This window comes from Streptomyces sp. NPDC006552, from assembly GCF_040611655.1.
Classification (GTDB): domain Bacteria; phylum Actinomycetota; class Actinomycetes; order Streptomycetales; family Streptomycetaceae; genus Streptomyces.
Genome location: NZ_JBEXOS010000071.1, coordinates 1 through 42,202 on the forward strand (window position 1 = coordinate 1; position 42,202 = coordinate 42,202).

The following is a 42,202-nucleotide window of genomic DNA, read 5'->3' on the forward strand; positions in this document are numbered from 1 at the left end:
TTCCCCGCCCCCCTGAGATGCGCACTACGTGCGCCATCTCATCGGCGCCCCTGGGCCAGCGGCGAAGCCGCAAGCCCCTCAGGGGCGCGGGGAACTGCGCGAGAAGCCCCACCGGCCCGCAGCCGAACAACAAGCCTGAAGGGGCGCGGGGAACTGCGCGACCAGCCCCCACCCGCCCGCAGATAGACAACCACCTTTAAGGGGCGCGGGGAACTGCGCAACCGGCTCAATCGGCCCGCAGGCAGACAACCGCGTCCGCGATTCAGTTCAGCGCCCACCCACAGGACCCGGCCGGATCGTCCAGCCACGCCCACCCCCGCCCCGCCACAACCGTCACCCCGAACCGCTCCCGCCCCGGCCTCCCCTCCCGCTCCCAGAGCGCGAACGCCTCCCGCGCGTCCATCACCCCACCCGTGAGCCCGAGCAGAAACCGGAACAGCTCATCCCGCAACGCCCACCCCGGCACCCCCTCCACCCCGGGCTCACCCCCACCCCCACCCCCGCCCCGCAGCGCGACAAAGTACGCCGGGGTCCGCAGAAACCGCCCCTCGGCGTACGCCGCATCCCGCACGCGCAGCGCCAGCAGCCCCGTGGAGAGCGGCGCGACGATCCGCGCCCCGGGCCGGCACTGCTCCAGCCACGCCCCGGGCACGGACCGCAGCGCGCACGTGGCGATGATCCGGTCGTAGGGCCCCCGCTCGGCACACCCCCGCGCGCCGTCCCCGGTGACGACGGCGGGCCGGTACCCGGCGGCGGCCAGGTGGGCCCGCGCGGATTCGGTGATCTCCGGGTCGAGGTCCACGGTGGTGACGCGCGCGTCGCCGAGCCGGTGCGCGAGCAGCGCCGCGTTGTAGCCGGTGCCCGCGCCGATCTCCAGGACCCGGTCCCCGTCGCGTACGTCCAGGTCGGCCAGCATCCGGGCCATCAGCGAGGGCTGGCTGCTGGAGGAGACCAGCTCTCCGTCGCGCAGCCGGGTCGCCAGCGGCCGGTCCGCGTAGACGCCGCGCAGCCAGCGCCGGCGCCGCTCGGGGTCGGGGTGCTCGCACCACAGCCGTTCGTAGCCGCCGGGCCCGCCGAGGAAGTAGTAGGGCACGAAGAGATGGCGCGGGACCCGCTCGAACGCCTCCCGCCACCGCGCGTCCGCGTCCCACACCCCGCTCTCCGCGATCTCCCGGACCAGCTCCGCCCGCGCCCGCTCCGCGAGCGGCCCGGTGTCGTCATCCGGTTCTGCCCCGCGCTCCGCGCCCATCTCCCCACTGTCCTGCGCCGGCGCCGCGACGGCGAGTCCCGCGACCCGTCCGGGGGCGGGTGGCGGAGGGTCCTGAGCCCCGCGTCCTAGGACCGCCCGTCTGAGAGCATGGGGAGGTGACTGAGATCCCGCGCGACACGCTTCAGGAGCAGACGTTCTACGAGCAGGTGGGCGGCGAGGAGACCTTCCGCCGCCTCGTACACCGCTTCTACGTGGGCGTCGCCCAGGACCCGCTGCTGCGCCCCATGTACCCGGAGGAGGACCTGGGCCCGGCCGAGGAGCGGCTCGCCCTGTTCCTCATGCAGTACTGGGGCGGCCCGCGCACCTACAGCGACAACCGCGGCCACCCGCGGCTGCGGATGCGGCACGCCCCGTTCCAGGTGGACCGGGCGGCGCACGACGCGTGGCTGAAGCACATGCGGGACGCGGTGGACGAGCTGGGCCTCTCCGAGGAGCACGAGCGGACCTTGTGGAACTACCTGACGTACGCGGCGGCGTCGATGGTCAACACCGCCGGCTGACCCCGGCCGCCCCGCGGGACAGCACCGCTCACCGGGCACCGCCCCTCGGTATCCGGTCCAGACCTCTTCCCCGGACCCCGTCGGCAATGACAATATCCGGACAGACTTTCGGGGGCGTACGGCTGGGCGTACGGCGTGGGACGGGGATGCGAGGCGGCACGGCGTGTGGGGTTTTGTCCTGCTACGAGTACGGGCGCACCGGCTGCTGTCGGCCGCTGCCCTGCTCGCGGTGCTGCTGACGACCTCGGTGCTCGCCATGCTCAGCGCGTTCTCCGCCGCGATCGGTGACGCCTCGCTGCGGTACTCGCTGCGCACCCGGGACGCGGCGACGACCGCGCTCGTGGTCCGGGCCGACGTCCCCGCCGAGGGGCGGGCCGCGGCCGTCGCCGCGCTCGACAAGGGCGCCCGGCGCACCTTCGACGGGCTGCCCGTCCACCGTGCGTCGCTGATCACGTCCGGCCCGTACGGGCTGCCGCACACCCCGCGCGGCGAGCAGCCCGACCTGACCCGCTTCGCGGCGGTCGAGCCCGCGCAGGTGAAGATCACCGCGGGCCGGCCGCCCCGGGCGCCGCGCGGCTCCGTGGTCGAGGCGGCGCTCCCGGCCGTCGCCGCGCGGCAGTTGCACCTCGCGCCGGGCGACCGGCTCACCCTCGCCGACCGGCTCGGCGGCCCGCAGGTCACCGTCGAACTGACCGGCCTCTACCGCCCGGCCCGTCCGCAGTCCCCGTACTGGACGCTCGACGAACTCGGCGGGCGCGGCGTGCGCAAGCAGAACTTCACGACGTACGGGCCGCTGCTCGCCGATCCCTCGGTCCTGGCGGGCGGCCGGGTCAGCGACGGGACGTCGGCGTGGCTGGCGTCCGCGGACTTCCGCACGGTCACCACCGGCCGGATCGACGCGCTGCGGGACGCGGCCCGGGCCGGCACCCGCGAGCTGCTGGGCAGCAAGGCGCTGGCGGGCACCACGGCGGTCGCCACCTCGCTGCCCGACGTGCTCGACCGGACGGAGCGGGCGCTGCTCGTGGCCCGTTCGACGCTGCTGATCGTGGCGCTGCAACTGGTGCTGCTCGCCGGGTACGCGCTGCTGCTCGTGGCGCGGCTGCTGAGCGCGGAGCGGGCCGGGGAGACCTGGACGCTGCGGGCCCGGGGCGGTTCGCGCGCCCGGATCGCCGCGCTCGCGGCGGCCGAGGCGCTGCTCCTCGCGCTGCCCGCCGCGCTCCTGGCACCGCTGCTCGCCGGTCCGCTGACCCGGCTGGTCGCCTCCCAGGGCGCCCTGTCGCGGATCGGGCTGCGGCTCTCCGGCGACACGGCGGGCGCGAGCGGAGCGGTGTGGCTGGTGGGCGCGGCCGTCGCGGTGGGCTGCGCCCTCGCCGTGACGGTGCCCGCGCTGACCGCGCGGGACCCCGGACAGGGCCGGGCCCGGTCGCTGCCCGCGCCGCTGCGGGCCGGCGCGGATGTGGGGCTGCTGATCGTCGCGGGCGTCGCGTACTGGCAGCTGGACCGGCAGACGGGCGGCGCGGGCGCGATCAGCGCCGGCCGCGGCGGGGGCTTCGGCATCGACCCGCTCCTGGTCGTCGCCCCGGCGCTGGCCCTGCTGGCGGGGACCGTGCTGACGCTGCGGCTGCTGCCGCCGGTGGCGCGGCTCGCGGAGCGGCGGGCGGCGAGCGGGCGCGGGCTGACCGCGGCGCTCGCGGGCTGGCAGTTCAGCCGCCGCCCGATGCGCGGCGCCGGCCCCGTGCTGCTGCTCGTCCTGGCCGTGGCCATGGGCATGCTGGCGATCGGGCAGGGCGCGTCCTGGGACCGTTCGCAGGAGGACCAGGCGGACTTCCGCGCCGGGGCGCCGGTGCGGGTCCTGGCCACCGAGCCCGGCATGGACCAGGTCGCGCGGTACGCACAGGCCCCCGGCGTGCGCGACGCCGCCCCGGGCTACCGCACCCCGGTCCCCCTCAGCGGCGGCCGGACGGCCACCGTCCTCGCGCTCGACACGGCGCGCCTCGACGACGATCTGCTGCTCCGCGCCGACCTCACCGACTCCTCGCCGCGGCGGACCGTCGCGGCCGTCACACCGAAGACGCGGCCGGCACCCGGCCTCCGGCTGCCCGGGGCGGCGACCCGCGTCCGCTTCGCCCTGCGCGCCACGAACCTCGACGGCGCGGGCACGGCGGGCCCCGGCGAGCTGACCACGGCCTCCGTGACGCTCCAGGACCGGTACGGGCTCACCTACCGGTTCCAGCTCGGCGCCCTCCCCCTGGACGGCCGCCGCCACCTCCTCGGCCTGGACCTCGGCCCCGCGGCGGGCCCGCTCTCGGTGAGCGGCCTCGACTTCGACACGGACGAACGCGCCGGGCGGGGCGCGCGCCACCGCATCGCCCTGGAGAGCGTCAACACCACTGCTCCGGGTGACCGCGCCCGGGACGTGGCTCTCGCCGGCACGCACTGGGAGACGTCGATGGTGGGGCGCGGCACCGCGGCGCCGCACACCGAGGGCGCCCCGACCGCCCCGGAGCTCGCCCCCGGCCGGCCCTCCCTGACCTACGGCACCGGTTTCGTGACCGCCCTGGAGGCCAACGTCCCGCCCAGCGTCGACGTCCGCCTCGACCTGGCGCGTCCCGCGGCCGGCGAGGTCACCGCGGTGGCCACCGACCGCTATCTCGCCTCCTCGGGCACCCGCACCGGCCGGCGCGTCGACGTGGACCTCGGCGGCCGGACCGTACGCGTACGGATCGTGGGCCGGGTCCGGGCGCTGCCGACGACCGGCCCCGAAGCCGGTGCGGCCACCGCGGATCCGGGCGGCGGGACCGGGGCCGCCCGGGCGAAGGACGGCGGCGCGCTCCTGCTCGACCTGCACGCCCTCAACCGGGCCCTGGTCGCCGCCGGCGCCGACCCGGCCACCCCGAACGAGTGGTGGCTGTCCACCGCCCCCGGCGACGACGCGAAGGCGGCGGCCGCGCTGCGGGCCCGCCCCGACACCGACCCCGCGCAGGTGGTGGTGCGCGCGGAGACCGCCGACCGGCTGCGCGACGATCCGCTCGGCGCGGGCCCGCAGTCGGCACTCGCCGCGGCGGCCCTCGCGGCGGCCCTGCTGGCGGCGGTCGGCTTCGCGGTGAACACGGCGGGATCGCTGCGCGAGCGCGGCACCGAGTTCGCCGTCCTCGGCGCGCTCGGCGCCTCGCGCCGCCGGCTGGCCCGCCTGGTCGCCGCCGAGCAGGGCGTCCTCGTGGGGCTCGCGCTCCTCGTGGGGCTCGGGCTCGGCGCGTTCCTCACCCGGGCGGTGGTGCCGCTGACCGTGCTGACCGGCGAGGCGACCCGCCCCGTACCCGACGTCCTCGTCCGGCTGCCCCTGCACCAGGTGGCGCTGCTCCTTGCGGGGGTGGCCGTCACGCCCGTACTGATCACCGCGGGGCTCGCCCTGCGCCGGCCGCCGCGCGCCGCGACCGCGCTGCGCGCCCAGGGAGGCGAGTGAGATGTCCGCCGCGACGAAGGCCGTGGCGCCCTGGACCCGGACACGGCTGCGGACGGCTCCCTGGCCGGCGCTCGCGCTGTTCCTGCTCGTCCTGCTCACGTCGGGCCTGGCCGCCGCGTTCCCGCGGGCCGTGGACCGCTCCGAGGACCGCGGGCTGCGCCGGGCCGTCGCGGACGAGGGCCCGAGCCGGATGATCCTGGACGTCACCGCGGACGACCCCGGCCTCGACCTCGCCCCGGACGAACGGGCCGCGACGCTCACCGGCGCCGCCACCCGGGCCGCGTACCGGAAGGTCGCCGCGGCCGTGCCGAAGCCGTTCGTCGCGGACCCGCGCGAGTCGTCGTACGGCCTGCGCACCCCGCAGGAAGGGCTGCCCGCCCCCGAGGCGCCCCGGCCGGAGGGGCTGGAGTCGCGGTTCACGCTGTACGCGCAGAACGGGCTCGCCGACCACGCGACGGTGACGGCCGGCCGGCTGCCCGGCGCCGAGCACACCGCCACGCGCCTCGAGGCCGCCGTGACCCGGGAGACCGCGCGGCACCTGCGGCTGGCACCCGGTGCGGTGCTGCACCTGCCGGTGGCCGCCGGCGGGACGGTCGCCGTCCACCTCACGGGGATCGTCACCCCGAAGAACCCGTCCGGCGCGTACTGGTCGGCCTCGTCCCTCCTCGGCACGCCCCAGTGGCGCGGCACGAAGGACATGCCGCCGACGCACTTCTGGGGCGCCGCGCTGCTGCTCCACCCGGACGCCGCGCCCGCGCTCACCGCCCTCGCCCCCGTCGAGCAGTACTGGCAGCTCTCCCCGGACACCTCCGGCCTCACCGCCCGCCGGCTGCCCGCGCTGAAAGCCGGTCTGGCGTCCACGACGGACGGTGCCGGACTGCTCGACGTGCGCCGGGCCACGGGCAGCGCGACCGCCGACGTCAGCAGCGGCCTCGACGACGTCATCGCCCGCTTCGAGTCCCTGCGCTCGGGCATCACGCCGGTGGTGGCGGTCGCCGCGTACGGCACGGGCACGGTCGCCTGCATCGTGCTGCTCCTGGCGGGCGGGCTCGCCGCGGACCGGCGCCGCACCGAACTGGCGCTGCTGCGCTCGCGCGGCGCCTCCCTGCCCGGCCTCGGGGTCCGGCTGCTCGCCGAGACGGCGGTGCCGGCGGTCCCGGCCGGTCTGCTCGGCTGCCTGCTCGCGCTCGCGGCCGTCCCCGGCGACCGCTGGTACCCCTCCGCGCTCGCCGCGGCCGCCGTGACCGCGGTGGCCTGCGCCGCGCTGCCGGTCCGCGCGCTGGCCGCGCACCGCAGGGCGCGGCTGCACAGCTCCCGCGACGACGTGGCCACGACCCGCCCGTCGGCCCGGCGCACGGTCGCCGAACTGACCGTCCTCGTCCTGGCCGTCGGCGCCGTCGTGGCCCTGCGCCGCCGCGGCGCCACCGGCGGCGGCGACGGCCTCGTCGCGCTCGCGCCCGTCCTGGTCGCCGTGGTGGCCGCCGCCGTCCTCGTGCGGATCTCTCCGCTGCCGCTGCGCCGCCTGGTCGGCCCCACCGGCCGCCTGCGGGGCGCCGTCGGCCATCTGTCGCTGGCCCGCGCGGCCCGCGCCGGCGCGGGCACCGCCGTCCTGCCGCTGCTCGCACTGCTCACCGCGCTGACGACGGCGGCGTTCGGCGGCAGCGTCCTCGCCGGTATCGACAGCACCCGGGACCGCGCGGCGCTCCTGGTGACCGGCGCGGACGCCCGCGTCGACGGGGGCGGCCCGCTCTCCGCCGCGCGCGTCGCCCGGATCCGCGCCACGCCCGGCGCGGACGCCGTCACGCCGGTCACGGTCCACTACGACGCCGAGGTCCGCGAGGGCACCCGGCGGCTGCCGCTCGCCGCGGTCGACCCCGCCGGGTACGCCCGCCTGGCCCGCCACACCGGTCTCGGGGCGTTCCCCGCCTCCGCGTTGCGGCCGGCGGGCGGCGGCACGGTCCCGGCCCTGGTCTCGCCGTCCATGGCGGAGCTGTTCGCGGGCGGCCGCCTCGACCTGTGGATGAACGGCGAGACCGTGACCCTGCGCGCGGCCGCCGTCCGCACCACGACACCGGCCCTCTCCGACGACTTCCTGATCGTCGACGCCACGGCGCTGGCCCGCGCGACGAAGGCCGCGAGCCGCCCCACGACGCTGCTGCTGACCGGCGCCCATCTCGACGCGGGCGCCCTGCGCGCCGCGGCGGGCCCGGGCGCGGCCGTCCGGCTGCGCGCCGTCGAACGGGCCCGGTTCGTCGACTCCCCGCTCCAGACCGGCGCCACCGGCATCTACGTGGCGGCGGTCGGCGCGGGCGCGGGCCTCGCCGTCCTGGCACTCCTGCTCTCCCTGGGCCGGGCCACCCCGGAACGCCTCGCGCTCCTGGCCCGGCTGCGCACCATGGGCCTCACCCGGGCCCAGAGCCGCCGGCTGCTGATCCTGGAGTCGCTGCCGCAGGCCGTGCTCGCCGCGGCGGGCGGCACCCTCACCGGCTGGGCCGCGATCCGCCTCCTCTCCCCCGGCCTCGACCTGACCGGCCTCGCCCTGGCGGACGCGGCGGGCGGCACCACGAACCACCTGAGCACCGACCCGCTGTCCCTGGTACTGCCCGCGCTCTGCGTGGTCGTCCTGGCGGTCGGCGTGGCGTCGCTCCAGGCGTGGTGGGCGGGGCGACGGGGCTCCGTACGGGAGTTGCGGGCGGGGGAGGCGGCGTGAGGCACGTACGGGACACGAGACAGGCGGAGCGGTACGCGGTGTCGCACACCAAGCACTCGGGGCCGTACGCGGCGCTGCGCACCAGGGGCGCGGGCGCCTGGCACCGGCGTCCGGCCCACGACGAATCCACCACGCAAGAGGCGGCCACCTCATGACCAGCGACCACCCCGGTACCCCGACCCTCACGGAACTGGAGGCGCGGGCCTCCGCCCACCGGCACCGCCCCGCCTACGGCCACGACGCGCTGATCAGCTGCGACCGCCTGGTCCGCGTCTTCACCACGGACGGCGTCGAGGTCCAGGCTCTCCAGGGCCTTGATCTCCTGGTCCGCGAGGGCGAGTTGATGGCGCTGGTGGGGGCGTCGGGCAGCGGCAAGTCGACGCTGATGAACATCCTGGCGGGCCTGGACGAACCGACCGCGGGCGCGGCCAAGGTCGCCGGCCACGACCTGCTCACGATGGGCGCCAGGGAACGGCTGCGCTACCGCCGCGAGGCCGTCGCGTTCGTCTGGCAGCAGACGGCCCGCAACCTCCTCCCCTACCTGACGGCCGCTCAGAACGTGGCGCTGCCCATGCAGTTGCGCGGCCGGACCCGGCGCGCGAAGAAGACGGAGCGCGCCACGGAACTCCTTGACCTCCTCGGCGTGGCCGACTGCCGCGACCGCCGCCCGCAGCAGCTGTCCGGCGGCCAGCAGCAGCGTGTCGCCATCGCGGTGGCGCTGGCCAACGAGCCGAAGGTGCTGCTCGCCGACGAGCCGACCGGCGAACTCGACTCGCACACCGGCGAGCAGATCTTCGCCGCGTTCCGCACGGCCAACGAGGAACTGGGCACGACCGTCGTCATCGTCACGCACGACCAGACGGTCGCCTCCGAGGTGCGCCGCACGGTCGCCATCCGCGACGGCCGCACGTCGACGGAGGTGCTCCGCCGCACCCAGGTCGACGCGGCGACCGGCCAGGAGTCCCTGGTCTCACGCGAGTACGCGATGCTGGACCGCGCGGGCCGACTCCAGCTCCCCGTGGAGTACACGCACTCCCTGGGCATGCGGGACCGGGTCATGCTGGAACTGGAACCGGACCACATCCAGATCTGGCCGGACGACGAAGAACGCTGAGCGCATCTCGGGGGCGCGGGGAACGGCGCGAGAACCCCCACCGGAGGCGCGCCCGCAAACGACACGACACGACACGCCACGCCCAGGGAACCGCTCAGGCGGGCCCGACCGAAAGCCCGCCAAGACCGCCGGCCGCACCACGCCGCACCACCACAGCCCCGTACGGCGTACGCAACCGCACCCACGCCCCGGCCACCAGCAGATCGACCCGCTCACCCCGGAGGAACCCGAGCGAGGCCGCCGCGTGAGCGACCCGCACCGGCACCCCGCTGCCGCCGATCTCCCGGGACCAGATCTCCCGGCCCAGCGCGTCGAGCCCGGCCCGCGTCCGCGCCTGCGGCGCCAACTCATCGACCCGAGCCCGGAATTCACCGACGGCGGCCTGCACGAGGCCGCGCAGCGCCTCGGCCCCGGGGAATCCCAGGACCCGCTCCCAGCCACCGCGCGGCGGCAGCACCCCGGCCCACGGCGGACCCGTGACGGCCCCGGGGACGGTGGCGGTCGAGCCGCCCGCGTCGATGGAGTCGAGCAGCTGCCCCGCGGAGACGGTCACGTCGAGGACGTCGTCGATCCCGTTCTCGTAGGGCTTGAGCAGCCGCGCCGTACGGACCGCCAGCACCTCGAACGACGGCGGCCGCCCGAAGACGGCGAGCGCCTGCCCACCGGCCTGGGCCTGGAGCCGGACGGCGGCCGCCTTGTCGTAGTGGAGCAGCCGGCCCAGGAAGGCGGCGACGTCCGCCGCCTCCCCGGCATCGGCGAAGGACAGCACGGACACGGGCGCGCTCATGCGGCGAGCGCCTCCACGCCGTCGTCGAGGTACTCCCGCAGGAAGGACTTCTCGTCGTCGGTGATCCGCCGCGGCCGCTGCGCCTCGAAGTCGAACGGCACGATGACCGTCGACGCCCGGACGTAGACCTCGTCCGCGTCCTTGACCTCGTAGGCGAGCGTGAACGAGGCGGCCCGTATGTCGGTCACCCACATCTCGATGTCCACCGGCGCGTGCCGGTGGACCAACTGCCGCTTGTAGTCGATCTCATGGCGCGCCACGACGGACCCCTGCTGGAAATCCTTGTCCGGCCGGAACAGGAAGTCGATGCGTGCTTCTTCGAGGTACCGAAGAAAGACCACGTTGTTGATGTGGCCGTACGCGTCCATGTCCGCCCAGCGCAGGGGGCAGGCGTATACGTGGCGGGCCATCAGCCGCGGGTCAGCTTCTTGTACGTGGCGCGGTGCGGGCGGGCCGCGTCGGCGCCGAGCCGCTCGACCTTGTTCTTCTCGTAGGAGTCGAAGTTGCCCTCGAACCAGAACCACTTGGAGTCACCCTCGTAGGCGAGGATGTGCGTCGCCACGCGGTCCAGGAACCACCGGTCGTGGGAGACGACGACGGCGCAGCCGGGGAACTCCAGCAGCGCGTTCTCCAGGCTGCTGAGGGTCTCGACGTCGAGGTCGTTGGTCGGTTCGTCGAGGAGCAGGAGGTTGCCGCCCTGCTTGAGGGTGAGCGCGAGGTTGAGGCGGTTGCGCTCACCGCCCGAGAGGACGCCCGCGGGCTTCTGCTGGTCCGGGCCCTTGAAGCCGAAGGCGGAGACGTAGGCGCGCGACGGCATCTCGACCTGGCCGACGTTGATGTAGTCCAGCTCGTCGCTGACGACGGCCCAGAGGGTCTTCTTCGGGTCGATGTTGGAGCGGTTCTGGTCGACGTAGGAGATCTTGACGGTCTCGCCGACCTTGATCTGACCGGAGTCCGGCGTCTCCAGGCCCTGGATCATCTTGAACAGGGTGGTCTTGCCGGCGCCGTTCGGGCCGATGACACCGACGATGCCGTTGCGCGGCAGCGTGAAGCTCAGGTCGTCGATGAGCACCTTCTCGCCGAAGGCCTTGCTGAGGTTGCTGACCTCGACGACGATGCTGCCCAGGCGCGGGCCCGGCGGAATCTGGATCTCCTCGAAGTCCAGCTTCCGCATCTTCTCGGCCTCGGCCGCCATCTCCTCGTAGCGCGCGAGACGCGACTTGGACTTGGTCTGGCGGCCCTTGGCGTTGGACCGCACCCACTCCAGCTCTTCCTTGAGCCGCTTCTGGCGCTTCTCGTCCTTCTTGCCCTCGACCTTGAGGCGCTCGGACTTCTTCTCCAGGTACGTGGAGTAGTTGCCCTCGTAGGGGATGGCGCGGCCGCGGTCGAGCTCGAGGATCCACTGGGCGACGTTGTCGAGGAAGTACCGGTCGTGGGTGATGGCCACGACGGTGCCCTTGTACTGGGCCAGGTGCTGCTCCAGCCAGTTCACGGACTCGGCGTCGAGGTGGTTGGTGGGCTCGTCGAGGAGGAGCAGGTCGGGCGCCTCGATCAGGAGCTTGCACAGGGCGACGCGGCGCTTCTCACCACCGGAGAGGTTGGTGACGGGCCAGTCGCCGGGCGGGCAGCCCAGGGCGTCCATGGCCTGCTCCAGCTGACCGTCGAGGTCCCACGCGTCGGCGTGGTCGAGGTCTTCCTGGAGCTTGCCCATCTCCTCCATCAGCGCGTCGCTGTAGTCGGTGGCCATGAGCTCGGCGACCTCGTTGAAGCGCTGGAGCTTGCCCATGATCTCGGCGGCGCCGTCCTGCACGTTCTCCAGGACGGTCTTCGACTCGTCGAGCACCGGCTCCTGCATGAGGATGCCGACGCTGTAGCCGGGCGAGATGAAGGCGTCACCGTTCGACGGCTGCTCGATCCCCGCCATGATCTTCAGCACGGTCGACTTACCGGCACCGTTCGGACCGACGACGCCGATCTTCGCCCCGGGGTACATGCTCAGGGTGACGTCGTCGAGGATCACCTTGTCGCCGTGCGCCTTGCGCGCCTTGCGCATGGTGTAGATGAACTCAGCCAAGAGAAACCGTCCGGCAGTCGAAGTGTGGCAGCGCGGGGCCCGCAATTGCGGCTCCGCCGCGTGAGGGCAGATACACCCCATCTTGCCGTACGGCCACCCTTGGGCGGAAACCCGTATCGGTGGGTGGGCTTGAGCTGGGAGTTCGGGGGCGGGCGCGGCGCCGCGGGCTTACGGCGCGTACACCAGGAGCGCCGCCGTCGGCAGGAGCGTGCCCGTTGCGCTGAGCAGCCAGTAGTGGCGGGTGGTGAGAGGCGTGCGGCGGGCGAGGGCTCGGTTGGGGAACCACCAGAGCAGGGCGTAGAAGGCGAGGACCGGGGCGATGATCACCAGCCAGAGCGCCATGCCGTCGTTCTCGGTGGGGGCGGGATCGATCCAGTTCGACACCAGGTACCAGAGCAGCCAGATCGGTACCACGCCCGGGACGCCGAGGAGCAGGTTGAGCGCCAGCGGGGCGACAGGCGTCAAGAGGGTCGGGAGTCTCCGCCACCGTCCGGTCATGTCTTGCCGCTCCCCCGTGTCCGGCCCTGCCCGAAGGGCCGCCCGTGCCGGGTGGCGGCGGGGCAGCCCCTACTGACGTGCGGGTGGGTCTCAGTCCGTGCCGAATTCCATGGCCGCGCGGTCCAGCAGCTCCGCGTCGTCGGAGGTATCGCCGCGGGACGCGATCGCCTCCGCGCCGCCCTCGGGCATGGCGCCGATCAGGCCGGTCGCGGCGGCCTGGGCGGCACCGATCGCCGGGTTCGCGGTGCCGATGAGGCCGAGGCCCGCGTACTGCTCCAGCTTGGCGCGGGAGTCGGCGATGTCGAGGTTGCGCATGGTGAGCTGGCCGATCCGGTCCACCGGGCCGAACGCCGAGTCCTCGGTGCGCTCCATGGACAGCTTGTCCGGGTGGTAGCTGAACGCCGGGCCGGTCGTGTCGAGGATCGAGTAGTCCTCGCCGCGCCGCAGCCGCAGGGTGACCTCGCCGGTGACGGCGGCGCCGACCCAGCGCTGGAGCGACTCGCGGACCATCAGGGCCTGCGGGTCCAGCCAGCGGCCCTCGTACATGAGGCGGCCCAGGCGCCGGCCCTCGTTGTGGTACTGGGCGAGCGTGTCCTCGTTGTGGATCGCGTTCACCAGGCGCTCGTACGCGGCGTGCAGGAGGGCCATGCCGGGCGCCTCGTAGATGCCGCGGCTCTTGGCCTCGATGATCCGGTTCTCGATCTGGTCGGACATGCCCAGGCCGTGGCGGCCGCCGATCGCGTTGGCCTCCATCACCAGGTCGACCGAGGAGGCGAACTCCTTGCCGTTGATCGTCACCGGGCGGCCCTGGTCGAAGCCGATCGTGACGTCCTCGGTGGGGATCTCCACCGACGGGTCCCAGAAGCGGACGCCCATGATGGGCTCGACCGTCTCCACGCCCGTGTCGAGGTGCTCCAGGGTCTTGGCCTCGTGCGTGGCCCCCCAGATGTTGGCGTCGGTGGAGTACGCCTTCTCCGTGCTGTCGCGGTAGGGCAGCTCGTGGGCGAGCAGCCACTCCGACATCTCCTTGCGGCCGCCGAGCTCGGTCACGAAGTCCGCGTCCAGCCAGGGCTTGTAGATCCGCAGGTTCGGGTTGGCGAGCAGGCCGTAGCGGTAGAACCGCTCGATGTCGTTGCCCTTGAACGTCGAGCCGTCGCCCCAGATCTGGACGTCGTCCTCGAGCATCGCGCGGACCAGCAGCGTGCCGGTGACGGCGCGGCCGAGCGGCGTGGTGTTGAAGTAGGCGCGACCGCCCGAGCGGATGTGGAACGCCCCGCAGGTGAGCGCCGCGAGACCTTCCTCGACGAGGGCCTCACGGCAGTCGACGAGCCGGGCGACCTCGGCACCGTAGGCCTGGGCGCGGCCCGGGACCGAGTCGATGTCGGGCTCGTCGTACTGGCCGATGTTCGCCGTGTAGGTGCAGGGGACGGCGCCCTTGTCACGCATCCACGCGACCGCGACGGAGGTGTCGAGGCCGCCCGAGAAGGCGATGCCGACGCGCTCGCCGACGGGAAGAGAGGTGAGGACCTTGGACATAGGAAGAGTATGCATCATCGCGCATGGTCATGCAAAGGGGAGGTGCGTACCCCATCCGAGCGCATATGGGTCCCGCCCCGCCCGGCCGCGATGACGAACCGCCCCCGCGGGACGGCAGGACGGCTGGACGGTGGAGCGGCGGAACGGAGAGAGGGAGAGACGGCCGGGACGGAGGGCCCACCCCCGCCCCTCCGTCCCGGTAGCGCGCGCTACTCGCCCTCGCTCGGCGGCGTCTTCCTCTTCCGCACCAGGACGAGGGCGGCTCCGCCGACGACCACGAGCGCGATGGCGAGGCCCGCGATCACCGGTGTCGCGTTCGAGCTGCCCGTCGCGGCGAGGTCCGTGGCGGCGCCGGAGCCGCCCACGGAGGCCGGGCTCGGCTGGATCGTCGCCTGCGTGGTGAGCCCGCTGTCCGCGGAACCGGCCGCGGCGGCCACCGTCCGGCAGTCGAGCACCCCGCGCAGCCGCTTCTCGAAACCGTGCGGGCCCTTGATGGTGAAGTCGTACGCCTGGTCCTCCTGGAGCGGGATCGTCACCGTCCGCGAGGCCCCGGCCGGGGTCGTGTACGCGGCGCCCATCAGCGTGAAGGTGAACGGCTTGTCGCCCTTGTTCACCGCCGTGATGTCGACCCCGCCCTTCGCGCAGTTCTTCCGCGCGGAGAGCGCCGGCACCGGGCCTCGGTCCGCCCAGTTCACCGTCGCGCTCGCCGCGACCGTGGACTCGCTGGAGCCCGCGAGGATCTGCGTCTGGCTGCGGGTCTCGGAGGTGAAGGCGCGGCCGACGGGCACGGTCGTGGACGCCTGCACGGTCAGCGCGGCGGAGTCCGCCGCGGCGTCCTCGGGCACGTCGAAGTAGAGCCGGCTGCCGTCGGCGGCGGTGGTGACCGGCTTGCCGGCCTTGTCGACGACCCTCACCCCGTCCGCCGCCGCCCCGGCGGGCGGCGCCACCGAGACCGCGTCCGCGTTCGTGTGCACGGTGACCGGGCCGAGCCGCTCACCCGGGCGCCCGGCTACGGCCCCCGGCGTCAGGGTCAGCGAGGCACCGGGCTCGGTCAGCGCGCCGGCGCTCTTCTGCAGGTAGTCCGCCAGCTTCTCGGCGGCCGGGCTCACCGCCTCGACGGCGGCCTTGTCCGAGTACCGCCAGATGGCGACCTGGGTGCCGGCCGCGGCGTCCTGCTCGGTGAGCCTCCCCGCGCCCGCCTTGCGGGCGAGCGCGGCGAGGTCGTTCACCTGGGGGTAGGAGTTCTGCAGGATCCAGCGGATGCGGCCCGCGTCCGCGTTCCCGCTCAGGGACGTGCCGCTCCAGGGCGTCTCCTGGTACCGGGCGTCCGTCTGGGTCGGGTTGTGGATGTCGATGCAGTACGTCTGCAGCGTCCCGCCGCCGTCGACGGTCATCCGGAACAGGCCCGCGGAGACCTGCTCGTCGCGCTCGCCGTCGTGGATCACGGCGGCCCCGTACGTCTCCAGGCCGCCTATCGTGGCGCTCGCGCCGCCCGGCTCTCCGGCGCCGTCGTCCGCGGCGGCCGCCGTGGCCCCGGATATCGTCCCGGCCACCGCGAGACCCGACACCAGGGCCGCGGCGGCGAGGCGGGCACCGCCGCGCCCTCGGCGCCCGGCCCGTGAGAACACAGAAAACACGTAATTCCCTTCAGGCAGGACGTGGTGACACATGGGGGGTGGTGTCCCGCCGGTGAAATCGCTGAGTCCGTCGAAGCCCCTGGGACCGGTCCCAGAAGCCGCGCCCCTGGACCGGGCCTCGCGGGGCCCGGCCTCCTGAGGCTCTTCGAGCGTCTCAGCCCCCTGAAGCCCATCGAGCCACGCCCGGCATCCTAGGGAAACGGCTCCTCACGATCCCCAGAGCCGAGTCCCGGCAACCGATCCGAATCGCAATCGTTATCGCCAACACCGGTTCCAGCCTTGCCTTATCGATAAATCTCCGGAACGCAGGCGTCGATAAGCCACACTTCGGTCACCGGGCCGCTCGCCCGCCACGCCCCGGAGCCGCCCGCCCTCTCCGCACACCGGCACACCGTCTCCTGGCGCCGCCGTCTCACCCCACGGGCTGCCTCTCGGGCTCAGGCTCGGGCGCCGGCCGGGACGCCGGCACGGGTGCGGGTACGGGCACGGGGTCGATCTCGAACGACACGTCGTCCGGCGGCTGTTGGACCCCGCGCCCCTCCCCGTCGACCGCCCGGACCGGGTCTGCGGACCCCCTGCGCTGGGCCCGGCGGAACGCCGCCGTACCGCGCGACAGATCGTGACCCACCGCCGTCGCCGCGATGTCCGCCGACGTCCAGTGCTGCCCGCCCCTCTCCTCGTCCCGGACCTTCAACCTGCCCTGCACGATCACCGGTTCACCGATGGACACCGACCCCTGCACGTTGGAGCCGAGCGCCCCCTTGGCCCACACCGTGAAGAAGTTCGTGTGGCCGTCCACCCATGCGTTCTGCACCGCGTCGAAGCGCCGTGGCGTCACCGCGAGCCGGAACCGGGCCACCGGCCCCGTCGGCAGCTCCCGGTACACCGGCGTCGTCGCGACGTTCCCCACCACGGTCAGCAGAGTCTCGTTCATGTCGTCCGTCCCTCCCCGTCAGCCTCGCGGCCCGAGCCGTCCCGGACCACGTCGAACCCAGCGCGGCCCGGCCCGTCCCGGCACCGCCCCGTCGGCGGCCCGGACCGAACCCCGGCCACATCACACCCAGCGCGGCCGAACCAGCCCCGGCCACGTAGAACACGGCGCGGCCCGGGCCAACCCCCGGCCGCACCCGCCCTCCGCTCAACTCCGCGTCCCGAGCTGCCCCGAGCCGCGAGGCCCAGACTGCCCGGGCGCCGCGCAACGTGCCGATGCCTGTGTCCTACCGGCCGGTTGTGGAAATCCCGGCCACCCGTACGTACTGCTCCCGCACCTCCCGGTACCGCAGCAGCTCCGCCGCGACGGGGTCCAGGACCCGGGCCCGGCCGCATGCCGCTGCCGCGTCCCGCAGGCGCCGTTCCGCCTCCTGCCCGTACCGCCGCGCGGGCCCCCGCGCCGCCAACCGGCAGGCCCACTCGACGCACGGGCCGCCGACGATGCCGGCCAGCATCATCAGCACCGGCACGCTCAGCTCCGGCGGCACGACGCCGGCGATCTGCCCCACCAGCCACAGGCCGCCCAGCACTTGCAGCACCGTCATCGACGCCTGGGCGAGGACGGCGACCGGCCACCACCCGGGCCGCGGCGGCCGGCCCCCGCCCGGGTACGCCGCCCCGCAGCCCCGGGCGCCGTCCTCGTCGGGCAGCCCGGTGTCCGCCGCGAGCTCGTCCAGCGCCTCCGGCAGCCCCTCGGCGCCGCGCGTGGCGGCCTCCCGTACGGCCTGCCCCCAGGCGGCGGGCAGCCCGCTCGCGGCCGCGTCGCCGACCGCCCGGACCGCGTGCTCGACCCGCTGGCGCGCCGTGGCCCCCTCGTCGGCCGGGGTCCCGGGGGCGTCGACGGGCGCGGTGGGGGTGCGCTGGGCCTCGTACCACCGCCAGAGCCGGAGCCACGGGGTCCCGCAGGCCTTGTTGGCGCCGCGGGACCAGGCGCGTTCGGCGGCCTGTCCGGCGGCCGCGGCGCCCACCGCGTCGGCGAGCCGGCCGGCGAACTCCTCGCGGGCCGCCTCGCTGAGCCCGGTCTGCCGGCCGGCCCCGTACACCGGTCGCAGCCGGTCGGCGGCGGCGTCGACGTCGGCGGAGATCCGGCGGGCGGCGGCCCGGCGCTCGGCGGTGAACTGGTCGAGGGCGTCGCGCAGTTCACCGACGCCCTCGCCGGTCAGCGCCGACAGGGGCAGTACGGTGGCGCCGGGTTCGCCGTGCTCGCCGAGGGCGATGCCGTCCTCGTCGAGCAGGCGGCGCAGGTCGTCGAGGACCTGGTGGGCGGCGTCGCCGGGCAGCCGGTCGACCTGGTTGAGGACGACGAACATGACCTCGGCGTGCCCGGCCATGGGCCGCAGGTACCGCTCGTGCAGCATGGCGTCGGCGTACTTCTCCGGGTCGACGACCCAGATGACGGCGTCCACCAGGGCGAGCACCCGGTCGACCTGCTCACGGTGGGCGGGGGCGGCGGAGTCGTGGTCGGGCAGATCGACGAGGACGAGGCCGTCCAGGGCCGCCTCGTCGTGCTGGCGTTGCAGCGGCCGGCGCCGCGAGCGGCCCGGGATGCCGAGCCGGTCGAGCAGGCCCGCGGCGCCGTCCGTCCAGCTGCACGCGATCGGCGCGGACGTGGTGGGCCGGCGCAGTCCGGTCTCCGCGAGGGGCACGCCGGCGAGGGCGTTGAACAGGGTCGACTTGCCGCTTCCGGTGGCCCCGGCGACGGCGACGACGGTGTGCCGCGCGGAGAGCCGGCGCCGCGCCGCGGCCTCGTCCAGTACCCGCCCGGCCTCGGCGAGCGTCCCCGCGTCGAGCCGCGTCCGGGAGAGCGCGACCAGCTCGCGCAGCGCGTCCAGGCGCGGCTGGAGGTCCCGGTCGCTCTGCACGTCGTACGCCGCCGGGCTCCTCGGGTCCGCCTCCAGGGTGCCGCCGGGCTGCCCCGCGGCACGCCGCGCGATGAGCCCGTCGTCCCAGGGACCGGCGCGGTCGGGGCGGGCGGCACCGGGGAGCCGGGGGGCGGCGCCGGGGGCACGGGGGTCGATGGTGTCCGAATAATCTGCGTGGTCCGCACGATCTGCGTGGCCTGTGCGCCTTGCGCGTTCCCTGTGATCTACGCGATCCCTGTGATCCGCATGGTCCGTGTGCTCGGTGTCATGGCTGTGATCGGTGTGATCGGTGTGGTCCGTGACGGCGGTCACCGCCCTCACCTCTCCTTCTGCAGCAGCGACAGGGCCGCGATCAGTTCGGCCTGGGGTTCGGGACCGACGCCGAGGGTGTCCACGGGCGCGAGGCGGCGTTCGCGTTCCGTGTCGAGGACGGTGTCCAGGTACTCGCCCAGGAGTCGTGTGCCGCGGTCGCGCAGGCGCAGGGCGCCCTGGGCCCCGATCCGCTCGGCGAGGGTCTCTCCGGCGGTCCTGGCCCGTCTCCCGCCGAGCAGGGCGGTGGCCACGAGGGCGGCGACGATCTCGGGGTCGGGCGGCGACGAGCCCTGTGCGTCGACGACCGCCCGTACCTCGTCCTCCGCGTACTCCTCCAGCACCCGGCGCCACCGGCGCACGGCCATGCCGATGCGGTGCTCGGCGCCGGCCGGTTCGGGGTCGCGTCCGGCCAGTTCGGGGGCGGCGCCGCCCGGTTCACGGCGCCAGGCCTCGTCGACGCGCTCGTCGGCGGCGGTCACCGCGCACAGGAGGAGCGCCCCGAGACTCTCCACGAGGGCGTCGAGGAGTTCGCCGGCGGAGCAGTCCAGCGGGTAGCTTCGCCACCGCTTCAGGGCGTCGCCCGTGAGCACGGCGCCTCCTTGCAGCCTGCTGCGCACGCGCGCGTGCTCGCTGTCGTACGCGTCGTCGACGGCGCCGACGAGCCGCACGGCGGCGGAGTACTGAGCGGCGAGGGCGGCGGCCAGCTCCGGCATCCGTACGCGCAGGGAGTCGAGCACGCCGCGGGCGGTGCGGGCCACGGCGCGGGCGCGGGCGTCGGGGTCCTGGGCGCGGTGGGTGAGCCAGGCGCGCAGCGGGGCGACGGCGGTGGCCGGCAGCAGCCCGCCGTCGCCCGTCGACTCGGGCAGCTCGGGCACGGTGAACCGGGGCACTTCGCCGAGCCCGGCCTTGGTGAGCAGGGCGCCGTACTGCCGCGACACCTCGGCGAGGACCTGGTGCGGTACGCGGTCGAGCACGGTGACCAGGGAGGCGTCGTGCTCCTTGGCGGTACGCAGCAGGTGCCAGGGCACGGCATCGGCGTACCGGGAGGCGGTGGTGACCATGACCCACACGTCGGCGGCGTTGATGAGCCGGGCGGCGAGCAACCGGTTCTCGGCGATGAGTGAGTCGATGTCCGGAGCGTCCAGGAGCGCGAGCCCGCGCGGGAGGGTGTCGGCGGTCTCGACGCGCAGCGCGCGCCCCTCGTCCTCGGGGAGGGGGTCGAGGGCGTCGTCCTCGTCCGGTTCGGCGTCGGCCTCGGCGTCCGCCTGGCGGGGCACCCACACGCGCGTGAGGTCGGGCAGGACGCGCATCCCGGCGAACCAGGGGTGGTCGTCGGGGTGGCAGACGAGCACGGGCGTGCGTGTGGTCGGCCGCAGCACGCCCGCTTCGCTCACCACGCGCCCCACGAGGGAGTTGACCAGGGTCGACTTGCCCGCGCCCGTGGAGCCGCCGACCACCGCGAGCAGCGGGGCCTCGGGGGCGCGCAGGCGGGGCACGAGGTAGTCGTCGAGCTGGGCGAGCAACTCACCGCGGTTGACGCGCGCGCGGGGCGCCCCCGTGAGAGGGAGCGGGAAGCGCGCGCCGGCGACACGGTCGCGCAGCGAGGTAAGCGCGTCGAGCAGCTGAGGCCGTACGTCCAGAGTCACCACATGCGAAGAATGCCCAACTTTGCAGGCTTTCTGAAGCATATGGCCACCTCTGCGCGCCGATGAGGCACCGGTCGGCAGACACGGAGGCCCGAACAAGGCGCCCGATTCCCCACAGGAAGCACACAGCGGGACGGAAAGGGAGGCAGGGGGCGCAGGCATAACGAGTGCACAACACCCGGGGCGGGAGACGCCAAAAGCGGTGCGAGATTCGCACCTGCCTGCGATTATCAGGAGCGCTTCACTGAACCTCCACATGGAGTCACGGAGGCGAAACGGAGGCGAAGCAGCAAGGAGCGGGACCCAGGAGCCCTATCCTTGTCCCCGGCAAGGTCACGGACCTCCCGCACGTCCGTCCGAGCCACCGGCCACACACCGGCCCCCGTAGCTCAGTGGATAGAGCAGGCGCCTTCTAAGCGCTTGGCCGCAGGTTCGAGTCCTGCCGGGGGCGCCTCTCCACGGCCCCGCTTCGGCGGGGCCTTGCTGCTGCTCAGAGAGCGCGGATTCACGGTTGCAGTGGTTCGCGGGGAGCAGGAGATACCCGGCGCCGAGGGCTGGGGCTACGGACCACCCCGGTACCGCACCGTGGAGCAGGTCCGTGCGGCTGCCGAAGCGCTCGCTGCGACTCCCAGCGCTGCTCTGACGAGGGACGTCAGCCCCACCGACCTCGCCAAGGCAAGGATCTGTCCGGCCATGCGGGCAGCTTCGCTGGTCCGGACGGCGGCTGTGGGAGGGGTGGCGTGAGCAAGCGGCGGTATGTGGCGCGGGGGGTGCCAGGGGGGTACCGGGTCTGGGACAACAAGGGGCGGCGCTGGTGGGGTGACCTCTACGAACTCTGCCCCGACGATCTGCTGACCGAGCTGAACGGCCGTGCCGACCCCGAGAGGGTCACCGCTCTCTTGAAGCGCTACCGGGCGTTGAAGCGGTAGCCGATGTCCGTTCGTACCCCGCGCGTGCCCGATCGCCGGTGCTGCACCTGCCCGTGGGCGCCGGCCCGGCGCCCACGCGGCCCCAGCCAGGACAGAGCCCCGGTCGTTCCCAGCCCGGAGGGCGGGAGGAGGCCGGGGCCCGGGTGGGGTGGAAGCGTCAGAGTTTGTCCATGTGGGTGTAGGGGCTGCTGATGCGGGCCTGGCGGGAGCCGAAGTCGACGAGCATCGCGACGCCGTTCTCGACGCCGATGATCCTTCCCAGGCCGTACCGGTCGTGCGTGACGCGATCCCCCAGGTCGAAGTGCTTGGGAGGAGCGGCGGACGGAGCGTTGAAGGGGCTTGTCGGCAGGTGGCGTCGGGGCGCGGAGGGCTTCGTCATCGTAGAGCCAGTATGCGCCCCCGGGGCCGCGAAATGTCAGGCCGTAAGGAACCAGTAAGGCAACGAAGCGATCGCCGGTGCCCGGCGCACCCGTCCCGGCCGCCTCTGGTCCCCGCCTGGCACGGCCCCGGTCGGTGGAGGCGATGATGGGCCTGCCGCGCCGGGAAGCCGGTCTCGCCGCCCGTCCACGAGGGAGATCATGAGCAGCCGAGCCGGTCACACCGACCGTGTCGACCACGAGCTGGTCGACGCCGCCGCCCACGTCGCCCGTACCCGGTGCCGCGGCGACCGGCACACCGTCGTCGCCGCGGCCCGCGCCCGGGACGGCCGGATCGTCACGGGGGTCAACGCCTACCACTTCACCGGCGGCCCCTGCGCCGAGCTCGTCGTCATCGGGGCGGCCGCCGCCCAGGGCGTGTACGAGCGCTCCGCCATCGTCGCCGTGGGCGACCGTGAGCGGGGCGTCATCCCGCCGTGCGGGCGGTGCCGCCAGGCGCTGCTCGATTACTTTCCCGGGATCGACGTCATCGTGCCGGCCGGCGGCGGCGCGCAGGTGCGGGCCGTGCCCATCGGCGAGCTGCTTCCCGTCTCGTACGTCTGGGGTGATCATCAGCTTCCCGAGTAGCGGCCGTCAGGGGCCGTACAGCTTCTCTATCTCTCCCTCGTACGCCGCCGTGACCGCCTGTCGTTTGATCTTCAGGGAGGGTGTGAGCAGCCCGTTCTCCTCGGTGAACTCGCCCTCCACCAGCGCGAACCTGCGGATGGACTCCGCCCGGGAGACGGCCTCGTTGGCGAAGTCGACGGCCTTCTGCACCGCAGCCACCATCCGCGGGTCGCTGATCACCTGCGACATCGGCGTCGTCGCGGGCAGCTTGTGGAGGCTGAGCCAGTGGGCGACGGACTCCGGTTCGAGGGTGATGAGGGCGGCGACGTAGGAGCGGTTGTCGCCGACGACGATGCACTGGCCGACCGGGGAGCGGCTGCGCAGACGGTCCTCCAGGACGGCGGGCGAGACGTTCTTGCCCCCACTCGTGACCAGGATGTCCTTTTTGCGGCCGGTGATGGTGAGGTAGCCGTCGTCGTCGAGGGCGCCGAGGTCGCCGGTGGCGAACCAGCCGTCCGGGGTGAGGGCGTCGGCGGTCGCCGCGGCGTTCTGCCAGTACGCGCCGAAGACGATGGGCCCCTTGACCAGGACCTCCCCGTCGTCCGCGATCCGGACCGCGGTGCCGGGGACCGGCAGGCCGACCGTGCCCGGCCGGGGTCGCAGCGGCGGGGTGATGGTGGCGGCGGCCGTCGTCTCGGTCAGGCCGTAGCCCTCGTAGATGACGATGCCGGCGGTGTAGAAGAAGAGGTTCAGGCCGCGGTCGAGCGGGGAGCCGCCGCTGATCGCGTACCGGAGGCGGCCGCCCAGTTCCTTGCGGACGCGGCGGTAGACGAGCAGGTCGTAGAGGCCGGTGGCCAGGGTCAGGCCGAGGCCGGGGCCGCGTCCCGCGTCGAGGGACCTGGCCAGGCTGCGCTCGCCGAACGCGACCGCGATCCGGTCCGCCCGGTCGAACGACGCCCCGCGGCCGATCTTCTCCGCCGTGGCCCGCCCGGTGTCGTGGATCTTCTCGAAGAGGTAGGGCACGCCGACGACGAACGTCGGCCGGAACGAGCGGAGTTCGGGCCGCAGTTCGGCCGGCTTGATGCTCGGGCAGTGGCCCAGTTCGATCCGGGCGAGCTGGCACGCCACCTGGATCGTCCGGCCCAGGATGTGCGCCAGCGGCAAGAAGAGCAGGGTGGAGGCGGCCTGGCCCGTGACTGCCTTGAAGAGGGGGTGCAGCAGCTCGACGGTGTTGGCCGCCTCCGCGTAGAGGTTGCCGTGGGTGAGGACGCAGCCCTTGGGGCGGCCGGTGGTGCCGGAGGTGTAGCAGACCGTCGCGATGGTGTCGGGGGTGAGCGCCGAGCGCCGCTCGGTCACCACCTCGTCCTTGATCTCCCGCCCTAGTGCGGCGAGTTCGGCCAGGGCGCCGGCGTCCAGCTGCCAGCTGCGCGGGCGGTCCGCGGCGGGCAGAGCGGCGAGTCCGGAGGCGGCGGCCTCCGCGTTCGCCGCGTTCTCCACGATCAGCAGCCGGGCGCCCGAGTCCCGCACGATCCACTCGATCTGCTCGGGCGAGGAGGTCGCGTAGATCGGTACGGTCTGGCCGCCGGCGGCCCAGATCGCGAAGTCGAGGACCTGCCACTCGTAGCGGGTACGGGACATCAGGGCGACGCGGCCGCCCGGTCGCAGCCCGGCCGCGATCAACCCCTTGGCGGCCGCGGTGACTTCGCGGGCGAACGCGGCGGCGGTGACCGGCTGCCACTCCCCCGCCGCGGAACCCCGTCGCGGGCGGGCTTTCGACCCCGGTCCCGCCCCCGGCCCCGCGCCGGGACCCCCGCCTGGCCCCGCGCCCGCCCCCGCACCGCCGGACACCTTGCGCCGTACGACCACCGCCTCCGGCGCCTCGGCGGCGTTCACGAACGGGATGTCCGCGGGGGTGGCGCCGCCCGCCGGGGGCGCGGCGAGCGGCGCGGTGCGGGCCTCGCGGACCGCGCCCCGGTCGTCCCTGATGAGTTCGACCCGCACGCGGTCCAGGTCGCTGCGTTTCCTGGCCCGCTTCAGATCCCTGCGTACGCCCATGACGGCTCCCGGTCGCGCGGCGGCTGGCGGTCGGTGGTGCGGGGGCCGCCGCGGGCGCCCGCGGCTGCGGCGTCCACGGATGCGACGTGCCCCCTCGTACTTACTCGGGAGTCAACTTACTCATGCGTAACAAAAATGCAATGGGTCGTGCCGGACCTCGCGCCGGACGGGTGCGGCCGATTCAGCCCTCGGGCAGCCACGCCTCGCCGTCGAGCACGTCGCGCATCCCTACCCAGACCATGTTCATCAGCCGCAGGGCGATGCCCTCGGGCGCCTGGCCGGGATTGCGCTCCATCCAGTCGGTCAGCGAGTCGGCCGCGCCGACCAGCGCGTGCGCCACGAAGTCCGCGTCCTCCGCGCCGAGCCGGGTGCCCCGGCCGCTGTCCGAGATACCGTCCCGGACCAGCCCCGCGACCTCGGCCATGACCGCGCGCCGGGCCCGTGCGACGGCGGCGGCGATCGTCTCGCTCAGCTCCGAGGCCTGGCGGTGCAGGACGACCCAGCTGTCGCGGTGCTCGGCGACGAACGCGAAGAACGCCGACAGGCCCGCGTACAGCCGCAGTTCGGGCGCTGCGCCCGCGCCGCGGGCCGCCTCCTGGAACGCCGAGACGAGCCGCTCCGCCTCCCGGCTCAGGCAGGCCAGGAAGAGGCCCTCCTTGGATTCCAGGTAGAGGTAGACCATCGGCTTGGAGATCCCGGCGAGTTCGGCGATCTCGTCGACGGACGCGGCGTGGTAGCCCCGCTTGGCGAAGACCCGTACCGCTACGTCGATGATCTGCTGCTCGCGCACATGGCGCGGCACGCGCTTGCGACGCGCCCCCGTGCTTCCTGGTGTCCCCGTCACTCTTGTCAGCCTACCTACGTAGCCGTAACCTTACCAATAAGTAATCTTACCCATTAGTAAGTTCAACCGTCACGGCAGGGAGTGTTCCATGAGCGGTGCCGACGACATCGCGGCCCTCGACTTCGCGAGCGTCACGCCCGAGGAGTTCGCGCGGATCGTGAAGGGCCTGTCCGCGAAGGAGATCGGCGAGATCGCGGCGGACGGCGCGCTGCGCGCCCGCGTCCTGAAGGAGGTCTTCGGGCGCATGGAGCGGCAGTTCAAGCCCGAGGTGGCCGGCTCGCTGGAGGCGCTCATCCGCTGGAAGGTCACCGGCCAGGGCGCCACCCCGGACGCGGTCTACGAGACAAGGATCTCCGCCGGCACCTGCACGGTCGCCGAGGGCCGCTCGGAGGCCGAGCCGCGCGTCACGCTCGTCATGGGCGACGCCGACTTCCTGAAGCTGGTGTCGGGCAACTCCTCGCCGGTCACGATGTTCATGCTGCGCAAGGTGAAGATCGCGGGTGACGTCGCCCTCGCGGCCGGTCTGACCCGCTACTTCGACATACCGAAGGCATAGGGGGCGGCGACGACATGGCTTTCTCTCTCGAACTGGACCAGGAACAGCGCGATCTGCGCGACTGGGTGCACGGCTTCGCCGTCGACGTGGTGCGGCCCGCCGCCGCCGAATGGGACGAACGCGAGGAGACGCCCTGGCCGGTGATCCGGGAGGCCGCGAAGATCGGTCTCTACGGGTTCGAGTCCCTGGCCGAACTCTTCGGCGACCCCAGCGGCATCTCGCTGCAGATCGCCAACGAGGAGCTGTTCTGGGGCGACGCGGGCATCGGCATGGCCCTGTTCGGCACCTCGCTCGCGGTCGCCGGGATCTTCTCCTCCGGCACGCCCGACCAGCTGGCCGAGTGGGTGCCGCAGTGCTTCGGTGACGCGGCGGACCCGAAGGTCGCCGCGTTCTGCGTCTCGGAGCCGCAGGCCGGCTCCGACGTCGCGGCGATGCGGACGCGGGCCCGCTACGACGCGGCGAAGGACGAATGGGTGATCAGCGGCCAGAAGGCCTGGATCACCAACGGCGGCATCGCGAACGTGCACGTGGTCGTCGCCTCCGTCGACCCGGAGCTGGGCTCGCGCGGGCAGGCCGCGTTCATCGTGCCGCCCGGCACCGCGGGGCTCGAAGGCGCCAAGAAGATCCGGAAGCTGGGGCTGCGCGCCTCACACACCGCGGACGTCTTCCTCGACGACGTACGCGTGCCCGGCCATTGCCTGCTCGGCGGCAAGGAGAAGCTGGACGCGCGGCTCGCGCGGGCCCGCGAGGGCGCCCGTCCGGGCGCGGCCGGGGGTACGCGCGCGGGCGGCCGGGGGCAGGCCGCCATGTCCACGTTCGAGGTGAGCCGGCCGACGGTGGGCGCGCAGGCCCTCGGGATCGCGCGCGCCGCGTACGAGTACGCGCTGGAGTACGCGGGCGACCGGGAGGCGTTCGGCCGCCCCATCATCGAGAACCAGGCGATCGCGTTCGCCCTGGCGGATCTGCGCACCGAGATCGAGGCGTGCCGGCTGCTGATCTGGCAGGCGTCCTGGATGGCCCGCAACGACAAGGTCTTCGACGCGGGCCAGGGCTCCATGTCGAAGCTGCGGGCCGGTGAACTCGCCGTCGCTGCCAGCGAGAAGGCGATCCAGGTGCTCGGCGGCGCGGGGTACAGCCGGGAGCATCCGGTGGAGCGGATGTACCGGGACGCGAAGATCTACACCATCTTCGAGGGGACGAGCGAGATCCAGCGGCTGGTCATCGCGCGGGCGATCTCGGGGCGGCAGATTCGCTGACCCGGGGGCGGGCCGGGGGGCCGTGGTTGAGCCCGAGCGCACCCGGCGGGCGTGGCTGAACCCGGGGGCAGCACCCGGCGAGCGTGGCTGAACCCGGGGGTCTGATGGGGCTCGGGAGGCCGCACCCGGGCGGCGCGGCTGGGGGCCCGGGGGCCGTAGCCGAACCCGGGGGCCGTACCCCACGCCCCCGCAGTCCCCCTACGACACCACGTCCTTGCCCGCGAACCCCCGGAACGCCAGCGCGAACAGCACCACCGCGTACGCCACCGACACCGACGCCCCCTGGATCATGCCGCCCCACTCGGGCTGCGCCTGGATCAGGTCGGCCCAGGCGAACTGCCAGTGCGCCGGCAGGAAGTCGCGCCAGTGGCCGAGCGCGGTGACCGCGTCCAGGACGTTGCCCACGATGGTCAGGAAGACCGCGCCGCCGACCGCGCCCAGCGGGTTGTCCGTCTTCGTCGACAGCCAGAACGCCAGCGCGGCGGTGACCAGTTGCGAGACGAAGAGGTACGCGACCACGACGAGCAGCCGCTGCGCCGCCGTACCGGCCGACAGCGCCCCGCCGGTCGGGATCTCCAGCGGCCCCCAGCCGTACGCGACCGCGCCCACGCCGAGCGCGACGACCGGGAGCAGCACCATCGCGGCGAGGCTGAGCCCGAGCCCGACGGTCAGCTTGGACCAGAGCAGGCGGGCGCGCGGCACGGGGGCGGCGAGCAGATAGCGCAGGCTCGACCAGTTCGCCTCGGAGGCGACCGTGTCACCGCAGAACAGCGCGACGGGGATGACGAGCAGGAACCCGGCGGAGACGAAGAGACAGGTCGCCGCGAAGTTCGCGCCGGACGCGGTGGCCGTGTCCATCAGCGTCACCCGGCCGCCGCGGCCCTCCGGCTGCCCGCCGATGGCGAACGCGGCGACCAGCACGAACGGCAGCAGCGCGAGCACCGCCCCCATGACGAGGGTGCGCCGCCGCTTCACCTGCCGCGCGAACTCCACCCGTAGCGGCAGTGTCCGCCCGGGCCGGTACCCGTCGGCGCGTCCCGCCACGGCCGGGACGGGCGAGGTGGCGGGGGTGGGCCGGGTCGTCCCGGTGCCGCTCATGCGGAGCCTCCGATCAGCGTCAGGAACGCGTCCTCGAGCCGCCGGTGCGGGCCGAGCGACTTCACCGGTACGTCGAGCCGGACCAGGTCGGCCAGGAGACGGGCGGCGGGGTCGGTGCCGGCCCCTGAGGCCGCCCCGGGCTCCGGCGCCAGCCGGATCAGCAACCCCCCGTCCGCACGGGCCACCGACTCCACCCCGTCCAGCGCGGCCACCTTCTCCACGAGCGGGTCGGACACGGCTCCCGCGAGGCCGGCGAGCACGGTGTCGCCCGTGCCGACGATCTCCGCGACGCGGCCCGCCCGCACGAGGCGGCCGCGGTCCATCACGACGAGGTGCGTGCAGGACTGCTCGACCTCGGCGAGGAGGTGGCTGGAGACGATGACGGTGCGGCCGCCGCGCGCGTACCTGATCATCACCTCGCGCATCTCGCGGATCTGCGGCGGGTCGAGCCCGTTCGTCGGTTCGTCGAGGATGAGCAGGTCCGGCAGGCCGAGCATGGCCTGCGCGATGGCGAGGCGCTGGCGCATGCCCTGCGAGTACGTGCGGACCGCGCGGGCGAGCGCGTCGCCGAGCCCGGCGATCTCCAGCGCCTCGTCCAGGTGCGCGTCCCCGGGCGGGCGGCCGGTGGCCCGCCAGTACAGCTCCAGGTTCTCCCGGCCCGACAGGTGCGGCAGGAAGCCCGCGCCCTCGACGAAGGCGCCGACCCGGGACAGGACGGGCGCGCCGGGGCGGATCGCCTGGCCGAAGACGCGGATCTCGCCGGCGTCGGGACCGATGAGCCCCATGAGCATGCGCAGGGTCGTCGTCTTGCCCGCTCCGTTCGGTCCGAGCAGGCCGAGGACCTGGCCCTGTTCGACGCGGAAGGACAGGTCGCGGACCGCGTACCGGTCCGCCGCGCCCGCGTACCGCTTGCTCAGGCCGGTGATCTGGAGCGGGACGCCGGCCAGGACCGGGTCCGGGGCGGGCGCCGCGCCGCGCCTGCGGGCCGTCAGGACCAGCGCCGCCGCGAGCAGGGCCGCGGCGGCGGGCAGCCACCACACCCAGGAGGGCAGCGGCGCCGCCGCGGTCCGCACGCCGGGGGCGGTCGGCAGGCTCAGCCCGCCGGTGACCGAGACCTGGTACGTGGCGGCCTGGGCCGGGGATGCGTAACCGAGGTCCGTCGCGGACAGGACGAGCCGCAGCGTGTGCCCCTTCTGCACCTGGTGGTCGATGGCGGGCAGGGTGATCGGGACGTCCTTGCCGGCTCCGCCCGCGCCGGTCACCCGTACCGGGGCGACCAGTTGGGAGGGGAGCACCTGACGGGCGCCGCCGGGCCCGGCGTCGTACACCTTGGCGAAGAGGACGGCGGTGCCGGTGGAGGACCGCACGTGGGCGGTGGCCGTCGGGGTGCCGGTGACGCGTACGGACTTCTTCAGCGGCGCCGAGTCGAACCGGGCGAACTGTCCGGGGAAGTCGAGCGCGAGTCCGGCGCCGAGGGACGACGACAGCTGGGAGGCGCCGCCGAGGCCCGGTACCGAGGAGATGGACGGCGGGGCGCCGCCCGGTGGGTTCTGGAACGTCTGGGTGGCGGACTTCAGCGGCACGGACACCCGGTCCTCGCCGCGCAGTCCGGGGTACCGGTCGCCGCTGGCGCCGCGCACCGTGGCCGCGCCGTCCGTGGAGTCGACGCCGCCGGTGCGGGTGACGCGGAACGCGGGCCCGGTGTCGACGTCCTCGTCCTTCAGGTACCGGTCGAACCAGGAGGTGACCCGGCCTGCGGTGCGGTCCGTCTCCTTGTCGCCGCCGTCGTGTCCGCCGGCGATCCAGTCGACGTCGACGGGTGCGCCGTTGGCCTTGATGTGGCGGGCGATGGCGTCGGACTGGCTCAGCGGGAAGAGGGAGTCGGTCTGGCCCTGGGAGATGAGGGTGGGCACCTTGATGCGGTCGCCGACGGCCGCGGGGCTGCGCTCCTGGAGGAGCTTGCGGGCCTGCGCGTCCGGTTTGCCGGCGACGGCGACCCGCTGGTACATGGCGCACAGCTCCTTCTCGAAGCGGCCGCAGTGCAGCCCGGCCTCGCTGGTGCGCGCGCCTATCTCGGCGGAACCGGTGGTGAAGAAGATGCCGGTCCACAGCTTCTTGAAGACGCCGTCCGGGAAGAGGGCGTCCGCCAGGTTCCAGTACGTGATCTGCGGGGCGATCGCGTCGACCCGCTTGTCGTCCCCGGCGGCCAGCAAGGAGACGGCGCCGCCGTACGAGGCGCCGGTGACGCCCACGCGGGGGTCGCCCGGCTTGTCGAGCCGCACCTCGGGGCGCTTCGCCAGCCAGTCGATGAGCCGGGAGACGTCGGCGACCTCGCCGCGGCGGTCGTTCAGCCCGATCTTGCCGGTGGAGCCGCCGAAGCCGCGCGCGGACCAGGTGAGGACGGCGTACCCATGCCGGGCGAGCTTCTCGGCCTCGCCCTTCACATCTGCCTTGCTGCCGCCGAAGCCGTGGGCGAGCAGGACCGCGGGCCGCTTGTGGTGGGGGTCACCGGAGGTGAAGTACGAGGTTCTGATCCGCACGCCGCCGCCCATCGGCAGCGTCCGGTCCTGCCGGTGCACCGCGGGTCCGCCCCCGGAGGACGCGGCCGCGGCGACGGACCAGGTCCCCGCCCCCGCGAGCACCACCAGGACCGCCACGACGGCGGCCCACCGCCGCGGCTTCCCGCGTACTCGCTCGCGCCATGCGCCCATGCGTAGATCCATACGGCAACGGTAGGCGCCACCACCGACAGTCACGGCACCCCCCGGGTGGAACCGGCCGGCATCCCGGGGTAGTACGGTCCGCGCGCGGTGTACTGCGGGCGTGGTACGCGGCGAGGGCAGACGGCTTCCGCTTTCGCGGTGGGGTACCAGCAGGGGTAAGTTCCCGCGCCTTGGCAGGAAAATTCAGCTCGTCCCCTGCAAAGGTCCGAAATGAGAGGGAGTCCTAGGACCACCGTCATCCTCGTGCCACTCGCAATGAGTTGCATACAGGTATGAACTGCCGCCATTAATGAGGAAAATTCGCCCCCTTACCGGAGGGGCCAATTGGGGGATCACCAGACTAACTTCCCCGAAGGGGGCCTCATCGATTTCCAGATGCTCCATAGTCGGAATCAAGTGCATCATTTCGACGTTAGAAAACATTACATCGATGCGCGAGTCGAACCCGTTTACATTCACACTCCGAAGCAAGAGTTGCGAATAACTTACAGAGTACTGCCAAATCCGGAACGGGCGCTCCCAATTCGCAATTCTAACCATTTCCCTGATCAGCCTCCGAGGAATGATGGTTGAGGAATGTGCACAACCTCACCACCATGATAGAAAGTAATACTGTCCCAAGTTCGACTCTCCAGCCTCACCGCGTCCCCGACTATAGCCATCTCCCGCTCCGTGGTGTACCAGTTGTCACCCTTGCCGCTCCTATAAGCCGCCTCAAACAGCTCAGTCACATCATGGGTGATCTGCCCCTTGAGACCGCGGAAACCGTCCGTGACGATGTGCAGTTTAACGTGCGGCATTTCGTGCGCCACGTTGCGTACGTTAGCGAGGGCCCCTTCCCTACTATCATCCAGGAAGTGCGTCCAATTCCGACTCTCGGCGAATTTCCTTAGCTCCCCCTCCTCTCGAAGGCCGAGCGCAACATTGTTCGGGCATGCATCGGGCGCTAGCCCCAGATGATCTGTGGAAGTGTGGGGGGTTGTTACGTAAAGGGATGGATTCGGCGCAGGAGCGAGGCCGAGTTGGTCCGAGGTGAGGTATCGGGCAGTCTCAGGATCGTAATGACGGAAGCAGTTGTAATGGAGGCCGGATTCCGGGTCGAAGTACTGGCCGGGGAAGCGCAGCGGCGTGTAAGCCCGCGCGTCGCTGTTCCAGGCCGTGGTACCCCACAGCGTGCTGCGCGTGCGCCACGCGATCTCGCCCCGCTCGTCGACGAGTTCGCTGGGCGTGCCCACGAGGTCGGTGACGATCGCGAAGAAGCGGGTGTCGATCTCGTCCTGCGGGGCGTCCGCCGTCGCGAGGCGACGTTCGGTCTGGGCGATGGGGTGCAGGCCCCGGTGGTCCCAGGTGAGGGCGACCGGGGCCGGCAACTCGTCGCTACGCGTCGTCTGTTCGCACAGCGTCGTGCCGTCCCAGGTGAAGGTGACCCGTTCTGCGACCGTCTCACCGTCGGCGTTCAGGCGGAGCTTCGCCGTGCGCCTGCCCAGCGCGTCGTACGTGTAGCGCCAGACCGTGCCGTCCGGGGTGACCGTCGAGACGAGGCGGTCCTCCGCGTCCCATGTGTAGCGCCACGTGTCCGGCTTGCGTGACAGTCGGGTCTTCTGCCGGAGGGTGACGCGGCCGAGGGCGTCGTGTTCGTAGCGGACCGATCCGGCTCGGGTGATTCGGGTGCCGGTGTAGGCACGGTCGCCCGTCGCCTCGTGGCCGGGGTGCGTCGCGGGCCAGCTGGCGGCCGCCTGGTTGCCCGCCGCGTCGTAGGCGTACGTTTCCGTCCAGCCGGCCGCGTGTACCGCCGTGACCCGGCCGACCTCGTCGAGGTCGTAGGTCCGCGGGCCGTTCAGGAGGTCGTCGAGAGCTGTCAGGTTGCCGTCGGCGCGGTAGGTGTACGCACGGTGTTGGAGTGTGGCTCCGTCCGCGCCCGCCACCGACTGGGTCGACAGACGGCCCAGCGGATCGAAGGTGTGGGACAGGGTGACCGTCTCGCCGATGCGGCGAGTCAGTTCACGGCCGGCCTCGTCGTGGGTGAAGGCGATCGCACGGCCGGACGCCGTCATCTCGGTGCGGCGGCCCGCGGCATCGTACGACCAGGCCGTGGTCGCCCCGGTGGGCGTGGTGCGGCCGACCCGGCGGCCGAACCCGTCGTGCTCGTAGGACAGTTCACGGCCGTCGACCGTCTCGGACCTCAGCCGCCCGAACCGGTCCCGCAGCAGCACGAGCGTGCCACCGTCCGGAGCCGTGGCCTGCGCGAGCTGGTCGGTCAGGTCGTACGCGAAGGTCGTGACGGCCCCGTCGGCGTCCTTGCGGGTGATCTGGCCGAGGGCGTTGCGCTCGAAGGACGTGGTCCGGCCGAGGGCGTTCGTGCGGGAGGTCAGGCGGTCGGCCGCGTCATAGGCGTAGGTGAGGGTGCGGTCGTCGAAGTCGGTCTCGGACAGCAGGCGACCGGCCGGGTCGTAGGCGTAACTCCACGTCAGTCCATGTGGGTTGGTCACCTGGGTGAGGCGGAGTTCGGCGTCGTGCGCGAACTCGTGGCGCACGCCGTCCGGGGTCGTGCGTGCGGTGAGCAGGTCGAAGTGGGTGTACTCGAAGTGCGTCACGCCGCCGAGCGGGTCGGTGTGGGTGGTGCAGTTGCCCTCGCCGTCGTAGGTCCACGACTCGGTCGTCCCGTCCGGGGCCGCGCGGCGGGCCGGCCGGCCCTCCGGTGTCCACTCCAGGCGGGTCACCGCCCCGGTCGGGTCGGTGATCGCGACCGGGCGGCCGAAGGCGTCCCGGTCGTAGCGGGTGACCGCGCCGAGCGGGTCGGTGACCTCGACCGGCAGCCCGGCCCGGTCGCTGCGGACCGTCGTGGTGCGGCCCGCCGGATCGATCACCGCCGTCAGGTGACCGGCCTCGTCGTGGACGAAGCGCGTGGTGTGGCCGGACGCATCGGTCGTCGACGTGCGGTTGCCCCGCTCGTCGTAGGTCTGGCGGTGGATGTTCCCGTCGGTGCCCCTCACCTTCAGCGGCAGGCCGAGTTCGTTGTACTCGGCGGTGGCCTCGCGGCCGTCGGGGCGGGTGACAGTGCGAAGGTTGCCCGCCTCGTCGTATGCGTAGCGTGCCGTGTGGCCGAGCGGATCGGTCCGGGAGAGGAGCTGGTTGCGGCGGTCTCGCACGAAGTGGGTCGCCGCCCCCAGCGGGTCGATCTCCACCACCACTTGTCCGGCGCGGTTGATCAGATAGCGACGGGTGTGGCCCTCGCCCGTGGTCGTCGCCGTGATCCGGTGCCCGGTCGCCTCGTCCACCTCGTCGTACGACAGCCGCAGCGCCATGTGCCCGTCCGAGCCGCCCTCGGCGACGCAGCGGTCCTGGTCGTCGTACTCGTAGGTGTACGAGCGGTCGTTGGTGTCGGTCCAGGAGGTGACGCGGCCGCGTTCGTCGTACGTGAACCGCAGGGGCAGGCCGGAGGAGTCGGTGACCTCGGTGAGGTGGCCCGCGGTGTCGTAGCCGTAGCGCCTGATCTGCTGGTCGGTGCCGTCCGGGGCTGCGCCCGCCAGGTGGAGGGCGGTCACCCGGCCCTGGTCCGTGGTGACCTTGAGTGCGTAGCCGCCGGAGGACACGATGCCCAGCGGGGTGCCCGCCTCGTCGTAGTCGAAGGTGAGCCAGTTGCCGTTGCGGTCGTCGATCTGTTCCACGACGGCTCGGTTGTCGCCGCGGTCGGAGAAGTGCCAGGTGCGGCCGGAGCGCGGGTCCTCGACCGTGTATCCGCCGTCGACGCGGTCCAGGAGCCGGCGCCGGCTGCCGTGCGTGGGCAGCGTGGGGACGCCGGGCGCGGGATGCGGGTAGGTGAGGAGCAGGCCGTCCTCGGTCACGAAGACGACGCCTTCGGCGTCGATCTCCAGCCGCTGGTCGAGCGTGGAGGTCCAGGACGGGCCGAACCACCGGCCGAGGCGGGAGCCGGACTCGACGCGTCGGGTGAAGACCAGGGGCAGCGTCCCGGGCAGGACGATATCGGTCTGCGGCAGGTACATCTTGCCGGTGACCAGGTCGATCGGGTCGCTGGGGTCCTTCTCGACCCGGTCCCTGGGCTCTTCGACCTGCTCGCCCGGGCTCTTGCGTGCCTCGGCCCGGGCCACGTTCTCCCCCTCACGCACCGCCGTCTTCTCGCCGGTGCGCAGCCCCATCCGCAACCCGGACCTGGCGAACCCCGCCCCCTTCGTCCCGATCGCCTCCGGCAGCAGTGTGCCGAGGAACTCCGAGGGGTCGTTCTTGAAGGCCGAGACGGCTCCCGTGACGATCCGGTCGGGGTGGGTGCCCGTGGAGACCAGGCCCGAGAGGGTCATGCTGACGTTCTGGTAGTACGCGGCCGGGTGCGTGAGGTTGTAGGGGTCCATCGGGTTGAGCCCGCGGGCGAAGTTGACCAACCCCGCCGTGCCCTTCACCACGCCGCCCACGACGTGGGTGAGCTCGGTGTCCGCGGCCTTCAGGCCGTCGCCCAGGTCGTGGCCGAGCTGGGAGAGCGGCGGGGGTTCGGCGGGGGCGTGGGCGAGGGCCGCCTTGATCGCGGTGTCCGCCTTGTCGGCGGCCTCGTTACGTGCGCGGCGCGCATCGGCGAGGCGGTCCTCGGCTTCCTTGCGCTGGGCGTCGCCCGGGTCGTGGAACTCGCCCGGCCGGGGCCCGGGGTCCTCGTCCGCCTTGATCTTGGCGTTGTAGGCGTCGACCTTCTTGTTGTACGCGTCGACGGCCGTCTTACTGGTGTGCTCGGCTTTCTTGTAGAGGTCGATGGCGTCCTGCGCCTTGTCCTGCGCCCACTTGACGGTGTCGGCGTACGCCTCAAGGGCCGCGGCCGCCTTCTGGCACGCGTCCGCCGCCTGGGTCCACCTGGTGGGGTGCAGCTCGAACTTGCGGCGGAACACGTCGCCCGCTTCGCCGGTCCAGCCCGAGCTGCGCACCTTCTTCATGCCCGCGCCGACGTTGTCGAAGGCCGTCTCGAAGTCCTTGAGGTTCTTGGCCGTCGAGCGAATCCTGGCGGGGTTGCCGTGGACCAGTTCGGTGGGGTCGTCGGTGTGGCCGAGGCCCTGCTCACTGGGGGTGGCGCCGAGGCCGGCGGCTATGTGGTCGCCCGCCTTGTGGACGACGTCGCCCGCCTTGTCCAGGCCGACGCGGTCCAGGCCGTCGCCCAGCTTGTCGCTGCCGTAGTCGACGGCCTCGCCGACCTTCTTCTTGCCGGCGTCGATCAGGTCCCCGCCGGCCTTCAGGCCGGTGTTGATCCCGCCCTTGATGCCGTCGCCCAGGTCACCGAGGATGCCCATCAGCGCTCGCCCCCGGCCGCGTTCCGCGCCCGTTCCTCGGGCGACGGGCCGAAGGTGTCGTCCATCCACTGGTCGTACTCGTCGTCCGAGATGCCGGCCGCGCCGTGCAGGTTGTTCGGGCTGATCCCCAGGGACGTCAGTCCCTTGGAGGTCATGGCGTCGCGGCCGGCGTCCTTCCAGCCCTGTTCCACGTTGGCGTTGGCGGCCGCCCAGGACTCCCCGCTGAAGTCCGGGTTCTGGAACATCGTGACCGGATTCTCGGAGCCGATCTCGCCCCAGCTCTTCTCGGTGACCTCACCCTCGGTGGCGTACGGGTTGCCGATCAGGGAGTTGGCGCCGACCTTCAGCGCGTTCTCCACGTAGTGGTCGGTCTCGTAGTACGTGCCTGCCGACAGGCCCACGCCCTCCGCGAAAGCGTTGCCCTCGTTGATCAGTGAGCGCACGCCCCACTCCCAGCGCTCGCAGAACGAGTGGAAGGATGCGGTCACGTTCTCCACGCCCAGCTCAAGGCCCGACAGCGCCAGCTCCGAGAACCCGCGCCCCGCCCCGGCCTCGCCGACCATGCCGAGTTCCCTGAGTTCGCCGAGCGCCTCGGTCAGCCCCTTCGCGATCAGGCCCAGCCCCTCGGCCTTGAGGTCCTTGCCACCCTCGCCGCCCCCGCCGGTCATACGTGGGCCCCGTCGCGGCCGGACCGGCATATGTGCTCAGGCGTCTCTCTGTCTCCCCCGGTGCCCACCATGCCCGGCATCCTCACATCGCCCCGTTGCCGATCGCAACGCGAGCCGGGCCCGCGCAGCACGAGTGGCGTGAAAACGTACCCCCGCCCCCCGTACCCGCAACCCTCGCGCCTCCGCGCCCCTACCCCTGCTCGTCCTCCGGAATCTCCAGCAGCCACCGCGTGGCCCGCCGCGGCCGCAGGTACAGCGCCCAGTACAGCGTCGCGACGGCCGTGATGCCGCCCGTCCACACGAGGTAGGTGGTCTCCTGCTGGCTGAGGATGTACGCCATGACCGCGATCAGCACGACCGGGACGGCCGGCCACAGCGGCATGCGCCACGCCGTCTTGTCGCGGTGGGCGCCGCGGCGGCACAGGAGCGCGGCCACCGCGACCAGGAGGTACATGCCGGTCACGGAGACGCCCGTGACGCCGTACAGGGTGTCGAGGTCGACGAAGCACAGGGCCGCGCCGGGTACGCCGACGATCAGTGTGGCGACCCAGGGGGAACCGAAGCGGCCGAGCTTGGCCAGGCCCCGGTTGACGGGGGCCGGCCACGCCTTGTCGCGGGCCGAGGCGAACAGGACGCGGGAGTTCTGGATGACCATGACGATGCCCGCGTTGATGATCGCGAGTGCGACGCAGAGCGAGACGAACGTGCCGACCGCCGAGTTCGACCACGCCTCGACCATGCCGCCGATGTCCCCGGACGTGAGCGCCGAGAGGTCCTTGGCGCCCATCGTGATCGCGACCACCGGCACCAGGATGATGACCGTGGAGATGGCGAGCGTGGCCAGGACGGTGCGCGCCACCGACGTACGGGGGTTCTCCAGCTCCTCGGAGAGGTAGACGGCCGTCGAGAAGCCCTGGGTGACGAAGAGGGCGATGGCCAGGCCCGACACCACCAGCATCGCCGTCACCGTGTCCGTGTGGCCGCCGTCGCCCGCGACCTGCATCGAGACCAGCGAGCCCGCGCCGCGTTCGGCGTGCGCGAAGCCGAGGACCGCGACGAGCGCCGCCGCGATGACTTCGAGGACGAGGAAGATGCCGGTGATCCAGGCGTTGGCCCGCAGGTCGAGCAGGCCCGCCAGGGTGGCGAGCAGCATCACCCCGGCGCCCGCGACCGACGGGTCGAGGTGGACCAGCGGAGCCAGGTAGTCCGCCGTGCCCATCGCGATCACCGGCGGCACGATCACCACGACCAGGAGCGAGAGGACGAAGACCAGCCAGCCCGTGAGCCGGCCCGCGAGCGTCGACACCATCGCGTACTCGCCGCCCGCGCTCGGGATGAGCGTGCCGAGTTCCGAGTAGCAGAACGCGACGCCTATGCAGAGCAGCGAGCCGATCGCGATCGTCAGGGCGGTCGCCGTGCCGAGGCTGCCGAACAGGTCGGGCACGACGACGAAGAGCGTGGAGGCGGGCGTCACGCACGACAGCGTGAGCAGGGTGCCGCCGACGACGCCGATGGAACGCTTGAGCTTCTGGGGCGGGGCCACGGCTGCCGGCACGGCGAGCGGGACGGCGGCGGTGGGGCGAAGCGTGTCGGTCATGGAGCGGTTCCGATCGACTGGTGCGGCAGGTGGTTCGGGCGGGAGCGCTATCGCCTCCGAAGGGCTTCGCTGATGAGTGGTACGTCCGCTCCCGGCGGCGTCATGGAACCCCGCCGCTATCCGGAACGTCAACGCCCGTTTCCCTGCGGATTCCGCACTCGTCACCCTGATCAACTTCCCGCGCATCTTCAGCGGTTCGGGAAGCGGGGCGAGTTCATCGCCATGAAACCGTCTGATGACCTTGTTATCGAAGGCATTCGGCGACACGAGGCTGCGACGCCCGTTTCTTCCCCTACGTACGGGAACCGCAGCCGTCGCGCCGAACTTTGCCGGAACTTGTCCGCAGTACGGACACCCCCCGGCCGACCCCGGAGCCTGGTTCAGGGAGCCGGCAGGCCCCGCTCCGCCACCTGGGCGCGCAGCAGGGCGGTCAGCGCGCCGGCCGCCGCCGAGCGGTAGCCGCCCTCGCGCGTGAGCAGCGCCGCCGTGCGGTGCGGCAGCGGGGGTCGCGGCGCCGTCGAGACGAGTCCCCGGCGGCCCTGGACCACGGCGTCCGGCAGCACGGTGGCCAGCTCTCCGCCCCGCACGATGTCGATGAGGGCCAGCGCGGAGTCCGCCTCGACGGCGACCCGCGGCGCGACGCCCTGCTCGGCGAAGTACGCGTCGATCGCGGCCCGGGTCGCGAAGTCGCCGGACAGCAGGACCAGGTCCCGCCCCGCGAGAGCCGCGGCCGGGAGCGGCCCGGGCGCCGCCCGCTCCCGCGCCACCACCACCCCGAGCGTCTCGGTGAACAGCGGTTCGGCGGTGATCCCCGCCGTCCGCGCGCCGGTGAAGCCGAGGCCCAGGTCGAGTCCGTCGTCGAGCAGGGCCTCCTCGATCCGCTGCTGGGCCGCCTCGCGGACGGTGACGCGCAGACCGGGGTGGCGGGCGTGCACCGCGGTCACCAGCGGCGCGACGAGGTAGGCGGTGAAGGTGGGGGTGACGCCGAGCCGCACGTGCCCGCGCGAGAGGTCGCGGACGTCCTGGACGGCCAGCTCCGCCGCGGCCAGTTCGCGCAGCGCCCGGCGGGCGTGGGCGACGTAGACCTCGCCCGCGTCGGTGGCCCGCGCCGACCGGCCGGAGCGGTCGAGCAGCGCCGCCCCGACGATCCGCTCCAGGCTGCGGATCTGCTGCGAGAGGGTCGGCTGGGAGACGTGCAGCGCCTCGGCGGCCCGGGTGAAGGTGCCGTGCTCGACGACGGCGAGCAGATAGCGCAGGTGGCGCAGTTCGGGGGCGGGGGCCATGGCCGGAAGCCTAGGGCCTCGCGCGGCTCACCCCATAGGCCGCGTCTATAGGAAGTATGTGCAGCACGTGTTGGACGCTATGGAGGGGGCGCGGCAAGACTGGAGGCATGGACTTCTCCCAGCGCACCATCGATCTGGCCCGCAAGAACGTCGAGGAGGGCGGCCGCCCCTTCGCCACCGTCATCGTGAAGGACGGCGAGGTGCTCGCCGAGCGCGCCAACCAGGTCGCGCAGTCGCACGACCCGACGGCCCATGCCGAGGTGCTCGCCATCCGCGACGCGTGCCGGGCCCTGGGCACGGAGCACCTGACGGGCACCACGATCTACGTGCTCGCGCAGCCGTGCCCGATGTGCCTGGGCGCGCTCTACTACTGCTCCCCCGACGAGGTCGTCTTCGTCGCGACCCGGGACGACTACGAGCCGCACTACGTCGACGACCGCAAGTACTTCGAACTGAACACGTTCTACGACGAGTTCACCAAGCCCTGGCAGGAGCGGCGGCTGCCGATGCGGCACGAACCGCGCGCGGACGCCGTGGACGTCTACCGGCTGTGGCAGGACCGCAACGGCGGTGACCGGCGGGTGCCGGGCGCGCCGCGCCCGGACACCACCGGCTGAGCCACGGCCCGCGCCGTTCTCAGTGGTTGCGCGGGAAGCCCAGGTCGACGCCGGCCGGGGCGTCGGCCGGGTCCGGCCAGCGCGTCGTGACGACCTTGCCGCGGGTGTAGAAGTGCGTGCCGTCGTTGCCGTAGATGTGGTGGTCGCCGAAGAGGCTGTCCTTCCAGCCGCCGAAGGAGTGGTAGCCGACGGGGACCGGGATCGGGACGTTGACGCCGACCATGCCGGCCTCCACCTCCAGCTGGAAACGGCGGGCGGCGCCGCCGTCCCGGGTGAAGATCGCCGTGCCGTTGCCGAACGGCGAGCTGTTGATGAGCGCCACGCCCTCGTCGTAACTGTCGACGCGCAGCACGCACAGGACCGGGCCGAAGATCTCGTCCTGGTACGCCTTGGCCGTCGTCGGCACCCGGTCCAGGAGCGAGAGGCCGATCCAGTGGCCGTTCTCGTGGCCCTCGACCGTGTAGCCGGTGCCGTCGAGGACGACCTCGCAGCCGTCGGCCGCCGCGCCCTCGACGTAGGACGCCACCTTGTCGCGGTGGACGGCCGTGATGAGCGGGCCCATCTCGGAGGCCGGGTCGTTGCCCGGGCCGATCTTGATCTTCTCGGCGCGCTCCTTGATCTTCGCGACGAGTTCGTCACCGACCGCGCCGACGGCGACCACGGCCGAGATCGCCATGCAGCGCTCGCCCGCCGAGCCGTACGCCGCCGAGACGGCCGCGTCCGCGGCGGCGTCCAGGTCGGCGTCGGGCAGCACCAGCATGTGGTTCTTGGCGCCGCCGAGGGCCTGGACGCGCTTGCCGTTGGCGGAGGCGGTGGCGTGGATGTGGCGGGCGATCGGCGTCGAGCCGACGAAGGAGACCGCCGCGACGTCGGGGTGCTCCAGGAGGCGGTCCACCGCCACCTTGTCGCCGTGGACGACGTTGAAGACGCCGTCGGGCAGGCCGGCCTCGGAGAGCAGCTCGGCGATCTTGAGGGACGCCGACGGGTCCTTCTCGGACGGCTTCAGGATGAACGTGTTGCCGCACGCGATGGCGATCGGGAACATCCACATCGGCACCATCGCCGGGAAGTTGAACGGCGTGATGCCCGCGACGACGCCGACCGGCTGGCGGATCGACGACACGTCGACGCGGCTCGCGACCTGCGTCGACAGCTCGCCCTTCAGCTGCACGTTGATGCCGCAGGCCAGGTCGACGATCTCCAGGCCGCGGGCGACCTCGCCCAGCGCGTCGGAGTGCACCTTGCCGTGCTCGGCGGTGATCAGGGCGGCGATCGCGTCGCGGTTGGCGTCGAGCAGGGCGCGGAAGCGGAAGAGGATCTCGGTCCGCTTGGCCAGCGACGACGTGCCCCAGCTCGCGTACGCCTCCTTGGCGGCGGCGACCGCGGCGTCCACCTCTTCGGCGCTCGCGAAGTCGACGTGCGTGGTGACGGCGCCGGTCGCGGGGTCGGTCACCGGGCCGTGGTTGCCCGAGACGCCCTCGACGGTCTTGCCGCCGATCCAGTGGTGGACCAACTTCGTGTCAGACATGTGGGCAGCTCCTGTTGCGTCTGCGGGGGCGTGTGCGGTGGGGGCGTGTGCCGTGGGGCTCGTGCCGGTGGGGGTGCGGGTCGGGTCTGGTCAGGTCGGGTCGGGGGTCAGAGGTGGTGGCGGCGCGTCGTGACGTTGCGGTCGTACTCCTCGCGGGCCTCGACCGCCGCCGCGCGCTCCGCCGTCTCGGCCACGGGCACATCCCACCACGCCTGCGCCGGGGGCGGCCCCGACACTGTGTCTGCCGTTTCTGTCTCCACATAGACACATGTGGGACGGGTCGCGGCGCGCGCCCCCACCCACCCCCTAAACCCCGCAGAAAGGACGAACGGCGGGTGGGGGAAGAGTGTGGGTTGAAAAAAGGAGAAAAAGCTGGGGGGC

Annotated in this window: 31 protein-coding genes, 1 tRNA gene and 1 pseudogene; 12 read left to right on the forward strand and 21 right to left on the reverse strand. The window is 73.1% G+C overall.

The window, feature by feature from the left end; all coding sequences use genetic code 11:
- Positions 1-262: 262 nt before the first annotated feature.
- The gene (locus ABZY33_RS30155) at positions 263-1,249 is read right to left on the reverse strand and encodes a methyltransferase domain-containing protein (protein ID WP_356494868.1); all 987 of its coding nucleotides are present in this window, start codon (positions 1,247-1,249) and stop codon (positions 263-265) included.
- Between the two features lie 116 nt (positions 1,250-1,365).
- Between ABZY33_RS30155 and ABZY33_RS30160 the strand changes: the two genes are divergently transcribed.
- The 5 genes from ABZY33_RS30160 to ABZY33_RS30180 all read left to right on the forward strand — a co-directional run bounded on the left by ABZY33_RS30160 (position 1,366) and on the right by ABZY33_RS30180 (position 9,057).
- Positions 1,366-1,770 (forward strand): globin, encoded by a 405-nt coding sequence (locus tag ABZY33_RS30160; protein ID WP_356494869.1) that lies wholly within the window; start codon positions 1,366-1,368, stop codon positions 1,768-1,770.
- 163 nt (positions 1,771-1,933) lie between these two features.
- Positions 1,934-5,233, forward strand: a complete 3,300-nt coding sequence (locus ABZY33_RS30165) for an FtsX-like permease family protein (RefSeq protein WP_356494870.1) — start codon at positions 1,934-1,936, stop codon at positions 5,231-5,233.
- 1 nt (position 5,234) lies between these two features.
- The gene (locus tag ABZY33_RS30170; RefSeq protein ID WP_356494871.1) at positions 5,235-7,943 is read left to right on the forward strand and encodes an ABC transporter permease; all 2,709 of its coding nucleotides are present in this window, start codon (positions 5,235-5,237) and stop codon (positions 7,941-7,943) included.
- The gene (locus tag ABZY33_RS30175) at positions 7,940-8,098 is read left to right on the forward strand and encodes a hypothetical protein (protein ID WP_356494872.1); all 159 of its coding nucleotides are present in this window, start codon (positions 7,940-7,942) and stop codon (positions 8,096-8,098) included. The genes ABZY33_RS30170 and ABZY33_RS30175 overlap by 4 nt, the downstream gene beginning before the upstream one ends.
- Positions 8,095-9,057, forward strand: a complete 963-nt coding sequence (locus ABZY33_RS30180; RefSeq protein ID WP_356494873.1) for an ABC transporter ATP-binding protein — start codon at positions 8,095-8,097, stop codon at positions 9,055-9,057. The genes ABZY33_RS30175 and ABZY33_RS30180 overlap by 4 nt, the downstream gene beginning before the upstream one ends.
- Positions 9,058-9,151: 94 nt before the next feature.
- On the opposite strand, the gene ABZY33_RS30185 is transcribed toward ABZY33_RS30180, so the two are convergent.
- The 9 genes from ABZY33_RS30185 to ABZY33_RS30225 form a co-directional block, all read right to left on the reverse strand.
- A complete protein-coding gene (locus ABZY33_RS30185; protein WP_356494896.1) occupies positions 9,152-9,832 on the reverse strand; it encodes a hypothetical protein in 681 nt (226 codons plus the stop codon).
- A gap of 8 nt (positions 9,833-9,840) precedes the next feature.
- On the reverse strand, positions 9,841-10,254 hold the full coding sequence (locus ABZY33_RS30190; RefSeq protein WP_356494874.1) for a thioesterase family protein: 414 nt from the start codon (positions 10,252-10,254) through the stop codon (positions 9,841-9,843).
- Positions 10,254-11,918, reverse strand: coding sequence for an energy-dependent translational throttle protein EttA (gene ettA, locus ABZY33_RS30195; RefSeq protein WP_356494875.1), 1,665 nt, complete (start codon positions 11,916-11,918; stop codon positions 10,254-10,256). The genes ABZY33_RS30190 and ettA overlap by 1 nt, the downstream gene beginning before the upstream one ends.
- Before the next feature lie 168 nt (positions 11,919-12,086).
- Entirely contained in the window at positions 12,087-12,383 is a 297-nt protein-coding gene (locus ABZY33_RS30200) for a hypothetical protein (RefSeq protein ID WP_356494876.1), read from the reverse strand.
- Positions 12,384-12,506: 123 nt separating this feature from the next.
- Positions 12,507-13,952 carry an argininosuccinate synthase gene (gene argG / locus ABZY33_RS30205; protein WP_356494877.1) on the reverse strand — a complete coding sequence of 482 codons (1,446 nt, stop codon included), beginning with the start codon at positions 13,950-13,952 and terminating at the stop codon, positions 12,507-12,509.
- Positions 13,953-14,161: 209 nt separating this feature from the next.
- Positions 14,162-15,580 (reverse strand): TQXA domain-containing protein, encoded by a 1,419-nt coding sequence (locus ABZY33_RS30210; protein WP_356494897.1) that lies wholly within the window; start codon positions 15,578-15,580, stop codon positions 14,162-14,164.
- Between the two features lie 421 nt (positions 15,581-16,001).
- Positions 16,002-16,523, reverse strand: a complete 522-nt coding sequence (locus ABZY33_RS30215) for a single-stranded DNA-binding protein (protein WP_356494878.1) — start codon at positions 16,521-16,523, stop codon at positions 16,002-16,004.
- Between the two features lie 283 nt (positions 16,524-16,806).
- Complete coding sequence (locus ABZY33_RS30220) at positions 16,807-18,762, reverse strand: YfjP family GTPase (RefSeq protein ID WP_356494879.1); 1,956 nt, start codon at positions 18,760-18,762, stop codon at positions 16,807-16,809.
- The gene (locus ABZY33_RS30225) at positions 18,759-20,402 is read right to left on the reverse strand and encodes a GTPase domain-containing protein (protein WP_356494880.1); all 1,644 of its coding nucleotides are present in this window, start codon (positions 20,400-20,402) and stop codon (positions 18,759-18,761) included. Before ABZY33_RS30225 ends, ABZY33_RS30220 begins: the two co-directional genes overlap by 4 nt.
- A gap of 375 nt (positions 20,403-20,777) precedes the next feature.
- Here ABZY33_RS30225 and ABZY33_RS30230 point away from each other — a divergent pair.
- The 3 genes from ABZY33_RS30230 (at position 20,778) to ABZY33_RS30240 (ending at position 21,328) form a co-directional block, all read left to right on the forward strand.
- Positions 20,778-20,850: transfer RNA gene (locus ABZY33_RS30230), tRNA-Arg, on the forward strand.
- Positions 20,851-20,915: 65 nt separating this feature from the next.
- Entirely contained in the window at positions 20,916-21,143 is a 228-nt protein-coding gene (locus ABZY33_RS30235) for a DUF1877 family protein (RefSeq protein ID WP_356494898.1), read from the forward strand.
- Entirely contained in the window at positions 21,140-21,328 is a 189-nt protein-coding gene (locus ABZY33_RS30240; RefSeq protein WP_356494881.1) for a hypothetical protein, read from the forward strand. Before ABZY33_RS30235 ends, ABZY33_RS30240 begins: the two co-directional genes overlap by 4 nt.
- 157 nt (positions 21,329-21,485) lie before the next feature.
- Here ABZY33_RS30240 and ABZY33_RS30245 read toward each other — a convergent pair whose 3' ends face one another.
- Positions 21,486-21,707, reverse strand: a complete 222-nt coding sequence (locus tag ABZY33_RS30245) for a hypothetical protein (RefSeq protein ID WP_356494882.1) — start codon at positions 21,705-21,707, stop codon at positions 21,486-21,488.
- A gap of 199 nt (positions 21,708-21,906) precedes the next feature.
- Here ABZY33_RS30245 and ABZY33_RS30250 point away from each other — a divergent pair, with 199 nt between their 5' ends.
- On the forward strand, positions 21,907-22,332 hold the full coding sequence (locus tag ABZY33_RS30250) for a cytidine deaminase (protein ID WP_356494883.1): 426 nt from the start codon (positions 21,907-21,909) through the stop codon (positions 22,330-22,332).
- Positions 22,333-22,338: 6 nt separating this feature from the next.
- Here ABZY33_RS30250 and ABZY33_RS30255 read toward each other — a convergent pair whose 3' ends face one another.
- Together ABZY33_RS30255 and ABZY33_RS30260 are read right to left on the reverse strand one after the other, a co-directional pair.
- Positions 22,339-24,366, reverse strand: coding sequence for an AMP-dependent synthetase/ligase (locus ABZY33_RS30255; protein ID WP_356494884.1), 2,028 nt, complete (start codon positions 24,364-24,366; stop codon positions 22,339-22,341).
- 181 nt (positions 24,367-24,547) lie between these two features.
- Positions 24,548-25,210, reverse strand: a complete 663-nt coding sequence (locus tag ABZY33_RS30260) for a TetR/AcrR family transcriptional regulator (RefSeq protein ID WP_356494885.1) — start codon at positions 25,208-25,210, stop codon at positions 24,548-24,550.
- 88 nt (positions 25,211-25,298) lie between these two features.
- On the opposite strand from ABZY33_RS30260, the gene ABZY33_RS30265 reads away from it, so the two are divergent.
- Together ABZY33_RS30265 and ABZY33_RS30270 are read left to right on the forward strand one after the other, a co-directional pair.
- Positions 25,299-25,766 (forward strand): SCP2 sterol-binding domain-containing protein, encoded by a 468-nt coding sequence (locus tag ABZY33_RS30265; protein WP_356494886.1) that lies wholly within the window; start codon positions 25,299-25,301, stop codon positions 25,764-25,766.
- A gap of 14 nt (positions 25,767-25,780) precedes the next feature.
- Positions 25,781-27,022, forward strand: coding sequence for an acyl-CoA dehydrogenase family protein (locus ABZY33_RS30270; RefSeq protein WP_356494887.1), 1,242 nt, complete (start codon positions 25,781-25,783; stop codon positions 27,020-27,022).
- A 198-nt stretch (positions 27,023-27,220) separates the two neighbouring features.
- Here the strand turns inward: ABZY33_RS30270 and ABZY33_RS30275 are convergent, their stop codons facing one another.
- From ABZY33_RS30275 to cynR, 6 genes are all read right to left on the reverse strand, one after another.
- Positions 27,221-28,120 (reverse strand): ABC transporter permease, encoded by a 900-nt coding sequence (locus tag ABZY33_RS30275; RefSeq protein ID WP_356494888.1) that lies wholly within the window; start codon positions 28,118-28,120, stop codon positions 27,221-27,223.
- The gene (locus ABZY33_RS30280; protein ID WP_356494889.1) at positions 28,117-30,843 is read right to left on the reverse strand and encodes an alpha/beta fold hydrolase; all 2,727 of its coding nucleotides are present in this window, start codon (positions 30,841-30,843) and stop codon (positions 28,117-28,119) included. Before ABZY33_RS30280 ends, ABZY33_RS30275 begins: the two co-directional genes overlap by 4 nt.
- Before the next feature lie 548 nt (positions 30,844-31,391).
- Entirely contained in the window at positions 31,392-36,128 is a 4,737-nt protein-coding gene (locus tag ABZY33_RS30285) for a putative T7SS-secreted protein (protein ID WP_356494890.1), read from the reverse strand.
- Positions 36,128-36,796 (reverse strand): hypothetical protein, encoded by a 669-nt coding sequence (locus ABZY33_RS30290; protein ID WP_356494891.1) that lies wholly within the window; start codon positions 36,794-36,796, stop codon positions 36,128-36,130. Before ABZY33_RS30290 ends, ABZY33_RS30285 begins: the two co-directional genes overlap by 1 nt.
- A 190-nt stretch (positions 36,797-36,986) precedes the next feature.
- Entirely contained in the window at positions 36,987-38,393 is a 1,407-nt protein-coding gene (locus ABZY33_RS30295) for an APC family permease (RefSeq protein WP_356494892.1), read from the reverse strand.
- A gap of 380 nt (positions 38,394-38,773) precedes the next feature.
- Positions 38,774-39,676 carry a transcriptional regulator CynR gene (cynR, locus tag ABZY33_RS30300; RefSeq protein ID WP_356494893.1) on the reverse strand — a complete coding sequence of 301 codons (903 nt, stop codon included), beginning with the start codon at positions 39,674-39,676 and terminating at the stop codon, positions 38,774-38,776.
- Positions 39,677-39,783: 107 nt separating this feature from the next.
- On the opposite strand from cynR, the gene ABZY33_RS30305 reads away from it, so the two are divergent.
- Entirely contained in the window at positions 39,784-40,293 is a 510-nt protein-coding gene (locus tag ABZY33_RS30305; protein WP_356494894.1) for a nucleoside deaminase, read from the forward strand.
- A 19-nt stretch (positions 40,294-40,312) separates the two neighbouring features.
- Here the strand turns inward: ABZY33_RS30305 and mmsA are convergent, their stop codons facing one another.
- Together mmsA and ABZY33_RS30315 are read right to left on the reverse strand one after the other, a co-directional pair.
- On the reverse strand, positions 40,313-41,821 hold the full coding sequence (mmsA, locus tag ABZY33_RS30310) for a CoA-acylating methylmalonate-semialdehyde dehydrogenase (RefSeq protein WP_356494895.1): 1,509 nt from the start codon (positions 41,819-41,821) through the stop codon (positions 40,313-40,315).
- 107 nt (positions 41,822-41,928) lie between these two features.
- A pseudogene (locus ABZY33_RS30315) lies at positions 41,929-42,202 on the reverse strand (hypothetical protein); the annotation flags it as partial.

Coding starts and splice junctions, on each gene's coding strand:
- ABZY33_RS30155 (WP_356494868.1), bottom strand. CDS start 1,249: ATGGGCGCGGAGCGCGGGGCAGAACCGGATGACGACACCGGGCCGCTC.
- ABZY33_RS30170 (WP_356494871.1), top strand. CDS start 5,235: ATGTCCGCCGCGACGAAGGCCGTGGCGCCCTGGACCCGGACACGGCTG.
- ABZY33_RS30180 (WP_356494873.1), top strand. CDS start 8,095: ATGACCAGCGACCACCCCGGTACCCCGACCCTCACGGAACTGGAGGCG.
- ABZY33_RS30190 (WP_356494874.1), bottom strand. CDS start 10,254: ATGGCCCGCCACGTATACGCCTGCCCCCTGCGCTGGGCGGACATGGAC.
- argG (WP_356494877.1), bottom strand. CDS start 13,952: ATGTCCAAGGTCCTCACCTCTCTTCCCGTCGGCGAGCGCGTCGGCATC.
- ABZY33_RS30215 (WP_356494878.1), bottom strand. CDS start 16,523: ATGAACGAGACTCTGCTGACCGTGGTGGGGAACGTCGCGACGACGCCG.
- ABZY33_RS30245 (WP_356494882.1), bottom strand. CDS start 21,707: ATGACGAAGCCCTCCGCGCCCCGACGCCACCTGCCGACAAGCCCCTTC.
- ABZY33_RS30250 (WP_356494883.1), top strand. CDS start 21,907: ATGAGCAGCCGAGCCGGTCACACCGACCGTGTCGACCACGAGCTGGTC.
- ABZY33_RS30255 (WP_356494884.1), bottom strand. CDS start 24,366: ATGGGCGTACGCAGGGATCTGAAGCGGGCCAGGAAACGCAGCGACCTG.
- ABZY33_RS30265 (WP_356494886.1), top strand. CDS start 25,299: ATGAGCGGTGCCGACGACATCGCGGCCCTCGACTTCGCGAGCGTCACG.
- ABZY33_RS30270 (WP_356494887.1), top strand. CDS start 25,781: ATGGCTTTCTCTCTCGAACTGGACCAGGAACAGCGCGATCTGCGCGAC.
- ABZY33_RS30275 (WP_356494888.1), bottom strand. CDS start 28,120: ATGAGCGGCACCGGGACGACCCGGCCCACCCCCGCCACCTCGCCCGTC.
- ABZY33_RS30280 (WP_356494889.1), bottom strand. CDS start 30,843: ATGGATCTACGCATGGGCGCATGGCGCGAGCGAGTACGCGGGAAGCCG.
- ABZY33_RS30285 (WP_356494890.1), bottom strand. CDS start 36,128: ATGGGCATCCTCGGTGACCTGGGCGACGGCATCAAGGGCGGGATCAAC.
- ABZY33_RS30290 (WP_356494891.1), bottom strand. CDS start 36,796: ATGACCGGCGGGGGCGGCGAGGGTGGCAAGGACCTCAAGGCCGAGGGG.
- ABZY33_RS30295 (WP_356494892.1), bottom strand. CDS start 38,393: ATGACCGACACGCTTCGCCCCACCGCCGCCGTCCCGCTCGCCGTGCCG.
- cynR (WP_356494893.1), bottom strand. CDS start 39,676: ATGGCCCCCGCCCCCGAACTGCGCCACCTGCGCTATCTGCTCGCCGTC.
- ABZY33_RS30305 (WP_356494894.1), top strand. CDS start 39,784: ATGGACTTCTCCCAGCGCACCATCGATCTGGCCCGCAAGAACGTCGAG.
- mmsA (WP_356494895.1), bottom strand. CDS start 41,821: ATGTCTGACACGAAGTTGGTCCACCACTGGATCGGCGGCAAGACCGTC.